Consider the following 57,671-nt stretch of genomic DNA (forward strand, 5'->3'; position numbering starts at 1 on the left):
AACCAACTGGAGCCGTCGTTGGTCAACAACCATTTGGTGGAGGACGAGCCTCAGGGACCAATGACAAGGCCGGTAGCAAACAAAATCTGATGCGCTGGGCTTCAGTCCGTGCCATTAAAGAAAACTTTGTACCGCCACAAAGTTTTGAATACCCCTTCTTGGAGCAAGAATAAATTGACCCGCCCCGTCCGATAACGGTGACAGACGGGGCGCTCTCTTATTGAACCACACCGACCAGCAGGACAAAGTGATGTCAATTTTTAATTATGTTGTATCTAAATCCATTATGTACGTTCCAAAACCAATCATCAGCCACTTTGCCAAAGGGTACATTGCAGGATCAACATTGGCAGATGCCGTTCAGCTCACGAAAGACCTGAACCAACAAGGGATCATGACAACGATTGATATTCTTGGTGAGTTCATCACCACCATGGATCAAGCGGTCGGGTTTAAAAATGACGGTCTGAATATTTTACGCACCATTGATCGCGAAAATCTGGATGCCAACCTGTCAATCAAACCAACCCAAATGGGGCTGCTTCTTGACAAAGAGCAATGCTATGGAATTATTCGCGAGCTCGTCGCCGAAGCCAAAGAACTGAAGAACTTTATCCGCATTGACATCGAGGATGTTCCCGTTACCGACGACACCTTCGAATTCTTCCGCAGACTGCGTGAAGAGTTTCCAGGCCATGTCGGCACCGCACTACAAGGGTATCTCCGCCGCACCCCAGACGATGTCGTTGCCATGGCTGACGGCTATCAGAACTACCGTCTCTGCAAAGGGATCTACATCGAATCCCGGATGGATGCGTGGAAACACCCCCAAGCCATCAACCGGAACTACGTAACCTGCCTTGAACAACTCCTCAAACAGGGCGCTTATGTCGGCATTGCTACCCATGATGAGTCTTTGGTTTTTGAAGCGATGAACATAATTCGAAAATTGGATCTGAACCCTGACCAATATGAATTCCAGATGCTGTTAGGGGTTGATGAAGAATTACGGAAAATCATCCTTGCCGCCGGACACAGACTGCGTATTTATGTCCCCTATGGGGAAGATTGGCTCCCCTACTCACAACGTCGGCTCAAAGAAAATCCAACAATAGCTCAGCACGCTTTAAAGCAAATTTTTGGTTTAAACAAGCATTGATATCAACTTTCTGTTATTTTAATGAAATATCGCATCCTGATCGGCAATTTGATTGACCGCTCAGGAGCGGATAGGTACCTTTCCATAAAACGTTGTTTTCAACAATCAAACGAGGAGGAACACATGAAAAGAACTTTCCGCAACATCCTTTTAACTCTCAGTGCGATCACCCTGATGGCCGGTCTCTCATGGGCTGACACCCTCAAGGTTGGTGTGCAAGCACCGATTACTGGAAGTTATGCCAACGAAGGTCAAGGCATTGAAGATTCCGTTCGTCTGCTCGCCGCACAAATTAACGCCAGTGGTGGCGTTATGGGGAAACAGATTGAAGTTATCCCTTGCGATGATCAAGGGACAGCTATGGCAGCTGCAATCTGTGCTAAAGACTTGGTTAACAAAGGTGTTGCCATGGTTATCGGTTCCTACACCTCGACCTGTGCTGAAGCCGCTCAGAAGACCTATTTCAACGCTGGCGTTCTGCAAACATCCGATGGGACTGCCGACAGCCTGACCGAACATGGCTATTGGACATTCCTGCGCAATTCTTTCCCGAACAGCGCTGAAGCTGTTTTTGCTGCCAACTATATGGTGAACGTAAAAGCATACAAAAACATCGCTGTCGTCTCTGACTTCTCCAGCTATGCCACCGGCCTCGCTGACGCCGTCATTGCTGAAGTCAAAAAAGCAGGTGGTAATGTTGTCACTTATGCCAAAATCAAAGCTGATTCTCAGAACTTCACCCCAGTGCTGACCAATATCAAGTCAAAAAAACCTGATGTCATCTTCTACGCCGGTTACTATACCGACGGTGGTCAACTGCGCGCCCAGCAGGTTGCTCTTGGGATCAAAGCTGACTTTATCGGTGGTGACGCCAATGACAATCCAGACTTCATGAAATTAGCTGGTTCCGCTGCTACAGGCGCATTTATTATCAATGTACCATCCCCAGAATTGCTCCCTTATGATGTTGCTAAAGATTTCCTGAAAAATTACCAAGCAACTTACGGCAAACTACCACCATCCATCTGGACCTTGATGAATGCTGATGGTATGCGTGCTATCATTTATGGCATGGAACAAACCAAAAGCTTTGACAATAAAAAAGTCGCTGACTTCCTGATGAGCATGGATAAGCCCCTACCAGGGATTACTGGTCCATTACAGTTCGCCAAAGATGGCAACCGTATTGGCAGCAGCTACATGACTTTTGAAATTCAAGCTGACAACAGTTACAAAGTTGTGCACGCTCAATAACAATGCTTAAACATCTGTAGAACAATAAAAAGGGGGCGGGGACGTGCCTGTGGTACATTTTCGCCCCCTTTGTCTGCCATTCAGAGGTGAGAGAAGGAGAACAAACCTTTTCTGACTTGTGAATAGCAGGATATTTAACTGAGACAGCCTTACCAAAATAACAGGAGCAAGTTTCCATGGATATTTTTCTGCAACAGTTGGCAAACGGCCTGACGATCGGCAGCATGTTTGCTCTGGTAGCACTTGGCTACACCATGGTCTATGGGGTAATGAAGTTAATCAACTTTGCCCATGGCGACATGGTCGCGGCCTCAGCTTTCGTCGGCTTGACGATCTATACTCAGGTGCTGGGGCAGGCAACCTCTTTGATCGCGGTTATTGCAATTTTTCTGCTGTCTGCAATGGTCATGGCCTGCGTCGGAATTCTACTTGAACGCCTTGCCTACCGGCCACTTCGCGAAGCACCTCGACTTTCCGCTGTCGTTTCTGCTCTGGGAGCCAGCCTGGTCATTCAAAACGGCATCATGTTGATCTGGGGTCCCCAGATGCGCATCTTCCCTGAACTTGTTCCCCAAGTCTATTGGGATCTCGGTGGAGTTGTTATCAGCTTAATCCAGGTGCTCATTCTGGTTTTCTCACTCGTCTTGATGATCGCACTCTACCTGTTTGTTGAAAAAACCCGGATGGGTGCGGCTATTCGGGCCAGTGCTATCGATCAGGATGCGGCCAGACTTATGGGGATCAACGTCAACAGTGTTATTGCCCTGATCTTTATTATCGGCTCATCCTTAGGGGCTGTCGGTGGCCTGTTCATCGGTCTCTATTATCGTGGCATCACCTTCAACATGGGTTGGCAATATGGCCTCTATGCTTTTATTGCTGCAATTCTCGGCGGTATTGGCAACATCCCCGGTGCCATGCTTGGTGGCATGCTGCTCGGATTATTTCAAGCGTTTATCGCCGGTTACATTTCGAGTACCTGGGCTGATGCCTTTACCTTTATCCTTTTGATCCTGATCCTGATTGTCCGCCCCACCGGACTACTCGGTGAGCGGGTTGCGGAGAAAGTCTGATGAAAAATCTAGCTCGTTTGGGCTTTCCAGCCTTCCTCATTATCATGGCAGTTCTACCGAATATGCTGAATTCACGCTGGCAAGCCGTCGCTATTACCTTTTTGATTTTTACTGTTGTTGCCCTGTCACAAGATATTATTCTTGGCAAAGCAGGGATGTTTAATATGGGACAAGCCTTGTTTTTTGGTATGGGGGCCTATATTACAGCAATCCTTAATTCTCAATACGGTTGGCCAATACTGGTAACGATTCCTGTTGCCATCATTCTTCCGGCACTGTTCGGCGTTCTCTTGTCTGGTCCCATTATCCATCTACGTGGCGATTATTTATTGGTCGTCACGATTGGCTTCAACATTGTATTCGTACAGGTGGTCCAAAACAATCTCGGTGGGATAACAGGTGGGCCAAATGGCATCTTCGGACTTGACTCCATCAGCATATTTGGCAAACAGCTGACCGATCAGCTATCGGTCTACTACTTTGCCTTTGTCGTACTCCTGATCACCCTGGGAATCATGCGCAACCTAGAAAAAAGCAAGGTGGGCCGCGCTCTCCATTATTTACGTGAGGATCAACTGGCGGCCGAAAGTATCGGTATCAACACGCGGATTTACAAAATTTTTGCTTTTGCTCTAGGTGCTGGTATCGCAGGCTTGGCCGGCACAGTCTTTGCGGCCCAGTATTCTGCCGTCAGTCCGGAAGCCTTTGAATTTATCCAATCAGTTCTGTTCTTCAGTATTGTTCTGGTTGGTGGATCATCAATACCAGGGGTCTTGCTAGGTGTTTTTGTCATGTTTGTTCTCCCTGAAATATTTAGAGAATTTGCAACCTGGCGCTTTTTCATCTTTGGTTTTGCAATGATTCTGGCAATGATTCTGCGTCCACGCGGTATCTGGCCAGCCACTTTTGGTAAAATCCCCAAGTTCTTGATCAAGGAATCGAACCATGGCGCATAATGAACTGATCCTGACGAATGTCACTAAACGCTTCGGTGGACTGACAGCTGTTGATGACCTCAGCATGAAAGTTAAAGAGGGCCAGATTTACGGAGTAATTGGTCCAAATGGTGCTGGGAAAACAACTGTTTTTAACTGTATCACCGGTATTTATAAATCTGAAGAAGGCTCGGTCAATTGGAATGGTGAAGAAATTCGCGGCATGACCCCGTACCAGATCGTCGACCGTGGTATCGTCCGTACCTTCCAGACAATTCGACTGTTCAGCCAGATGTCAGTCGCTGAAAACATCATGAGCGGCAGACACATCAAGAGCAAGCAGAAGATGTGGCACGGGATAGTGCACACCCCGGCTTCCAGACGTGATGAACTGGACAACTGGTGTAAAGTTGAAGAACAACTTGAATTTTTTCAGCTCAGTGAATTTGCTGCGACACCGACCAAATCTCTTCCCTACGGCATTCAACGCCGGGTGGAAATGGCCCGTGCGATGGCAGTAGAACCAACGCTACTCATCTTGGATGAACCGGCAGCCGGACTCAATGATAAAGAGACCTTAGGCTTGCTGGAGACGATCTACAAAATCCGCGAAAAAGGGGTCACGGTACTACTGATTGAACACGATATGGACATGGTTATGGAGGTAACCGACTACCTTACGGTTATTAACTTTGGTAAAAAAATTGCTGAAGGAACTCCCGCGGAAGTGCAGAAGAATCCTGCGGTTATAGAAGCGTACTTGGGAAGTGAGGATGACGATGAGTAACGATGCCCTGTTTGAAATAAAAGATCTTGAGGTGTCCTACGGCAGCATCGCCGCGATTAAAGGGATTTCTCTTGAAGTCCATAAAGGTGAAATCGTCACCATTCTTGGTGCTAATGGTGCGGGAAAAACTACGACAATGCGCACCATCAGCCAGCTCCTCAAAGCAAAGTCAGGATCGATTAAGTTTAAAGGGGAGGAACTGACACAACTGCCCGCCCACAAAGTTGTCAAGCTCGGGGTCAGTCAATCACCAGAGGGGCGCCGAGTATTTGGCATTCTGACTGTCGAAGAGAACCTGATGTTGGGTGCTTTTGTCAAAACTAAAATGAATAAAGAGACGTTAGACTGGGTTTATCAACTTTTCCCCCGCTTGAAAGAGCGGCGTAAGCAGTTAGCTGGCACCCTGTCTGGTGGTGAACAACAGATGCTCGCCATCGGTCGGTCGCTGATGAGTGATCCTGAAATGCTGCTCCTTGATGAACCATCACTTGGTCTCGCACCAATCCTGGTTAAAGCAATCTTTGAACAGATCAAGATAATCTCCAATAAGGGACTCACAGTGCTGCTGGTTGAACAGAACGCCAAAGCGGCGTTAAAGTTAGCAGATCGCGGCTATGTCCTGGATGTTGGAACCATTGCTCTATCGGGAACATCAGCTGAACTGTTAGCATCTGAAAAGATCCAGGAAGCCTATCTCGGCAAGAAAAACTAATTTTCACGGTAAGGGAAGAATATGAATCTTAAAGACATCCTTGTTCATATCGATGAGCGTCCGACCTGCACCTCGCGACTGGAAACAGCGATCGCCCTGGCAACGCAGCAGAAATCGCAATTGACAGGTATCTACGTCATTCCCCACCCCCACTTCGTCGCTCATCAACACAACCGGCAGGAGTTTGCTGAGCAAGCAAAACAAAACTTTAAAACGGCGACGGAAGCCGCTGGAGTGGCATCTGACTGGATTTGTATCGACAGCCAAAAAAGTGGACTGAATGTCCCCACGGCTCTCAATATCCACGCCCATTATCGTGACCTGCTGGTCATCAGTCAAACCGACGAGGAAGCGCCGGATCGTGCGATCCCCAACAACTTGCCTGAAAAGACCATCCTTGGTTCCGGCCGACCGGTCTTAGTTGTCCCCTATGTGGGGCAGTTCAAACATGAGTTCAAGCGGATTCTGATGGCTTGGCGCGGAGGACCGGAATCATCACGTGCGCTGCATGATGCGATGCCCATCCTGAAAGCAAGCCGCCAGATAAAAGTTCTTACCGTTCAAGGGCGGGAAGGTGACGAAGCATATCAGTCCCATGAAGCCGACATCTGCAAACATATGGCCCGTTACCAATTGCCGTTAGTCTGCGAAAAACGGCTTAGCGGGCCTTTGAGTGTCGGCGATATGCTCTTGAACAGCTGCACCGATTTTAGTGCTGATCTGCTTGTCATGGGAGCAACGGAACAATCAAGACGAGGGTACACGACTCTGGGCGAAACAGGTCGCCATATTCTCAAATGCATGACCGCCCCGGTACTGATGTCTCATTGAGACATGCAGCGTTGACACAAGAGGGAGAATATTCTTGGAAGAGATTTCCTGGCAACAGTTTGATCAAATTGAACTGCGTAGTGGAACAATTATCGAGGTCGAAGATTTTCCAGAGGCACGGGTACCGGCTTACAAGATCAGGGTTGATTTTGGGCCTAAAATAGGGATCAAAAAATCGAGTGCCCAGATCACCGATTTGTACCGTAAAGAAGACCTTCTGGGTCGCCAGATTATTGGTGTTGTCAATTTTCCAGAAAAGCAGATCGGCCCTTTTCGTTCCCAATGTCTGATCTGTGGTTTTTATCAGGACGATCGCTCTGTCGTACTGGCAGTACCAGAGCGACAGGTTGGGAATGGGGCGAAACTTGGATAATTTTACAATCCGTGGTCGCTTCTTAAGCGTAAAAATGATGGAAACTTTGGAATCCCTGATAGGTATTTACCGTAATACTTAAAGGTAATCACCTCCCCAACTGCTGGCGGATTTTTACGCTCTTTATCGCTGAAACCCGTGCCAACCCGAAACTGCGTCCCATCGTTGAGTTCTACCAATAACGCACCAAGCCAGCCCGTATTTCTTCCCTTACCGGGAAGGTGGGCAATAACTGTTGCTTCTGCATCCTGATAACTTTTCACTTTGAGGATTTCCATACTGCGCCCGGCAGAATAAACCGCATTGGGATTGCGAACGATTAACCCTTCGCCACCCAGATCTTCAATATGCTGCAATTCCCGCTGTAAATGCCTCTTATCTTTGACGACAATTTGCGGGATAACAAATACATAAGCGGAAGGATGTTCTACAAACCAATCCTGAGCAACTTTAATCCGTCGTGTAAATTCTCCGGGGGCATCAGGAACATCAAAAATCGCAAATTTTAGAGCAAGCCAACCATCGTGTGTTTGTTTACGCTTCACGATGGATATCGTCTGCTCAAAAGTGTTGCGTCCTCCCCAAAGTTCCCCTTCGAGAGGAAAAGTTGGTAAATCACGGGTAAAGAGTGCGGGTGGATTAAGAAGATGACCATTTTTTGAGAATAACTTCTCCCCGTCCCAATAACCACGCACTCCGTCAAGTTTTTCACTCATCAGCCAACCAGAAATCTCAACCGGCTCTGCATACACCTTGGGAAGCATGGGGGCAGCAGCGTGACTTTGACCTAAGGACAAAAAGAGACCAGATAATAGCAAACAAAGAATTTTAACCCGCTTTAAATTACGCAATGTTCCCCCTCCAGAATTGTTGGCAATGTGGTAACAACTCGGTTGATTTTAACAATGGAACCTGTACAATTTCTGACGATGACAATTTTCCTTTATGGAAGTTCGCTGTCTACCTTCCACCTGCAGTCCATTTCTAAGAAGAAGATGCCCATGCCACAGCGCCAATTCAGTCCGCTATACTCATCCATTTACGCCCTGGTGAAAATGATACCCTTAGGGTACGTCTCTACTTACGGTCAGATCGCCCGACAACTGGGTTGTAGCGCACGCACTGTCGGTTTTGCCCTGGCAGCGCTTCCACCCGGCCACGATATCCCCTGGCAGCGGGTGATCAACAGTCAAGGTCGAGTCAGTCCACGTTCTGGAGGAGATGGAAACATTTTACAGCAGGATTTACTTGAAACCGAGGGGATACAATTCGACCAGCAAGGGCGAATCAACTTAGATCAATATGGTTGGCTATTTATAGGATGAGTCAGTGATTAAAAAATAAACGGGATAAACATTTTAGAACGGCTCTTATACTCGAGATAATCAGCTCCCCAAAAGGTGACATTTTCAGCCTCTTCAACCTTTGCAGTGAATAGTAGCGCTACAGAGACCAACCCGACAGCGGTCAGAGTCAATAAATCTATCCGCTTTAAAAACGCCCCCCAAGCAAGCAATAACAACGACGTATACATTGGATGGCGAATATATCGATACAGACCGTCCACAACCAGATGTTGGGTGTTTTCAAAGGCTAAATTTTCCGGAGCAGACTGACGCTGGCCTTGTCCTCCCATCCGTCTGAGCAAACCAAGTCCATGCACAACCAGGACAATAGAAACAGCTAGCAGCAACCATGAGAGGCAGTGCAACCCTGAAAAGGGCTGATCAAACCAGACCGGCTGATTATACAACAGCAAACAGGCTATGCCGACAAAAGCAAAATAACGATAGAATCCATGGGAGCGGGGATTGCACAAAGAACGCCTGGAAATCACGGTGAAGAAAATGGTCACCATGACAAAGGCAACAGAGCGCAGTACAGTTGAGTCCACCTATGAAATGTCTCCATCTTAAGAACTATAATTTCAGTAGTTCGGGATAGTAATATAATTAGCAACAAGATGGAAAGAGAATCGAAAAAAAAGGTTGTCGTTTAAAATTGATGGGACTGGCTTCTCCCCAAAACCGACAACGGACAGAACATACAGTAAATTTTATCTTGGACGCGTCTGACCATTCTACAGCCCCTACAGAATTTGTTGTGAGTTTCTATGGATTTTATTTTGGTGGATTGTACTGGTAAAAAAGTTCTTTATCACGCTCCAGCTTAGCTTTTTGCTGTTGTTTCTTTTGCTCATACTGGATCGGGTTATGGGCACGTAATTGCTCTTCTTTCGCCTTACGCTTCCGATCCAGAAGAGCTTTTTGTTGGGCCAACTGTTCTTCTTTTTCAGCCCTTTTCTGCCTCTTTTCGCGTTGTCTTTCGGCTTGTTGCAGTACCCTGAGTTCTATCATTTCGCGCTTTTCTTCAGGCATTTGTTCAAGGCGCTCCTGCCAGCGCTGCTGAACCAAATTACGTATGTCATCGCTGTCTTCTCTGCTTAAATCTTGTTCCGGTTGTAAAGACAGGGCCATTTTAGTCTGGGTCATAGCTTCCAACTCGACCGGCACCACCGGCTTTAGGTCATTTTGAGCAAAAGAACCCTGAGGAAAAATTTTCATGCCAATGGGGACCAGCTTCATGTCAGCACTGTGTCCATAAATCAGCATGTAGCTTGCGTGAGAATCTTTAGTCAATTTTTTTAACGCGTTTTTCAGTGGCATTGCTGGCACTGACAGAGAAACGTTCCTTTCGGCCAGTGGCGACATAGAGATATCCATGCCCGTCTGCAGGGCAATCTGTCCAAGGATTAGATCAAGTGAGTGATTGTCGGCCTCAATACTGAGAAGATCTGTTTCTGCAAAGTACTTGACCTGCAGATTATCTGCCACCTCGGAAAGAGCGGGAGAAACAAAAAACAACAGGAGCAAAACACACACACATAGAAAATCGACAAGTTTCAACATCAAATGTATCTTGTGCCTCCCGATGAAAATTGAGGGCGACGATCTCTTCGCCGCCCTCAGTTGCTAGCTATTTTCCAAATAGAAATTGGAGTTGTCCCTATTCATTAAATGCTTCGGGGACGTCAAGCCAAAAGATGCCATCATCACCAGCGGTGTCACCGATACCGCCGGAGACATCGATTGAGCCACTGTTGCTGGTCGGGGTCTGTTGCGAGATGAGTTCAACTCGACCACCCGTGCCACCTGTTGTTTCTTCTTCTGCTGCTGCAACGCCATCGCCACCTGCGGCAATCAGGTCACCGGAATTGACTGTCTGGTAGCCGGAATACATTCCAATACCCAAGCTGTGACCACCCAAAGAGCCGGTGCCGCCAATGCTGATGATATCGCCACTATTGTTGATATTCAGCAAAGCGATAAGCTCAATTACTCCTCCGTTACCCCCTTGAGCAACACCTTCACCGCCATTCGCAGTGATTGTCGCGGTATTGGTCACTTCGTCGTGCCCATAAAACTCAACCCAGCCGGCATCACCGCCTTGGTAACCGAGCCCGCCAGAGACATCGATTGTGCCACTATTGGTAACCACGATATCATCAATGGAGTCTTCATTTCCGACCTGAAAAATTAAGGAGCCCCCTGCGCCACCTTTCATACCGTCGATATCAAGGGCACCCGAACCACCCAGACTACTAATAGCGGCTTCGTTGACGACCGAGCCAAGAGAAATGGGAAGGTGAAGAGCTCCAGAGTTACAGTCAATAGAACCACCATCTCCACCGGACCCGTCAGAGCTGTTCCCGCCATTGAGATTGAGGGTAGCAAAGCCGATGATTTCGATCGGCTGTATGTCCGATAGCACAACATTGGGATCGGCTATGTTGAAAGAGACAGCGCCACCAGCGCCACCATCTGCTGTGCCATTTCCACCGGCCAGACTGATGTCACCAGTGAATTTAAACTGCCCCATCGGCATGGATTCTCTCTGTTGGGAATCATAACCATCTTCCTGGGAGAAAGTAAGATCACCACCAGCACCACCATTGCCAGCAGCTCCATCACCACCATTAGCAGCAAAGCTGGCATTGATCAAGATCGATCCACTGGCATAGACATCGATATCAGCGGCATCACCACCAGCGTCAGCGGCTCCATCACCGCCATTCGCGTTGATAACACCACCAACAACAATGTCACCAAAACTATCCTCTCCAGCGAACAAACGGATCAAACCAGAACCACTGCCGCCAGCAATCGAACCGTCACCACTGTTGAGGCTGATAACACCCGAGCTCAACAGGCTGGCATTCTTACTGGTTAAATAAATTCTTTGCGCAGCTCCCCCCACACCTGCAGGGTTATCACCACCATTGGCGCTGATAACTCCCGTATTAAAAAGAAAACTATTGGCGCTGAAATTAATCTCACCACCGTCACCACCTGCGGTACCATTGGCTTCAACCGTTCCACGGTTGATAATCATTCCAGAACATTCAAGTCCGATGTCACTGGCTTCAGCCCCTGCGGTGGTTGCCGAAGTGGTGATTAGACCATTTTCACCGATTTCGATATAAGATTCTGAACCGATATATATCGGACTCAATTCATCAGCAACCGTCAAGGTACCGTTTATCAAAATGGCATCTTGAACACGAAGATCAAAACTTCCTTCAATAATTAGGACTCCATCCGCTTGGACGTCGATTCCGGTAACCAGAGGATCGTTGTTTTCTCCATCGCCATTGCCGAGAAAAAGCTGATCATTAACGAGATAATACCCTCCGTCAACATCAACGCTATCAGCAGCAACAGTAACCATTTCACCGCTAGCGACAGTTAGGACAACTGGGCCGAAACTGTAGGGGTAATCCGGCACGGTAAAACTGGTATCAATTGTACCGCTCTTCTTAATCAGAATGTCACCGTAGGTCTCAACAGTAAAATCACCGCCAGCCCCACCAGATCCACTTCCACCATTGCCGCCGCTAAGATTCATGACGGCTGTTCCGGTAACGTCAATGTCGCCATTACCGCTGCTATTACTATCACTACAGCCGCTGAGAGTCCCCAGGGCAAACAAGGTGAGCAAAATCGCTCCCCAATGGAAAAGATGTTTCATCATTACATATACCTCCCTCTTTCAGTGGTTTTGAATTCTATCGACTTAAAGCAAAACCTTTGATTTTTTCGAGTGAAAAAACCATTGAAACCTTTCAAATAGTTAATTTATTGCAGATAACTTCTTATTTGCTGGGTAGGATGATTGAATGGCCCCCCGATTATTTTTCCCCCCTCCTTTCTTCCACTTTCACAGTGACGATGAATTAGCAATACTCTTAATATCCTCGCCAAGGTCTAATTGACACACTAGCAAGTACAGTTTTTTTAAATAATTATCATTTTCTCTACGAAAAGAAAAGTAAGAATAAAAAAAACTTATTAGCTCTAGTTACAAAAACAATAGCCAATCACCCTGTCCACCCTTCGCTTAAACAGAGGGTTTAGATATCCTGTTGGTGTCTATCTTCAGATATTTTCAACACCAGAGAGAAGCATTAAACTTAAGAATATGGTCCCATAGTCGGTAGACTGGGCACTAACAACGATAGGAGCTTAGGGAGTCAGGTGAGCATGAAAATTATTCCTGCGACGGGCCGACAGTGGCAGTTGTCAGATCATCATTTAAATATGTTACAATAACCATTTCATGAAACCAAAAAAACTAACCCGTCAATTTTTCTCTTGGAATAAAAGATGAATCCATCGCAACCTGATCCAGAAAACGACCCCCTCCATATTACGGAGGCGACTATTTTTCCACCACCCCCAAAGAAGAGTCTGTTCCGCAAATTTGGTCCCATCGGCCTGTTGCTGTTTTACCTGCTCAGCAAGCTCAAATATCTGGGGATTATCCTGCAGATTGGTAAGTTCAAGACCTTCATCACCATGCTGATCAGCATCTGGGCTTACGCCATGTTCTGGGGTTGGCCCTTTGCGGTCGGCTTTGTTGCGCTGTTGTTTATTCACGAAATGGGCCACGTTGTCGCTCTGCGGATGATGGGCATCAAGGCGACGGCACCCATGTTCATCCCTTTTATGGGGGCCGTTATCGGCATGAAACAGATGCCTGATAACGCTTTTGCCGAGGCGGTCATGGCCTATGGTGGACCATTCCTTGGCACTCTTGGAGCTATTGTCTGCGCGGGAATTGGTTGGCTGACGGGAAACCCTTTCTGGTATGCCTTGGCAATGTCCGGTTTTTTACTCAACCTCTTTAATCTGTTGCCTATCTCTCCGCTGGACGGTGGCCGGATTATCGGCGTCATCAGCCCGAAATTATGGATTGTTGGGCTGCTCGGAGCCCTGGCCCTATTTTATTACACCTGGTCACCTATCGTTGGTCTGATTATTATCATGGGGAGCTTGCAAATCTATTCTTCATCCAAAAAATCCGCAGCCGAGAAATCCCGCTATTATACTGTAACTCCAGGTAAACGAATCGGCATGGGATTGGCGTTTCTCGCCTTGCTTGCGGTCACTTCTGTGGGTATGTTAACAATGCATATTCCGTTGGATAACCTCCAGAAATATGGCACCGTTGCCCCGGAAAAACTGGAAAACAACCAATCAATCATTCGGATTCGCTAGGAAAAGTTCATGCTCCGTCATATTTTTTTATTACTGATAATCGTCGCTATCCCTTTGCGTGCCCACAGCTTGGACCGCTCTTGGACCCATAACATCTACTTTGAAAATGATCTGTTTATTGGCACCGATAGCGACTATACCAACGGGGTGAAATACTCCATCACCTCACCGGATCTGAGTCCACAAATCCCCTTGGGTCGAACCTCCAACCTTTCACGGGCAGCGCTTGAACTCTTCCGTAGTATCCCGTTTGTAAAAGAAGCCCCGGAAGAGACCGGTCACAAAGTTGAGTTTGCCCTGGGTCAGGCGATGTACACTCCCAAGGATACCAGCCGCTACGACCTGATTGAGGATGATCGTCCCTATGCCGGATACAGCTATTTAGGGATTTCTTACCATCAAAAGAGTGATCTTGACCAAACCTGGAGCCAGATGGATTCTTCAGAGGTGCAAATCGGCATAGTTGGGCCGTCATCTCTCGCCGAAGATGCCCAGAAGTTTGTCCACCGGGTCCGTGGTCTGCAACGCCCGAATGGTTGGGATCATCAATTAAAAGACGAGCTTGGAATCACCTTGGCTTTTGAACGCAAATGGCTCTACCACCCGACGCATAAAAAACGTTTTTGTGCCGATGCCATCATTCATACCGGAGCCGCAGTGGGAAACGTTATGACCTATCTTAATGCCGGACTTGAAGTACGGGCAGGATGGAATATTCCCCGGAGCTTTGCGGTATCCCTTATCCGCCCCGCCGGTAGCAGTTGGCACACGGAGGATCCGACACCGAGCATTTATCTGTTCTCTGCCATTAACGGCCGCTTCGTCGTGCGGGATATTTTCCTCGATGGCAATACCTTCCGCAGCAGTCATCACGTCGACAAGAAGCCTTTCGTGGCTGACATCTCGGCAGGGGTAACGGCAAAATACCGTCGCTTTTCTCTCAGTCTGGTGAACACTCACCGGACCCGTGAATTTGATCAGCAACTGAAAGAGCATAATTTTGGCTCAATAACGATCAGCTACGCGTTCTGAAAAGACAATAAAAACAGCGAAAAAGCGACCAGAACAGCCACTCCCCGAGCTTAGACCGCGTCAAAAACAATCGGATCATCATCCAGCTGAAGCGGACAATAACAGTGCGGTGGACGGGACATTTTACGCAAGTCGACATCAACATGAACATCAAAATCAACCACTAACGGCAAGTGATCTGAAAGCTGTATCGCTGGCACCTGAAAATCTCGGATCACGATCTCTTTACTATGCAGGACAAAATCGAGATGACGGTGTGGAGCATTGCTTGGATAGGTTGGAATGCTGTCACGATTGGCATTCTGTAACCCTGTAGCTGCCAGGAACAGATTGATTTCATGTTCCCCCCATAGGGCATTGAAATCACCGGTCACCAGACAGGGCTTCTTGGTGGTTTTCACCAGATTATAAAGCTCTCCCAGTTGTCGATGACGTATCCGCGATCCAAGCGCCAGATGCACCAGATAGACAACCAGATGTTCAAGTTCCAGTTCAATCACCAGACGTTTCATCCCATGTTCAAAAAAATGAAAGGTTTCATTCCTGATACGTCCCCGAGTCAGAAACGCATTACCCTGCTTTCTCAGGACCGGAACATGTCGCCAGAATGACTTTTCAGCGTATTTGATTGAATGAGAATGATAGTGCCCCAACGCCCCTGCTAATAATTCAGCCTGATTCTTTCCACCGGTACGATATGAGCCATGATCCACCTCAATCAAGCCCACAAGATCCGGTTCAAGTTGCCGCAGAAACGCCGAAATCCGTTGCAGATTTCTGGCGGAAGAACGCATCGAATCGTGCATCTTCGGACCGGTCGCATAACAGATATTGTAGTGGATAAATCTCATCACACCTCCTATCAAAATTAAAGCACGATTGAGCTACATAGCAAGAACCACAGAGCACTAATAATTGAGACCATTGAGTCTCCATGGCTTTTCAGTCGTAATTTTGCTAATCTGCTGGCAACCAAAGTTTACCCTTCAAACACAAGGTCATAAAATGAAACTTCAAGAAAAAGTTCTCCTTTATGGGTTTGCATTATTTAGCGTGATTACCTCATTTTTATTTGTCTTTTATGCGGTCAATGTCAATTTTAGTCGCGACGCTTCACAGTGGCTGAGACTCTTCTCCTATGTCGCCGGAGGATATGGTCTGTTCAATATCTATATCCTCAGCTGGGCATGGCGCATTCAGTCTGCCTGGGCACCCAAAGCTGATATGGTGATCGCTGCATGCTTTTTTGGGGTCGTGATCATGGACACGGTTAGAGAGGGTTTTTCGACAAGCATGACAACGATCGGTAGCATATTGGGATTGGCTTTGATTCTCTTGGCTAACTGGTATGCGGTCAACAAAGTCTGTCACCGACACCACCAATAACAACGCCCCGCGCTCCTAACTTCTACACAAATATCTCCCTTGATAACCTTGCATCGTCAATAGCAGACAGAGTAAACTGAGACGAATAATCATCGAGCCACCAAAGGGGAGAATCATCATGAAGGTCAACAACATAAACAGTTCAGTTCCTGAGCGTGGTCCCGCATGTGAAGGGAATTTTTACCCTGAAACAGACAACGGCACAGATCCTGGAATGAACCCGCGCATCCAAAGGCTTCGGAAGCAGAGCGTGAATGCCGAAAATACCCTCTCCATCGAACGTGCTCTGCATGAAACGGCCTTCTATAAAGAAAACTACGGTAAATATTCAATTCCCGTCCTCCGGGCTTTAAACTTTTACGATCATTGTCAAAAGAAGACCCTCTACATTGGCGATGATGAACTGATTGTTGGGGAACGTGGTCCAAAACCGAAAGCAGTGCCCACGTTTCCAGAACTGACCTGCCATAGTGTCGAAGACTTTCATGTCCTCAACACGCGTGAACAACAACGCTATACCATCAGTGAAGCCGATATTGAAACTTACGCCAGGGAAGTTATCCCCTACTGGCAGGGCAAGACCATCCGTGAACGGATCTTCAGCCATGTCCCGGATGAGTGGCGGGCCGCATATGAGGCTGGATTATTTACCGAATTCATGGAACAACGCGCCCCCGGGCACACTGCTCTTGATGGGAAAATCTACCAGACTGGGATGTTGGATTTTAAAGAACGGATCACTGCTGAGATTGCTGCTCTTGACTACCTGAACGACCCGGAAGCAACAGATAAAGCTGAAGAACTGAAAGCCATGTCTATCTCTTGTGATGCGGTCATTGCTTTTGCTGCACGTCATGCAGCTCTCGCAGAAAAGATGGCAACACGTGAAAGCGACCCACAACGGGCTAACGAACTCAGGGACATTGCTGACGTTTGTCGCTGGGTTCCTGCACATGCACCACGAACGTTCCGTGAAGCAATCCAGATGTATTGGTTTGTCCACCTGGGAACAATTACCGAATTGAACGGCTGGGACGCCATGAATCCGGGGCACTTTGATCAACATCTGGCGCCGTTTTACCTGGCTGAAATTGCGGCGGGAACCCTCACTCGTGAACAAGCCAAAGAACTCCTCTGTTGTTTCTGGATCAAGGTTAACAACCATCCAGCTCCACCTAAGGTTGGGATTACCGCACGTGAAAGTGGCACCTACAACGACTTCACCAATATCAACATTGGGGGGATCACCAGTGATGGCAAGGATGGGGTCAGTGAAGTCTCCTATATCATGCTTGAAGTGATCGAAGAGCTACATATCCTGCAACCAGGCAATTCTGTCCATATCAGCCGGAAGACTCCGGATCGGTTCTTAAATACCGCTTGCAAGGTCATCCGCCAAGGACATGGCTACCCTTCTATTTTCAATCCAGACACCTATGTAGTTGAGCTGATGCGACAGGGCAAATCCCTGCAAGATGCTCGTGAAGGAGGTTGCAGCGGCTGCATTGAAGTCGGTGCCTTTGGTAAAGAGGCATTTATCTTAACGGGTTATCTGAATGTGCCGAAGATTCTCGAAATCACCTTGAATAACGGTATTGATCCCGTGACCGGAAAAGTGGCCGGGATTCAGACTGGCGATCCGCTGCAATTCAAGAATTATCAAGAGCTCTATGACGCTTTCCTCAATCAGTTAAATTTTATCGTCGATACCAAGATTCGGGTCAGTAACTACATTGACCGGATGTTCGCCAAATATGCCCCGGCTCCGTTTCTTTCTGTCGTCATCGATGATTGCATCAGCAAAGGGAGAGATTATTACGACGCGGGTCCACGCTACAACACCAACTACATCCAATGTACCGGACTGGGAACTGTAACCGACAGCCTGGCAACGCTGAAAAAACATGTCTTTGAAGATCAAACCTGCAACATGGAACAACTGTTGACCGCGATTAGTAAAGATTTTGTCGGTGAAGAGTTCTTACGCCAGACGATCCTCAACAAGACACCTTTTTTCGGCAATGATGATGATTATGCTGACGATATTGCACTGCAGGTTTATCAGGATCTGCTTGCAGCAATAGATGGTAAACCAAACATCAAAGGCGAAGCCTTCCATCTGAATATGCTCTCGACAACTTGCCACATCTATTTTGGCAAAGTCATGGGTGCAACCCCCAACGGCCGGTTTGCCGGGAAGTCAATCTCTGATGGGACCTCCCCTTCTCATGGTGCCGATACCCATGGTCCGTCAGCAGTGATCCGTTCACTCACCAAACTTGACCACAGTATGTCGGGCGGCACTCTGCTCAACCAGCGCTTTCTCCCCAGCCTGCTTAAACGGGATGAAGACATTGCCAAACTCGGACAACTGGTGCGCAGTTATTTCACCCTCGGGGGACACCATATCCAGTTTAATATTGTTGATACCGCAACCCTTTACGCCGCACAGGAAAAGCCTGAAGATTACAAGGATCTACTGGTACGAATGGCTGGTTACAGCGATTATTTCAACGATATGAATGCCGATTTACAACAAGAGGTCATTGAACGGACAGAGAATGAGGCTCTTTGATTAAAACCCCGGAGGCTTCTAAGGGTCCAAGAGTATCTGGAAAGCATTTTAACGCAGAGAGCGGAGAGAAAAACAGGGAAACTCTTTGGTTTGATTTTAAAACCTTAAAAACCGCCTTTCACTTTCTCAGCACCTCAGCGTTAAAGTATCTTTGATCCGGATCTTCTTGGTGTCCTTGGCGCCTTGGTGACTAACACAGATTTTCAGGCCATACCATCATGCAACAACCATTGATCTTCGACATCAAGCGCTACGCCATCAACGACGGTCCCGGTATCCGCATCGTCATATTTTTCAAAGGCTGCCCACTCTCCTGTCTGTGGTGTCACAATCCCGAAAGCATTGCGCTCCAACCACAGAAATTATTTACTCAGAACAAATGTATCGGTTGTGGTGAGTGTGTCAGGGTTTGTCCACAACAGGCGTGCCAATTAACCGCTGCTGGCATCGTCACGGATCCACAACGATGTGATTTCGCCGGTCGCTGTGCTGAGGTCTGCCCCACTCTGGCGACGGAAATTTCTGGCTATCATAAGACGGTTCCCGAGTTACTGAAAATCATCGAGACAGAGCGCACTCTATTCGATCAGTCCGGTGGTGGAGTCACTTTCTCCGGAGGTGAACCTCTGTTGCATCCAAATTATCTGAGTGAAATTTTGGATCAGTGCGGTCGCAACCAGATCCACCGCACCGTCGACACTTGCGGCTTTGTCAGTCAAGCAACCTTGCTTGAAGTCAGCAAACGTACCGACCTGTTTCTTTACGATCTGAAGCTGATGGATAGCGACAAACACAAGGCATACACAGGAGTCGACAATACCTTAATCCTTTCCAACCTGAAGGCCTTGGCTAAGACCGGTGTCGACATACAGATTCGCATCCCTTTGATCAAAGGGGTCAATAGCGATCGGGAAAACCTTACTGCGACAGCAAAGTTTATTGCCAGCCTCGCGGGTGAAAAAAAAGCTATCAGCTTGCTTCCCTATCATGCTACAGCTAGCCATAAATACCAGAAGCTAGGTCAAAGCTACCTGCATGACAATTTAAAAGAGCCCGATTCAACCGAGCTTGAAACTGCCATCGATTGCTTCCTGACCCATAATCTTGTCGCAACTGTGGGCGGATAACTGTCCTCTTTTCTCACTTTGGGTCCCATTTAAATGCATAAAAATTCCACTGAACTCAGTTATGGGGAAATCTTCCTTTTCTGGCTCCCTTTAGCGGCAACATGGTTGATGATGGCCGTCGAAGGTCCGTTTCTTGCTGCCATCATCGGCCGACTGGCTGAAGAAAAAATGAATCTGGCCGCGTATGGAATTGCTTATGCTTTTGCATTGATTGCTGAATCGCCGGTCATCATGTTGATGAGTGCCAGCACGGCCTTGTGCCGTGAGGAGAAAAGTTACCGCCGGTTGCGCAACTTCTCTTTGTCTCTGAGTTTGACCGTGACCCTGTTATTGGCCCTTTTCCTTCTGCCACCACTCTTTAACACAGTCATCATTGATCTGATCGGTTTACCGACTGACGTCGCATCACTGACCCATACATCACTATTCTTCCTGCTCCTCTGGCCAGGGGCAATCGGCATCAGACGCTTCTATCAAGGGGTTCTGATTGCCAGACATCAAACGAAACGAGTTGCCCTCTCGACTCTGTTCCGGCTTGGCACCATGGCAGGCAGTGCTCTGCTCCTTTACCTATACAGTTCTCTTCCGGGTGCTGTCATCGGTGCAATTTCTCTTTCTGGAGGCGTCACTGCTGAAGCGTTGCTGGCCCGATATCTGGCTCGACATGCTATCAAAGATCTGTTGCAAACCACTTCGACGGCGGCACAAAACTTGAGCTATCGGGATATCTGGGATTACTATTTACCTTTGGCTCTTACCCCAGTTATCGGCTTGTCAGTTCACCCACTGGTCACCTTCTTCCTCGGTAAAAGCCGCGATCCCTTAGAATCTCTGGCGGTGATGCCTGTGATTTACGGTCTCACCTTTATTTTCCGTGCGGTTGGTCTCTCTTATCAAGAGGTCGCCATTGCTCTGGTTGGTGAGGACCAAAACAATTACCGCAAGGTCAGGAACTTTGCCGTTGTTCTGGGGACGTTCACCTCCGCCGCATTATTTCTGATTGCGTTCACCCCGCTGAGCCGATTCTGGTTCCATAACCTTTCCGGCCTCAATGATGTGCTCACAGTCTTTGCTGCGCTGCCGTTACAAATCATGGCCATTTTCCCCGCATTGACGGTATTAATCTGCTTTCAGCGTTCTATACTGATTGTCTCTCGAATCACCCGTCCGATCTCCATTGCGACGACAATCGAAGCTGTTGGAATCTTTTCAGTTTTATTGCTGACGATGCTATACTTCCCGCTTCCGGGTATTGTTGCGGCCACTCTCGCTTATGTTGTCGGTCGATTATTGGCAATCACCTCTTTGCAACGTCCACTAGCAGCACAATTGAAAAGACTTGCCACCAGAAAGAATTCTTGAATCGATGAGCAACCAACAAACCAAGCTGAACACAAAGCCCGGCGGACATTGGTTCATTATTGCTGCCGCACTCCTCTGGGGAACAACGGGCACCGCTCAGGCATTTGCCCCAGTCGGTTTTGATCCCAACGTGATTGGCGCCTTACGTCTCCTCATAGGCGGAGCAGCTCTTTTATTGATTGCCATTAAGCGGAAAGAGCTAGGGAAATTTAGTGACTGGAAACTCCTCCCTGTTATCCTTGCAGCAGCATTCACAGCAAGCTACCAAATCTGTTTTTTTGCTGCGGTTGCAAAAACGGGGGTTGCAATCGGCACCATTGTTGGCATCGGCAGCGCGCCAATTGCAGGGGGAATCCTTGGTTTCTTTTTTCGACGTGAACGTCTCGGAATTCGCTGGCTGACAGCAACAATTCTGGCCGTGACTGGCTGCTCACTCCTCAGCTTCAGTGGCGGAGACATTGCCGTCGATCCACTAGGAATTCTGCTGGCCCTGGGAGCTGGCCTGTCTTACGCAGCCTACACACTGATGATCAAAGGATTGCTGGAAAAGCACTCCCCTAACGCTATTATGGCGGTTGTGGTCATGCTTGGAGCTCTGATTCTCTCTCCGGCGCTCCTGAGTGTCGATATGGACTGGCTTCTACAACCTCGCGCTATTGGCGTGATTCTCCATCTTGGCATCGCCACTATGGCCCTCTCTTATTGGTTTTTTGCCCGTGGATTGCAGTCAGTCCAGGTAGCAAATGCCGTCACCCTTTCCCTGGCCGAACCGATGACAGCAGCAATGCTGGGGATTCTCGTGCTCGGTGAACAGTTGAACACTCAGGCCTTCTCCGGTATCTGCCTGATCTTTGCCGGTCTGGTTGTTCTGGTGATAAAAAGACGTAACAAAAACTATAAGGTGAGTGAGTGACAAATCAGTCGAAGGCAATCATGTATGGTCTTTGTGCCGTTCTGCTCTGGTCAACAGTAGCAACGGCTTTTAAACTATCGTTACAACACTTCACCCCGATAGAATTACTCCTTTATTCCGGCTCTTTTTCAACCTTATTATTAGCAGCCATCCTGCGTTACCAGGGGAAATTCCACCTGGTATTCCAATGTACTCGAAGAGAATACCAATTATCCATCCTCCTTGGATTGCTCAGTCCGTTTCTCTACTATCTGATCCTCTTTAAAGCCTATGACCTGCTTCCAGCGCAACAGGCGCAACCATTAAATTACACTTGGGCCATCACCCTTTCCTTGCTCGCGGTTCCCTTATTGAAACAAAAAATCGGCTGGCAACAGTGGCTAGCCTTACTGATCAGTTATTGTGGCGTCATTGTCATTTCGACTGAAGGTCGGCCCTTTAGCCTGCAGTTCACCGATCCCTTTGGAGTTGCGCTGGCACTCATCAGCACCATTGTCTGGTCCCTTTACTGGATTCTGAATACGCGGGACAAGCGTGATCCGGTCGTCGGATTGTTTGTTAATTTTCTCTGCAGCTTCCCTTTCGTCTTGGGATATTACCTGTTCACCACCGAAATAAGGGTCCCACCGTTGCATGGGCTCATAGGTGCAGCCTATGTCGGCACTTTCGAGATGGGAATCTGCTTTGTGTTCTGGTTGATGGCAATGAAACTGACCAGTAGTGCAGCCAGAATCAGTAACCTTATCTTCCTGTCACCCTTCCTCTCTTTAATTTTCATCTATTTTCTCCTCGGTGAAAAAATCTTGCCAGCCACCTTTATCGGCTTGCTTTTTATTGTCACCGGGCTTTTTTGTCAGCGTATCAAATAAGGGATTTACTGCCAAAAAAATTGTGTTTTGCCCTTTTTACAGTTAAACTGCCGATGCAGGATATCTTTTAGAGATTTTCTACGTGACAAAGGGAGTGGGTTGATGAAGGCAGAATCACAAACACACGCATCTTTGCTACGCAAGATTTCAGCCCTGAAAGATGAAAACCAGAAACTGCAACGATCCCTCCAGACTGCCAAACAAAACTCCGATCTCTATGAAGCGCTGATTGAATTTGCTGCTGATGCAATCTTCATGGGAGACCCTTCCGGTAACATTATCGGTGCCAACCAGAGAGCCGCTCAAATGAGTGGTTACAACTACGATGAACTGGTTGGGATGAAACTATGTCAATTCTTTAGCGAATCAGAACAGGGTGAAAAGCCACTGAGGTTTGACCTGCTGCAACAAGGAGAAATTGTCAAAGCTGAACGGCTGCTGTTGCGTAAGGACGGCACCACGATCTCCGTCGAAATGAATAGCCGGATGCTCCCCGACGGCACCTATCACAGTGTGTTGCGGGACATCACCGCCCACATACAAGCCAATGAAGCCCTGCGCATTTCTGAAGAGAAATTTTCCCAAATTTTCAGACTAAGTCCGGATGCCATCGCTCTGACACGAATGAAAGATGGCCTCTACCTTGATGTCAATATTGCTTTTGTTAATATCGTCGGCTGGTCCTATGAGCAGATAGTCGGCCATTCGGCTCATGCGGATGGTCTTGATATCTGGCGGAACCCGGAAGATCGTCAGCGGATGCTACAAATTCTTGAAAAAAAAGGTGAAATGAATGCCCTCGAAATAGATTTCAAGGGCAAAAACAACAAAATTATCCATGGCTCGATGTCTGCCAGGATCATTGAGATCAACAATGAAACCTGTATTTTATCAATCACCCGCGACATCTCTGAACGATTAGCACTGCAGAAAAAACAACAAGATCTTGAACAGCAAATGCTCCAAGTGCAGAAACTGGAAAGCCTTGGAGTCCTTGCCGGAGGGATTGCTCACGATTTCAATAATATCCTGATGGCCGTCATTGGCAATTGCGACTTGGCACAACGCCGCTTGAATCCTGAATCAGCGGTGATGGGCAATCTTCATCAAATTAAACTGGCGACCAGTAAAGCCGCAGATCTGTCCAATCAGATGTTAGCCTATTCTGGGAAGGGAAAGTTCGTGATTGAATCTCTCAATCTCTCCCTGATTATTGAGGAGATGAAACAGATACTTTCCATCTCCAGCAGCAAAAAAGCGACCCTGCGCTACGATCTCACCCCGAATATCCCCGACATAGAAGCTGACGCGACTCAAATCCGCCAGATCGTCATGAACCTGGTGATCAATGCTTCAGATGCTATTGGCAATAACAGTGGTATTATCGCTATTTCAACAGGGGTCATGCGATGCGAACGCGACTACCTGCAAAGCACTTGGCTTGACGAAAAATTAGAAGAGGGAGATTACACCTATATCGAAGTCGCCGATACAGGATGCGGCATGACTGATGATATGGTTAAACGTATTTTCGAACCTTTTTATACGACTAAATTTACCGGTCGCGGGCTGGGGATGGCAGCCGTCCTCGGAATCGTACGCGGCCATAAAGGAGCTATAAAGATCTATACTGAACTGGGCAAAGGCAGTACTCTGAAAGTCCTTTTCCCCACATCAAATTTAACCGCAGCAAGACAGCAAATAGAACCTGAAGGTTCGCCTTTGAAGGAAAAAGGGCTGGTGCTCCTCATTGATGATGAAGAAGCTGTACTCAATATCAGCCAAGAGATGTTAAGTGAATTTGGCTTCGAAGTGATCACCGCAAGAGATGGGATTGAAGCATTACAAATATTTAAACAGCGCCATGAACAAATCCGCTTTGTTTTAATGGATCTGACCATGCCGAACATGGATGGGGAAGAGGCATTTCGGGAATTCAGAAGGATTGATCCGCAGGTCAAAGTCATTATCTGTAGTGGTTATAATGAGCAGGAAGTCTCACAAAAATTTGTCGGTAAAGGGCTGGCTGGATTCTTGAAGAAACCCTATATGCTTAGCGAGCTACAAAACACCATTCAGAAGCTATTAAAGAATTAGCGCAGCATCTGTCCTGTCTCAGGCAAGACCGAACCCCCAAAGTAATCCGATTGCAACAAAGACAGCCGGAAGAAGATTGCCCACAGGGAGACGTTTTATCCCCATCAAGTCGAGGGAGATAGCGACAATCAGCAATCCGCCGACCGCATTCATCTCCGTGACCACCGGTTCAGTTAAAATGGTTTGTGCCAACTCTGCAACCAGAGTGATGCTGCCCTGATAAAGGAGCAGCGGGATAATAGAAAAAAGAACTCCGATTCCAAGGGTCGACGTCAGCGCAATAGCAGCAACGCCGTCAAGGGCCGACTTAGCGTAAAGAATTGTTGGTTTCCCACCAAGCCCATCCTGTAGCGCACCCATGATGGCCATTGCGCCGACGCAGAACAGCAAACTGGAAGAGACAAACCCTTCAGCAATCGTTCCCATCCCGGAAAACCGTTTTTGCAACCTTTTGCCAAAACTCTCTAGTCGTCTCTCAATTCCAAGAGACTCTCCCACCAAACCACCAAGAATCAAACTGCCGATCACAATCATCAATTGCTGACTCTGTAGTGCCAATTGTAAACCAATCAACAAAACCGCTAATCCCAGCCCGAACATCAGAGTTTGACGCATTGCTGATGACAACAACCGACTGCTCCAGCGACCAATCAAACAACCGATAATAACAGCAGCAACATTAACCAGCGTTCCTTGTAGTAACATTGAGAATCCACAAAAAAAGGGGAAAAGACCGAAGCAGGACACTACCACAGCCCATCACCATGATTCAACAGAATCAACCTAGTGCCGACATAGGCATGTTTTTACTCTTGTAATTAGCTTATTTATATATGCATAATGGTGTTTGTTTTTACCGAAATTTCCCCTCTTACAATGGTTACATCCCTTATATTTTTGACTCTTTTATAAGCCGACAATGAGGTCGACTTATTTATCAGGAGGAATATTATGCTCTCATCTATGGATGAAAAGATTGTCCCCATCTACCAGGAAGTTCTGGCACGAAACCCCGGTGAAGTTGAGTTTCATCAAGCTGTTCGCGAAGTTTTAGAGTCTCTTGGACCTGTTTTGGTCAAAAACCCCGAGTTTGCAGAACACAAAATAATCGAAAGAATTTGTGAACCAGAACGACAAATCATTTTTCGCGTCCCCTGGGTCGATACTCACGGCACAACACAGATAAACCGTGGTTTCCGGGTTGAGTTCAACAGCGCCCTCGGCCCCTATAAAGGGGGACTTCGTTTTCACCCTTCGGTCTACCTTGGAATTATTAAATTCCTGGGGTTTGAACAAATCTTCAAAAACTCTTTAACCGGTCTCCCGATTGGTGGTGGCAAGGGTGGCTCGGACTTTGATCCCAAGGGAAAAACCGATGGTGAAATCATGCGCTTTTGTCAGAGTTTCATGACTGAACTATATCGGCATATCGGTGAACACACAGACGTCCCTGCCGGTGATATTGGTGTCGGTGGCCGTGAAATTGGCTTTATGTTCGGACAATATAAGCGCATTACCAACCGCTGGGAAGCTGGTGTGCTGACCGGAAAAGGTCTCAACTGGGGTGGGTCATTGGCCCGTAAGGAAGCAACAGGATATGGCGCCGCATTCTTTGTTGATGAGATGCTTAAAGCACGCAAGGACAGCTTTGAAGGGAAAACCTGCATTGTTTCTGGCAGTGGAAATGTTTCCATCTATACGATGGAAAAAATCCAGCAACTCGGTGGAAAAGTTGTCGCCTGCTCCGACTCAAATGGTTATGTCTACGACGAAAAGGGGATTAATCTTGAGTTAGTTCAACAACTCAAAGAGATTGAACGACGCAGAATCAAGGACTATATCAACTACAGAAAGCAAGCCAAGTATGTTCCCAAAGGTAATATCTGGGAAATCCCTTGCCAGGTGGCTATGCCTTCTGCCACCCAGAATGAGATCAATGGCAAAGATGCCGCGTTGTTGGTCAAAAACGGTTGTATTGCTGTGGGTGAAGGGGCAAACATGCCGACCACCCCGGAAGGGGTACATATATTTCTGGATGCCGCTATCGCCTATGCTCCCGGCAAAGCAGCCAATGCGGGAGGGGTTGCCACCAGCGCACTCGAAATGCAACAAAATGCGACTCGTGATTCATGGGATTTTGATGAAACGGAAAAACGCCTGCATAAAATCATGAAAAATATCCACAGAGACTGTTTTGAAATGGCGGAAAAATATGGTGCGCCGGGCAACTATGTTGTTGGAGCGAATATCGCAGGATTTATCAAGATCGCACGTGCTATGCTGGCAATGGGTGTGGTTTGATTCACAACGGAATAAACGGCAATATTAAGAAGCCCCTGACATTTATTCAGGGGCTTCTTAATATGATCACCGAGAATTTGGTTTCGGAATCACGCCCTCCTAATAACCTTCCGGCAGCAGCTAGTACAAGCACATCAACCTCTAAACGGCCACAAACCCCACACCTCCGTTGCGCCCTAATTTCAGTTTATTCTCCCCCTTGTTGACACCCCGTTAACAACAAATAAAAAGTCATAGTGTCGTGGTTTCTGCTGTTAATGAGATATAATTATTTTTCAACCTTGTCTTGTTGTTCATTTACGCTTAACTACTAGATTAAGATGAGTTTTTTGTCTTATTTTGAAGTCGGTATCTTCGTATTATAGATGAAAGGAAACAACGTGGAAAAATATTTCAAGTTCTTATTCGCCGTCGCTATACTATTGATGATCGGGTTGCCCGGTTGTGCAGGACCAACCTTGAATGTCGCTCCTGTTGCAATTTCAGACAATCCAACCAGTAAGATATTTGAACTAGAGGACACGCTGGCAGAAGGTCGTAAACAGCAAATTCATGTCCTCTCCCCAACCTGGTATGCAAAAGCTGCTGACTATCTGGAAAAAGCCAGATATGGTCTCGCCAACGATGATTCTGTCGCCGGGATATTGCAGAACATCGCTTATGGCCATGCCCATTTTGATAAAGCAAAAGAGTATGCTCTTATTGCTCAATCAGCAATTTCTCAAGCTATCAAGGCTCGCGATCTCGCTAATGCAGCAGGAGCGGCATCCCTTGGAGAAGATTATCAGAAAGTCGAAGATGAATTTAAAACTCTGACAGCTGATATTGAGAACAATAATCTTTCACGTGCGGAGAAAAATGAAAGTCAAGTGGCCCAAGACTTTGCCGACCTCGAACTACGGGCGATCAAGGAGAATACCCTGGGAGAGGTCAGAAACTTACTGGCGACAAATATCCATAACGGGGCCAAAAAACTTGCTCCTAAAACTCTACAAGAGACTGAAAAAGCTCTGATTGATGCCGACCTGTTTATCACTCAGCAACGCTACGAACGCGAAGAAATGCAAAACAAAGCAAACGCTGCCCTGTTTCAAGCACAAAGACTTGGCCAGATTATGGCAGCGAGCAATGCATTAAAAACAATGTCCCCCGAAGATATTTCGCTGCGTCAAGAAAGTCAATTACACCAACTTGCCAGCGAACTGGGTAGTCGTGACCTCAGGAATGAACCCACTGATCTCCAGTTACAGAGTATTCTTGAATCCGTTGTTTCTCTCCAGGAAGACAACCAATATCTAAAAGAAAAACGCCACCAAGAAATGCTTGAATTTGAAGCAAAACTGACAGAAAAACAAAGTGAGATTGATTCACAAAGACAGCAGATTGCGGCCCTTGAAGGACAAAGTAAAGAAGATCAGAGGGCCCGCGAGCTTATCGCCCTGCAAGAAAAAGAAACCAAAGCCCGTCTGGAATCTGAACGTCACTTCCAACAGCTCTTCAATGAAGTCCAAGGCCTGTTTGCTCAGGATCAGGCTGAAGTATATAAACAGGCCAAAAATCTTGTTATTCGTTTAAAAGCGATGCAGTTTCCTGTTGGAAAAGACCTCATTATGCCTAATAACTATGCTCTTCTGAGTCAGGTCCGCAACGCCATCCGTACTTTTGGCAATCCGGACGTTGTGATTGAAGGACACACGGACAATACCGGCTCAGCAGCAATCAACGCTCTACTTTCACAGAACCGAGCAGAGGCAGTCCGGCAGTACTTTATTGCCAACGGAACTCTGGAGGCAGAAAAAATTACTGCTCTTGGTTACGGACCGGAACGGCCCTTAGCGGCAAATGATACTCCTGAAGGGCGTGCTATTAATCGCCGCATTGATGTGATTATCAAAACAGAAATGTCGAACCATTAGACGAGACAGAGTCCAACTAATTTCTACATTAAAAAAACAAAACCCCCATGGCCAGCCATGGGGGTTTCATCAGCAGAAGATTTTACTTCACTGCGGTTAAAATATAAACGGGATCGTAGGCTTCAAATAACTTGTAGTTCGAATGAGGACAAGTTCGGGCGATATTCACGGTCACCACCTCAACTTCATAACCAGCATTACCAAAATATTCATTGGCTGAGGTCAGGGTATCTAAGGTGCTGGCATTAAGGACAATTCTACCTCCGACAGCAAGTCTCTGATCGACCGTATCCAATATCTCCCAGAGTCTGCCGCCGCTGCCGCCAATAAATACCCGATCGGGATCAGGCAATTCTTCCAGGCAATCAGGGGCATCACCTTCAATTAACATGACATTCCGCGTATTAAATTTGAGTAAATTTTCTTTGATAAACTGGCGGTATTCACTGTTGCGTTCAATAGCGAAGATCCGTCCATGTGACAGCAGATGATCTGCCTCAACACAGATTGATCCGGAACCTGCACCAATATCCCACAAACACATGTCATGCCGTAGTTTCAATTTTGCCAGAGTAACCACCCTCACCTCTTCTTTGGTGATCAACTGCTTGATACTGACAAACTCTTCGTCAGGAATCCCAAAGGTGGGGATATGACCTTGAATTTCATCTTCGTATTCTCTGATCAGGATTAAAACATTGAGGGGGGCAACATCCAGCTCCTGAAGGCCTTTAACATTGGTCACCCGGATTTTTTCGATCGGGGTTCCCAGATTCTCGCAGAGGTAAGCCTTATAACCGCTGCGACGACGATTCATCAGCTCCTGAGCGATCATCTCTGGGGTATTGGTCGCATCGGTCAAGATCGCCGCTTTGTCATTAGAGACAATGCGATCAACCACGTCTTTTAAAGCACGCCCATGAACGGAGATAAAAATTGAATCATCCCAAGGCTCACGGATTTTAGCGAAAGCGTATTGAACCGAGGTGACATTGGGCAGAAATTCAATCAGCTCATCAGCAAGATTGCGAAGTAGATAGCGTCCCAGTCCAAAAAACAGAGGATCTCCTGACGCAAGGACAACCACGCGTTTTTCGCAATTATGTAACCGTGAGACCATCTCGGAGAGATTATGATCATCAATGGTAACGGTTTCTCCGGGAAAATCAGGAAACAAGCCGAGTAAACGCTCCGCTCCAAAAAGGAGCTCACTATGATTAATCAGTTCAAGTGCCTGCGGTGTAAATCCTTCGTGTCCTGCGATTCCAGCACCGATAACATGAATTGACTTCATTACTTACCTCCATTTTTGACAATCAACACAATTCAAAAAATCTAACCGGATCAAAACCATTGATCGAATATTGTCACGTATTCAACTTCTTCACGACCGTCGATCCATCCGCATAAAAATCAATAATATTCTCACAACCAAAGTCTTGTTCAATATGGAACAGGCTCTCCAACGGAGCTCCAATCGCATCAAGCAAAATAACCCGATTGACACCCCCATGACCGACCAGGACAATCTCCTCGCCAGGGTGGTCAGCGACAATCTTTTTGACAGCAGGACGCACCCGTTCTGCCATCTGCAATAAACTCTCACCAGACGGGGGAGCGACATTGATCATATCATCGAGCCGTGCCTGCCATAATTCAGGATATTCCTGCTGCAATTGCATCCAGGTCTTCCCTTGCCAATCGCCGATATGTAATTCCCGCAGTTCTTGCATATAGACCGGTTGCACATTCTGTAATAGAGCAATTTGATCTGCGGCTACGCGGCAACGATAGAGATCACTCGAGTAGATCCCCCCCAAACTCAAATGTTGCAGTCTGCCTGCAAAAGCAGCAGATTGTTTTCGACCATGTGCAGTCAAATGGATATCATTCTGGCCGTTGTAACGCATCTCTTCAAAACCAACCACCTGTCCATGACGAAGTAGGTGTAAGCGAGTCGCTTTCATTGATTCGTCACTCCCTCAGGCTTGTTGACATCCAGAGCAGCTTCAATCCGTTCCCAAATCTCGTCCTTGCCCTCTCTTGTTGTTGCTGAGAACAAAGTGAATGCATCGCGGGGCAGACCCGTTTCGGCGACAATAGGTTTGATCTGCTTCTCTAATTGAGATTTCTTGATTTTATCGATCTTGGTAATAACTGGAATCGTTGGCACCGCAAACTCTTCCAACCAATCAAGCATACGCAGGTCTTCTTCCCGTGGAACCCTGCGAATATCAAAGATGAAAATAACACCTCGTAACGACTCACGAATTTCAAGATAGTTTCGAATCATGGGGCCCCAGGACTTCTTTACCGCCAAAGGGACTTTTGCAAAACCATACCCAGGCAAATCAACCAGCGAAAACTCCCCATTAATGTTGAAAAAATTAATCAACTGAGTCCGTCCTGGTGTCGAAGATGTCCGAACCAGGCTTTTCCTGTTCACCAAAACATTAATCAACGAACTTTTGCCCACATTGCTGCGTCCGGCAAAAGCAATTTCGGGCAGTTCATTGGGAGGATAATTCCCTGGGCGAGTGGCACTTTTAATAAATTCTGCTGAAACTATTTTCATCATTTATCCATATTTTATAATTCTATATTTTAATCAAAGCAGAATAGCCTATGCAAAACAGGTTGGCAACTATCAAGCGATTCTTCCGCGGACAATCTCCCAGTCGAGTGTCGGCCCCGGCAACTGCGCTCGCGTATTTCACTTTACAGATCAGTGAACTATTACTACAATAGTTAAACATTAGTTATACAATAAATTCCTTAAGGAGAGATAAAATGCTGACGCCAAAACTAGTTAGTGCAATTAATGACCAAATTCAGTTTGAGTACTATTCCGCATTTATTTACAAAGCTATGCAAGCTTATTTTGAGGCAGAAGATCTTCCTGGTATGGCTAATTGGATGAATATTCAATTTCAGGAAGAGATGTCACATGCAGAAAAGATGTTCCAGTTTGTCTGTGAAACAGGTGGTCGCGTATTGTTACAGTCAATGGAAACACCACACAATGATTACAATTCCCCCCTGCATATCTTTGAAGAGGCCCTCAGGCATGAACAAATTGTCACTGCCAGAATCAACGATCTGATGGATCTGGCACAACAGGAAAAAAACCACGCTGCACAAATTTTCCTCCAATGGTTTGTCACTGAACAGGTTGAAGAAGAAGCAAATGCCAGTCATATTATTGCCAAATTGAAGAGAGTCCAAGAAGATGGTCGTGGCTTGATGATGATTGATCAAGAACTGGCAAAGCGCGTTTTTGTCCCTATTGCAGCTGAAGCATGATGAGAGCATAACCCTTGGATTTGCTTCTGTTATTTCATACAGAATAAAGTAAAACCTCAAAAGGCCGTACTATTTTAGTACGGCCTTTTGAGGTTTCCTGAGCCATACGCCTTTTCAATAAATGCTACTTATCCCGAAGAATTCTGGAAAAACAATTAAAATAGCCAACACAAAGACCTGAATGATAATAAAAGGGACAACTCCTTTGTAAATATCTGTCGTCTTAACTTCAGACGGAGAGACCCCTTTTAAATAAAATAGGCTGAATCCGAATGGCGGGGTAAGAAAGGAGGTCTGCAGATTCATGGCCACAAGGATTGCATACCAGATCGGATTAATCCCCAAGTTGGCCGCAATCGGTGCCAGAATCGGTACGATGATATAGGAAATTTCAACAAAATCGATAAAAAATCCAAGAACCATAATCACCAGCATGGATAGAATCAGGAATCCCCATTTGCCTGCAGGCAACCCCATCATGAAATCTTCAACCAGGTAATCACCACCGGTGTAAGTAAAAACCATTGAAAACGCCGTGGCACCAACCAAGATAGCAAAAACCATTGCCGTAATTTTAACGGTTTCCAGAGCGCTATTCCACACCATTTTTATCGATAACTGTCGATACATTCCCGCTAAGATCACAGCCCCCACACCACCGACAGCAGAAGATTCAGTTGGTGTCGCAACCCCGAACAGAATAGAGCCGAGCACCAGAACGATCAAGGTCAATGGAGGGATAATCGCTTTAAGTGCTCTAATAACCTGCTGTTTTTTAGTCCCATACTCCTTCCCGTCCAGATGAATAGGGGGAGCCAAGTCTTTTTTAAAATAAGTCAGGATAGCAATATAAATGACATAAAACAGCACCAGAGAGACTCCAGGCCAAAAAGCCGCCATAAACAGGTCACCCACCGGCACTTGAAAAACATCCCCAAGAATGATCAGAATAATGGAGGGTGGTATAATCTGTCCAAGGGTTCCTGCCGCGCAAATCGCACCCGTCGCCAATTTTTTATCATAGTTATATTTCAACATAACTGGCAGAGAGATAACTCCCATAGCAACGACACTCGCTCCAACCACCCCTGTGGAGGCTGCCAATAACGCCCCAACCAAAATTGTTGAAATAGCGACACCACCGCGCATTTCACCGAACAGAAAGCCCATGGATTCAAGCAACCGTTCTGCTAACTTGGATTTTTGGAGGATAATTCCCATAAAAATAAACAGCGGGATTGCCATCAGAATCGTGTTGTTCATCACCGACCAGATACGGTGCGGCATCATGGCAAACATGCCCTGACCTTCTGCAATCAGACCAAAAACAACGGCAGCGCCTCCAAACGTAAATGCTACCGGAAAGCCCAACAACAGCAATCCCAGGCAAACAGCAAACATTATTAAACCAATCATGACAACAACTTCCTTCTATTTATGTATAGCGCCAGCGCTATTTATTTGTAGATTTAAAATCAGAGGATATTATCTTCAATCTTTTGTTGCGGGAAAGGCTCCAACCCACGGTAAATACGGATATTCCGCACGACAAATCCCAGGGCAGATATAATCAAAAAAATAAAAGAGAGCGGGATCACAGCCTTGATCAGATAGGTATGCGTTAGCCCCCCTGGATCACCGCTGATTTCACCCATCGAGTAAGATTCATGGACAAACCAGATCGAACCACTAATAATCAAATAAGCGAGGGGAATCAGAAAAAATACGGTTCCAGCAATATTAACAATGGCTTTCACTTTAGGGCTGAAGCCATCATATAAAACATCGACCCGCACATGTCCTTCTTCTTTTAAGGCATAGGAGATTCCAAAGAGAAAAACGATAGAAAAAATGTGCCATTCCAACTCTTGCATTGCAATGGAACCAGTACGGAAAAAGTAGCGTAAGATGGCATCATAAAATACGTTGACCAACATCACCAACATCAGGACAGCTGAGATCCAGCCGATAACGTCGGAAAAACGATCCAGAATTCTTTCAACTTTTAACAGCATAATAATCCTGCCGATGACTAATAGAGGTAAAAAGAGGGGCTCCCAGCACCAGTGGCTGGGAGCCATAAACAAGGAAGCTATTTTTTATTCAAGATTATCTTTTAAATATGCGTAATCAGAAATTTCCGTCCAGCGACGTGCTTTTTTCATGTAAGCAGTTTGCGCATCATAAATCTTCTTAAACATAGGGTCTTTAGCCGCAGAAGCTTGTAACAGTTTTTCATTTTCAACCTTCATTGCAGCAATGACATCTTTAGGGAAAGTTTTGACTTTAACGTTGGGATATTCGGTCCCCAACTTATCAATGTTTACAGCACTATCATTATAGGAACGTGCATACATGTCATAAGCGGAGAATTCCATCGCAACTTCAAGAATTTTTTGCAAATGTTTCGGTAATGCGTCAAACTTTTTCTGATTCACCAGAAATTGCAGTTCTGTTGCAGGCTCATGCCAACCGGTATAATAATAAGGGGCAATTTTATGAAACCCCATATTCAGGTCGAGCGAGGGACCTACCCACTCCAGAGCATCAATGGTGCCACGATCGAGAGCAGTGTAAAGCTCACCTGGAGGGATGTTTGTGACAACAACACCAAGCTTGGAAAGGACTTCACCCGCAAAGCCTGGAACCCGCATCTTCAGACCTTGCAAATCACTTAAGCTATTGATTTCTTTCTGAAACCAACCCCCCATTTGATTACTGGTATTACCACCGGGATAAGAATAGACACCATGGCGGTCGTACACTTCTTTCATCAGCTCCATGCCGCCACCATAATAGAACCAGGCATATTGCTCTGGAGCAATCATACCAAAGGGCATAGTCGTAAAGAACATCGTATTCATGTCCTTACCTTTCCAGTAATAAGACGCTGAGTGCCCCATCTCATACTGTCCCGCCTTAACCATATCGAGAACACCAAAAGCGGCCTTATGCTTATTGGCTGAATCGATGCGGATTTCCATCTCGCCGTTCGACATCTCCTTAACTAGATCGGCCATTTTGATAACAGCATCCCCAAAGATAGGAAAGCCTGTCCCCCATGTCTGAGCCAACTTCCAGCGATACTTGGGAGCTGCTTCAGCCTGAGGGGCTAAAATCCCCACCAGCAACAACGAGCAAACGGTCAGGAGACAAACTGTCATTCGCAGTACAGATTTTTTCATCCTTTTCCTCCACATCCAAAGTAAAATAATTATGGGATGACAAAGATATAGCCACTATAATCGTAGACATACAAACTCACCCCAGCTGCCAATATACTGATGATAAGGGCACTCCAACCTGCCCTTTCTCAACTCTGAAAATTTAAACTGGGGGGAAACAATAGACCAAGGAGTGAATAGGTTAGCGGTCGCATAGATCAATTAAGCGGTAGATTAACCGGTGACCTATCTTTTGCCTCAAAGTTGCAATGAAACCTTCAGTTGACGCAGATATCTGCGACTGACCGGAAGGGTGTTACCTGCTCGAGTTTTAATTTCACCCAAACCATTAGCAAAAAAGATGATCTCATCAATCCGTTCAGGATTGACCAGATACTGCCGTTGACAACGCAACAGTGCGGTCCGTTCTTCCAGGACTCGTAAAGTCAATTCCGTAAAAAAATGACCATCGTGAGTCACAACATAAATTCCAGCGACATCTGAATAGACATAATCAACGGTTGCGGGAGAGATAAACTTAACCCTATTGGCAAATTGACAGGGAATATGGCTCAAAGATTCAGCTTGATAGCGGGGAGGATCTCCCCGTCGAATCATATCTCGGACCTTATTGACCGTCTTCAATAGTCTTTGTGGAGAGACCGGTTTGAGTAAATAATCGAGAGTTTTTTCTTCAAACGACTTCAAAGCATATTCATTATAAGCCGTGACAAAAACAACATGTGGCATAAGCTCATCTTCAAGCATTGCCAATAATTCAAAGCCATTTAGCGCTGGCATTTCAATATCAAGAAATATCAGTTCCGGTTTTTCTGTACGAATTTTGCGCAGAGCATCTATGACATTGGTGCAGGAACCAAGAATCTCAAACACTCCGGTTGCTCGCACAAGGTGTTCAAGTTCCTCGCGTGCATGTTGTTCATCATCAATGATTAGCGCCCGAATCATCTAATATCTCTTTATCTAAGGGAAACTTTATCTGCACTAAAGTCTTCTCATGCGGGACACAAGCAACTGTAAGACCAAACTCCTGCCCATAAATATTCTTTATCCGCCGATCAACAAGTCGCATTCCCAGCCCCTGAGGCTCAATGGGTGGACGATAATTTCCTGCATTATCCTCTACCTCTATAATAACAAATCCTGTCTCGCAGTAAGCCCGAACCCATACTTTTCCATGATCAAGAAGGTGAGCGACTCCATGTTTAATCGCGTTCTCAATAAGTGGTTGTAAGGTAAAAACTGGAATTTGCAAATTCAACAAGACAGGATCAATTTGTTGGTAAACAAATAAACGCTCACCAAAACGAGCTTTTTCTATTTCCAAATAGGAGCCGATATGCGCCAATTCTTCTTCTAAAGTGACAATATCCTGGCTCCGTTTCAGATTGGTCCGAAAGAATGTAGAGAGTTGCAACAACAATTCACGTGCCTGTCCCGCATCTTTCCGGACAACCGCCATGATCGTATTTAATGCATTAAATAAGAAGTGAGGATTGACCTGTGCCTGAATCAGTTTCAACTCAGACTGCACTAATAGAGATTTTTGTTCTTCGAATCGGGAGCGCAACAATTGATGGGAATACAGCGTCGCCAAACCTTCACCAAACGACCGATTGATATTAAGAAACAACTTTGTTTTAGGTTCGTAAAGACTGATGGTTCCGACAACCTCCTGATCCACTTGCAACGGTACCACCAAAACAGAGCCAATCGGACAGTTGTCCACCAATGGACACTTAAAGTTTTCATTAAAGCCATCGGCGAAGACAACCCGGTTTTCAAATAACGCCTGTTTCGACCATTTGCTGACGACAGAATTCCCGGCATGATGATGATCTGCACCAATTCCTGAAAATGCCAGAATTTCACTTCGATCGGTAATCGCAACAGCGCCAACTGCTGTTTCTTCGCGGATAATTTCAGCCATTTCCCGCGCCGTTTCAGAGCTGAATCCACGACTTAAGATTCCTAAAGTACGATCTGCCACAGTGAAAGCTTTCGAAGAAAACAGGGCTCCGACCTTATCTCGAACGCGACGCTGGTCCCTCACCATACTCATAAACAATGCAGCACCAACAGAATTGGCACAAATCATCGGCAGCGCTATCACCTTGACCAGAGCAACAGCATCAGTAAAAGGACGGGCCATAATCAGGATGATCGTCATCTGCAACATCTCAGCAACCAAAGTCGTCGCAAAAGCGATTAAAGGATGAAACACCTGCTCAGGTTGTTTACGGCGGTTCAAATAAAGATAGACCAGTCCACCGACAAGTCCCTCAACTGTGGTTGAAATGCCACAGGAAAAAGCAGTAAACCCACCAAGGGAAAATCGATGCAAACCGGCAGTCAGACCAACCGACAGTCCTAATATCGGTCCTCCAATCAGGCCAGCAAGGACAGCCCCAATAGCTCGAGTATTGGCAATCGCTCCCTGAATCGGCAACCCTTCATAGGTTCCAAGGATTGAAAACAATGAGAAAACGACATAAAGGAACAGAAGTTGTCGTTTTTGTAACTTCCCTCCTGACAGATAGTCCATCGCCGGGGATTTACTGAACAGGTACGCGACAACAATGAGTACTGCCGTCTGCTGCAGAAGCTCAAACATTAGCAACATAGAAAATCCTTTTGATAACCTTCTTCACTCAGCATAAAGGGATTCATATAACTCTGCAAAGGTTTCACGACCCAGCGGTCAGCAAAGACTCATTAGTGGTCATAACCGAGTAATCCCTGCCAAGACGGACCGTTCTTCAATAAAACAAGGATTAATTATTGACTCAAGACAGAAGTTGACAGATTATTACGGGTTCGTTTTTTTCACGGCCTTAAATATCTCTGCGTAAAATGGAAACTTTATGAAACTAATCCAGCGAATCGTTCTTACGATAGACAAACTGAGCACCAAGATTGGTCATCTGACGTCCTGGCTTAGCACGATCTTGGTTTTAACTGTCTGCTACGATGTCTTTACCCGTTATTTTTTACGCAAAAGCAGTGTTGGGGTGCAAGAACTGGAGTGGCATATCTTTGCCGTGCTGTTCATGCTCTCAGCAGCATACACCCTAAAGATCGACAAGCATGTTCGAGTCGATGTCATCTACACCCAGTTATCACCTCGGGCGAAAGCTTGGGTCAATATGCTTGGCGGGATTATATTCCTGATTCCCTTTTCAATTTTAGTCATCTGGGCTTCACAAGGATTTATCAGCATGAGCTGGGCCATCCAGGAAACCAGTCCCGATCCAGGGGGCCTTCCCTGTCGTTATCTCTTAAAGGCGATGATTCCGGTTGGCTTTGGTTTACTTCTCCTCCAGGGGATCGCCCAGATCCTGCGCTCATTTTGTACTGTGATCGGTCATCCGATGGAAGACAGTAACACCGAAGAGATAGAGGAACGGTACCATGCCTGAATATATGTCCCTGGTTCTATTTGCCACAGTTTTTTCTCTTTTGCTGCTGGGCTTTCCGGTCGCATTCACCCTGGGCGGGGTCTCTCTGATCTTTGGTTATTTCACCTTTGGATTAGGACTGTTCCAACTGCTCCCCTTGCGGATCTGGGGGACGATGAACAATTATGTCCTCATCGCCGTCCCCCTGTTTGTCTATATGGGGCTCATGCTTGAAAAATCCGGGCTGGCTGAAGAGCTCTTGGAAACCATGGCCATGTTGTTTGGAAAATTGCGCGGTGGTCTGGCCATTTCAGTTATTGTGGTTGGAGCTGTCCTCGCAGCCTCTACCGGGATTGTTGGTGCGACCGTTGTCACCATGGGGCTACTATCGCTCCCGACGATGCTCAAACGTGGTTATTCCCCCGAACTGACAACCGGAACAATCTGTGCTGCCGGAACCCTGGGCCAGATCATCCCCCCCAGTATTGTTCTGGTTCTCCTTGGTAGCGTCCTTAACGTCTCTATTGGTGACATGTTTATCGGGTCAGTTATTCCTGGGATCATATTGGTCAGTTTGTATATCCTCTGGATTGTCATTGTGGCATTTATCCGCCCTGATGCAGCGCCAGCAATGCCTGCAAGCGAACTTGCCGATTTCAGAAAAAACGGGATGTACAAAAAAATCTTCCGTGCATTTCTCTTGCCCTTCTTTCTGATTGTTGCAGTGCTGGGTTCAATTTTTGCCGGCATCGCTTCACCGACTGAAGCGGCAGCAGTTGGGGCAATGGGTGCAACCTTCTTGACCATCTGGCAAAAAAAGTTCAACCTTCACACCCTACGTGAAGTGATGCGCGGCACAACCACAATTACCTCTATGGCATTTATCCTCATTGTCGGCGCGAGCGCTTTTGGACTTGTTTTCCGTGGCATGGGAGGAGATCGTTACATCACCAATCTCATCCTCAGCACAGGGATGGAACCTGGACACTTTCTCCTCATTGTCATGCTGATCATATTCGTTGCTGGGTTTTTCATCGACTTTATCGAAATCACCTTTATTATCGTTCCTGTCGTAGCACCAATTTTTCAACATATGGGGATCGACCTTCTTTGGGTGGGGATCTTGATTGCCATGAACTTACAAACATCATTTCTGACCCCCCCTTTCGGTTTTTCATTGTTTTATTTAAAAGGAGTTGCTCCTCCAGAGATTACCACCTATCAGATCTATAAGGGGATCATCCCCTTTATCGTCATTCAGATGATCTGCCTTTTCGTCGTCGTTATCTGGCCTGAGACGGTGACCTGGTTACCGGGATACATGTCAAAATAGAAACTAGTCACAACTTCTAGCAAAAAAAAGCCTGCCAAATCGGCAGGCTTTTTCTCATCTATTCAACCCCAAAATCAATCGAATAATTCATAGTAAGGTTGTTCTGAAATCTTACTCCAAGCTAACTGTTGCTTTTGAAATGCTTTAAAACTGTCATAAACTTTTTGACTCTCAGGATCATTGGCAACGGCTTCTTCTAAAACCTCTACAGAGTATTTCCGTAGCTGTGAGATGACATCCGCTGGGAACTTTTTGAGGATAACCCCTTCCTCCTTGAGCATCTTGTCCAAATAGATATTATTTTTAGCTTCCGACTCACAGAGCACCCACATATTCGATGCGATAGTCGCGTTAGTCACGATTGCCTGTAAATCCTCCGGCAACGCCTCATAAGCACTTTTATTGACGAAAGATTCGAGAACACTACCGGCTTCATGCCAACCGGGATAATAGTAATACTTGGCAACCTTGTAGAAACCCATCATATAGTCATTATAAGGACCAACCCACTCGGTTGCATCGATAACACCGCGCTCAAGATTGGTATATAGCTCACCGCCAGCGGAAAGGACAGCAGTCCCTCCTGCTTTGGATAGAACCTTCCCCCCTAAGCCCGGAATGCGCATTTTCAAACCTTTGAAATCATCCATGCTTTTGATTTCGCGATTAAACCAACCGCCCATCTGCACACCGGTATTGCCTGCAGGTAGTGGCTTCAAATTAAACTTACTGTAAACGTCTTCCCAAAGTTTCATCCCGCCGCCAGCATAAAGCCAGGCGTTCATCGCCTGCGCATTCATTCCAAAAGGGACAGCCGCAAAGAATTGAGCTGCGGGAGACTTTCCGGCCCAGTAGTAGGCGGCGCCATGCCCCATCTCTACCATCCCTTGGCTGACAGCATCAAAGGCCTGGAGGGCTGGGACCAGTTCTCCGCCACCATACACCTGGATATTCAGACGACCGCCAGACATCGTCCTAATCATCTCGGCCAGTTTGTCCGCACCCTCACCTAGCAGTGGAAAGTGAGGAGGCCAGGTTGTGACCATCTTCCAATTATAGGTTTTCTCAGCTCGAACAATCGCTGGTGCTCCGATCGTTGTTGCTGTAGCCGCGACCGCTGTAGCTGCCGTCGCCTTCTTAAGAAAATCTCGCCGAGTGTTATTTTCCATGAACGTCTCCTTGCAAGTCATTTAATGAAAGTATTTATCCGGATGTGAGAATATAATTCGGTTCTATAAATGTCAAACCTTTGCAGTCAGCAATTCGATTTTTCCACTAGCGGAAAATCGACAATAAAAGTTGCTCCACCTCCAGGGGTCTCTTCAACCCATGCATTGCCTCCAGAAACCCGAGCAATCTTCGCGACAGTCGCAAGCCCGATTCCCGTCCCTGGGATTCCTTTGCTATGAATGCCGCGTTTAAAAGGTTCAAATATCTTCTCCCGCTCTTCAGGAGCAATACCAAGACCATGATCGATAACCTTGTAACGGACTCGATCACGATATTTCTTCCCTGAAATTTCGATACATGGATTCTGATGCACCGCATATTTCAATGCGTTAATCAGCAGGTTTCTAAACAGGTTTGTCAGCAACGATGCCGCGATAGTGACCGATGGAAGGGGAGCAATAGTTATTTTTGCCCCCGTTTCGAGGACGATATCCGCCAATTCAAGCTGTACATCTGCAGCAATCGAGGTCGCATCAATCGGTGATGTCGGAATGTTCATCTTGCCAACCTGTGATAACGACAACAGATCTTCAAGAAGATCCTTCATCTTTTCTGCGGTTTTCCTTATTTCGAAGATACAATCCTGACCGATATCATCCAACTGTTCACCATAGCGCTCATCGAGCAGTTCGGCAAAACCAATCAGGGGTGTTAAGGGTGAGCGCAGATCATGTGAAACAGTCGACACAAAAGCATCTAATTCTCGATTTGTCTGTTGCAAACGCCGTCGGTACTCCAATCTTTCGGTAATATCCCGACTGACTCCCAACTTATGGGTTGGATTCTCCCTTGTGGGATAGGGAGTATTGATAATTTCATAAGTCCGACCCGGTTCGCCCAAGGCTTTCTCCTGAAGCACCTCTCGTCCCTTTAATACCTGGGGCAAGGGACAGTCCAAGCACACAGACTCTCGTTTATAAATCGCTTGATAACAATACTTTTCACCAATCTCACCGATGATGTTTAACATGGCTCTATTGGCAAAGGAGATCCGATAACTAGGATCACAAATGTATGCGGGATCAACCATGCCATCGAGGACAGCCCGTAAACCTGATTTCTCAAGCTCAAGTTGTTGAGTCCGCTCTTCAACCGCAGCCCTCAGACTATGTTCCAATTTCTTGAGACGTGAAGTATCGATAAATGCCTCTATTCCCCCAACAACTTGCCCCCCTTTGTCTCGGAGTAAATCAACGTTCTTGGTCAATGAAACAGTTCGCCCGTCTTTATGCTGAAATGAACAGCTTAGCCCGATGTCGGGCTTTGGAGTTGATGAGGAAAAGATATCACAATCAGTGTGACAAGACTCACCACAAAGGATGGAGCAGTGTTTCCCCACGACCTCTTCTGCGGTGAAACCAGTAATTCTGGTGGCCTCGGCGTTCCAATAAATGATGGTCTTATGAAGATCGACTAAAAACAATCCGGTAGGAATAGTTTGCAACAAAGCTTCAAGAGGATATTCAGAAAGCAATTGATACAAGCTTGGATTCATCGCTCCTCCTCATGGAAATGATTCTACAAAAAATTTTATTGTATCATTTCATCCTTCCTTGAGGGATATTTTGTTCACCGCCCTTAAAACATCAAGCCGCCCGACCAATAACAGCGACATAAACAGCTTTGGCTCCACCCGTTAGCAGCACTTGACAACAAGCATCGGCGGTCGCCCCCGTCGTTAACACGTCATCAATTAGAAGCACTGTCGCGTTTTCAATCGATCGCTGGATGGCAAATGCTCCTTGCAGGTTCGTGGCTCTCTGCTTAGCCGAAAGACCTTGCTGAGATTGAGTTTCTTTGACTTTCAGTAACAGATCAGTCAGCACTGGAAGATTTCTGATTTTGGCAAATTCACGTGCCAGCAGCAGTGCTTGATTATAGCTACGTTGCTGTAGACGCTTATGGTGCAATGGTACCGGAATGACAACATCGAGAGGCAGATCAGCCTCAACTTCCCGCTCAAGTAACACCCCAAGAGAGCGATCCAAACCGACCTTACGGTTAAATTTGAAATGGTGTATTGCGCGTCGTAACGACTGATCATAAAGGCCGACGCTGTAAACCTTCTCGTAAGCTGGTCGATTTCTTATGCAGCGTCCACAAAGATGGGGACGATTAGATTTCCCCGTAAAGGGGAGAGCACAGAGGGGACAATGAGAGGATGGAATAGGAGTGAATCCGGCCAGACAATCATCACAGAGGACATCCGTATCTGTCGCGGACAGAGGACGTCCGCAAAGTGGACAAGCGGGCGGAAAGAGTTGCTTAAACAACAGCAGAAAAAACGTTTTTATACTTGGAAATCCCCCCATTCCCATATCACTTTCAACTGATGAATAATGACTTTCCGGTCATCGCAGCCGGTTGTTCTAATCCCAGTAACTCCAGAATCGTTGGTGCTAGATCAGCAAGAATGCCATCGTGAAGAGGTCGATCCTTGTGTTTTGGATCCACATAGATACAGGGTACCAAATTGGTGGTATGCGCGGTATGCGGATGGCCGTTGGCATCCACCATTTGTTCACAATTGCCATGGTCAGCAGTAATCAATAATTGCCCCCCGGCCTGAACCACCGATGCAACCACCCGTCCCAGACAACTGTCCACCGCTTCCACAGCCTCAATTGCCGCCGACAAAACCCCGGTGTGGCCAACCATGTCACAATTAGCGAAGTTAAGGATAATCAACTGGTATTCACCGGATTCAACACGCGCAACCACTTTATCAGTCACCTCGACGGCACTCATCGCGGGCTTTTGATCATAAGTTGCAACATCCTGAGGGGAAGGAACCAGCACCCGATCTTCACCGGGCCAGGGTTTTTCAACACCACCATTGAAGAAAAAGGTGACATGTGCATATTTTTCTGTTTCCGCAATTCGCAGTTGCTTTAGTCCAGCTTTGGAGACAACTTCGGCCAGAATATCGGGATAGACCTCAGAAGGAAACGCGACCGGCAGATCAAAGGTTTCATCATACTCAGTCAGACAGACGTAATCGACAAGTCTTGGTATTTTATTGCGATGAAACCCGTCAAAGTCTTTCGACGTTAAAGCCCGGGTTATTTCTCTGACACGATCAGAGCGAAAATTGAAGCAGATAATGCCATCCCCGTCATTAATGTCACCTGCTTGACTGACAACCCAGGGCTCGACAAACTCATCGGTCTGGTTGGCGGCATAGGCGGCTTCAATCGCTGTGGCTGAAGAATCTGCCGATTGCCCGACACCTTGAGTCATGGCCAGATAGCACTTTTCAATCCGCTGCCAACGATTATCCCGATCCATCGCCCAGTAGCGTCCGGTTATGGTGACGACTCTCCCAAGACCAATTTGCTTGAGTTCCGTTTCCAGTTGTTGCAGATATCCACCCGCACTTTTCGGTGGGGTATCACGGCCATCCAGAAATGCATGGATACAGACATCTTTAACACCCAGCTTCTGTGCCATCCGGATCAGGGCGTAAAGATGAGTATTGTGGGAGTGGACTCCACCGTCAGAGAGCAACCCCAGCAGATGCAGTTTCCCACCTGAGGCCGCTAACTGCTGGTAAAGACTTTTCAACGCCGGATTATCAAAAATTGAACCATCGGCAATAGCCAGACTGATCCGACTCAAGTCTTGATAAATAATCCGCCCGGCACCAATATTCATGTGTCCGACTTCAGAATTGCCCATCTGCCCATCCGGCAACCCGACATCGCCCCCTGAGGCGCTTAAACGACTGACGGGATAGGTCTCCCGGAGAGCATCCAAGACCGGAGTTTTGGCCTGACAAGCAGCATTATTTTCACAGCTTTCACTAATTCCCCAGCCATCCAAGATAACTAAGGCTACAGGCCCTGTTCCCATTTCAGCTCTCCCGCGATCCATGTGGAATCATTTTTGGTTCCTCTATCAGTTTAGCATCCTGAATCTGCTTGCGCTCAGGTAAGACCAGAGAATCCCAGGTTTTACATTCCGGACAACGACTAGACCACTCAGTAAACTTGGCTCCACAGTTTTCACAGACAAAACCAAGGAACAAGTAACCATCAATTCTTAATGCTTTCTGATACTCAACGACGGCCTCTTCAATATTATTGCGCCGCCGCTGTGCTTCAGCCAACAGCAGATGCAGTTTGCTGAAATCAACCCCTGAACTTTCCAAATCGGTCAAGTGCTGCATGGCTTCATCAACCATTTCCAGTCGCAGACAAAGGCGCCCAAGGTACAGTTTAAGAAGTAAATCTTCGCTATCGACCTGCATTTGGCTGCGATAGAAAGCAAGCAACGCAGCGGGGTCTTCAGCATCGATATAGAGGTCTTCTAATCTGGCGAGGAAAACGCTTCTCTTCAGCGCCTTATAACCATCCTGATAGACCCGAATAGCATCGGCATCGCGGCCTGCCTGACGATAGGCATCGCCAAGAGTCACCCGTGCCGGAGTGAACGATACATTGCGTTTGATAATGTCGCGACAAACTTCGATGGCTTGATCTTGTTTGCCATTTTCGAGTTCATTACGCGCAACCTCATAACGCAATTGCAGTAAAATCTGTTTCTCGATATCGGCTTTGGACCCGGATTTCGATATTTTTAATATCTTCTTCTGTAATTCAAGGGCATCCTGCCAATTCCCTAAATCCATTTGAATGTCACGTAACGCACGCATTGCTTTGCGGTTATTAACATCGCCATCCAACAATTCTTTATAGACGGCCATGGCCTCTTCACGCCGGCCACTTTCTTCATAAGTCAGGGCCAGTTTAAAGAGAACCTCTAACCCTTTAGGTTCAATTTTCAGAGCTTTTTTCAGCAGGTCAATCCCCTCTTGCGGATTTCCCTCTTGCAACGCTACGCTAGCCAGAGCGAGATAACAGTCAATCCGCTGCGGATCCCGGTCTAATGCCTTTTTCAACAACGCCCGCGCTTGCTTCATATCACCGGAGAGAAGTCGACCGACACCACTCCGATAGATGGCTTCTATCTCTTCTGCCTTCTTTAAGAGACGCCCCCCCTTCCAGTTACGGAAGGAATAAATAAATGCGCTCAAAAAATGGATCCCATTGCCTAACAGCAGACCAATCAACAACACACAGATCAGCATGATTGCCGATGGCAGAGTGTAACTGAGATCAGTGGTCAGAAAGATTGTCATATCTCCCGGGTTAATTCCCCAGAAGTACAAAAATCCAACAGCAAAGAGGATAAAAGCTAAAACGAGGACAGCAATTAAAATCATGACCATCTCCAAGCTAACCCACAGTGCGGGTCACAGGGTTATTTACTCACCAAACTTTTCTACTTCAGCTTTACAGTCAACACAATATCGGGAAAATGGCCTGACTTCCATGCGCCGCGCGGGAATCTCTTCTTCGCAGCGGAGACAAAGACCGTAAACACCCTTATCAATTCGTTCTAAAGCAGCATCAATATCGCGCACTCTGGATCGCTGAGTTTCACTAAGATTCATCAAGACTTCTTGATGATAACTATTGGCAGACATATCACCGATGTCGGGAACGCCATCTTTACCCAATGACTGAGAAGCGGCATAAGCACGCTCAGAATCAGCCAAAACTTCATCACGCATCTCAATCAAATGCGCCTTAATCTCTGCTAGATCTTTAACATCCATTGGGCAATCCACCTCCATAAACTACCTACCGGTTATGGTAGGGCTCATTTTTAATAATGGTACAGCTCCGATAGAGCTGTTCAAGTAACAAAACTCTAGCCATCTGATGAGTAAAAGTCATCTTTGACAACGACAGGATCAAATCTGCCTGCTTCCGAACCTCAGGAGCTAAGCCATAAGGCCCACCAACGATAAGACACCAATCGCGGCCACCATGGAGCATTTCTGTGGACAGGAGATCCGCAAATGACTCTGAACCCAGATTTCGTCCCCGCTCATCAAGAACAATAACAAAAGTCCGGGCAGGGACCTTTTCCAGAAGCCGCTCCCCTTCTCGCTTGAGCAGCCCCGTCTGATCTCCTTTGCGCCCCCCTTTTTCTTCTTTCAGTTCAACGATATCCAGAGGAAAATACCGTTGGACCCGTGCAGCGTATTCCTGTGCCGCTTCTCGCTGCCAAACTTCAGTCAACTTGCCAATGCAGATCAGCTTAAACTTCACTACGCTTCAGTCTGTTCCAGTTCAACCTCGGGAGCTTCACTCCATAGGCCCTCAAGGTCATAAAATTCACGAACAGACTGTTGAAACACGTGAACCATAATATCACCATAATCGAGTAGAACCCAGCGCCCCTTGTCCATTCCTTCGATTGCCAACGGCAGGACGTGATGGCTATGTTTAAGTTCTGTTTTGATATTTTCAGCGATAGCTTGGACTTGCCGGTCGGATCGTCCCGTAGCAATAAGCAGGTAATCGGTTAGGGTAGAGAGGTCTCTGACGTCGAGTAACTTGAGGTTCACTGCTTTTTTATCGAGTGCGTACTTAACAGCTAACATTCCTGTTTCTATAGATTGCAAATTATTACCTTCTTATTTTCTTTAAGAATAGAGGTGATGTGCCTTAATATAATCAATGACCGCCAGCGGAACCTGATCCGCGACATCCAGACCTGCAGACACCTTTTGGCGAATGTCCGTAGATGATACATCTTTACAGGTGTGGGCCACAGCAATCAATGAAAACCCCGTATCACATTGAAGATTTTTGGAGTCGGAATCATAGCAGAAGCGCCCTGCGATAGCAACTGGGAGAAGCTCTGGTATTGAGCCGACGTACCCAGGTCTGGCCGTTACCACAATATGCGCATACTCAAATAATCGCGGGTAATCTTTCCAGAGACTCAATTCCTGAAACGAATCAACCCCCATAATAAAATAGTATTCATTCTGTGGATACTTTGCATGGAGTTGTTGTAGCGTTTCTACCGAATAGCTCGCCCCGCCCCGTCGTCCTTCCAGGTCACAGCTACGGAACTGCGGGGTATTTGCCAGAGCCAGGTCGACCATGGCCAACCGATGCTCAAACGGGATGTCTGCGGCTAGATCTTTATGTGGGGGTTGACAGGTCGGAATAAACCACACCTGCTCAAGGTTACAACTTTTCTGCACCTCTGCGGCGATATATAAATGACCGAAATGGATAGGATTAAAGGTTCCCCCAAGCAACCCTATACGCATACATCCTCCATTATTCGCGAATTTGACCATCCCCGAGGACAATAAATTTACGTGTGGTTAGATCTTCGAGCCCCATAGGGCCAAATGAGTGCAGCTTACTTGTAGAGATACCAATCTCGGCTCCTAACCCCAGCTGATTACCATCGGAAAAACGTGAGGAAGCATTCACCATAACGACACTGGAATTAATTTCGCGTAAAAATCGTTGTGACAAACGATAATCATTGGTCACAATAACTTCCGTATGTAGAGAGCTATACGTCTCGATATGTTGGCGTGCCTGTTCATAGTCTGCAACGACACGAACAGCTAAGATCAACTCAAGATATTCTGCCGCCCAATCCTCTTCTGTTGCTGGGACCAGGTCCTTGACTATTTTTCTTGCTGCTTCGCAACCTCGCATCTCAACACCTGATTGGCGCATTGCAGAGACAATCTGTGGCAAAAATGTGGTCGCAACATCACGGTGAACCAACAGCGTTTCCATCGCGTTGCAAACACCGGGTCTTTGCACCTTAGCATTCAAACAGATCTGTTCGGCCATCCGCAAGTCAGCAGCAACATCAACATAGGTATGGCAGACTCCTTTGTAGTGCTTAATGACTGGGATTCGCGAGTTGTTAGCGACATAGCGAATCAAACCTTCACCACCGCGGGGGATTATAAGATCTATCTGCTCATCAAGCTGCAATAGCTCAGCCACCGCCTCTCTGTCACTCGTGGTTATGACCTGAAGTGCCGCCTGCGGTAACCCCATGGACTCTAATGGCTGTTGCAGGATGGCCCCAATCGCGCGGTTCGAATGGATGGCCTCGGAACCACCACGCAAAATCACCGCATTGCCGCTTTTCAAACATAACCCAGCAGCATCCGCAGTCACATTCGGTCGTGACTCATAGATAATACCAATCACTCCTAGCGGAATACGCTGCCGTCCGACCTTAATGCCATTGGGCCGCAACCACATCCCAGATATTTCACCAACAGGATCTGGAAGGAGCGCAACTTCGCGTAACCCGTCGGCCATTGCCACGACCCTCTCAGGGGTCAAGGTAAGGCGATCAAGCATTGCGGCAGCCATATTATTCTCTCGTGCCACACAGAGATCTCTCTCATTCTCTGCACAGATACGAGCGGAATGATCTTCCAGCGCTGTCGCCATATTCAAGAGCAACTGATTTTTCGTTGCTGAAGATAAAATTGCCATATCTCTCGACGCCTGTTTTGCGGCCTCAGCCACAGCCAGCATTTGTTCACCGATTGACATCAATAAATCTCCTCTTCATCTGTCGCTGCTAAAACCAGATTATCCCGGCAGACCACTTCATCCCGGTATTTATAACCGAGCACCTGTTCGATCTCAGCGCATTGTTTTCCCATTATTTGTAACACTTCAGCCAAAGAATAGCTGATCACCCCTCTGGCAAACTCCTTGCCTTCCCGTGTACAAAGACGCACCGCATCACCGCGCTCAAATCCCCCTTCGACGCCACAAATTCCTGATGGCAACAAACTCTTACCATGCTTCAGGACCGCCGACTGCCCCCCCTCATCAACGATCAGTTTGCCTTTGGGTTTTTTAGAAAACGCGATCCAGTGCTTTTTGGCCGTCAATTTTGAGTGAGCCGGCAAAAAATAGGTTCCGACATCTTCACCTGAGAATACCCGGGCAAGAATATTCGGGCTACGGCCATTGACGATCAAGGTTCCAACACCGCTCAAGCCTGCCCGCTTTGCCGCCTTAATCTTGGTAATCATCCCGCCAGTTCCCAAGCTCCCGTGCGATTTTCCACCGAGAGACTCAACTTCTGGTGTGATTCTCTCGACCACAGGGATCATTTTCGCTTCAGGATTAACTTGCGGATCCTGATCATAAAAGCCATCAACGTCTGAAAGTATAATTAACAGATCGGCTTCGGAAAGAGTCGTCACCAAGGCAGATAAATTATCATTATCACCAAAACGGATCTCCTCGACCACCACAGTGTCATTTTCATTGACTATCGGCGTAATCCCATACTCCAGCAAGGTCATGACCGTATTTCTGGCGTTGAGATAGCGGCGGCGATTGGACAAATCATCGCGGGTCAATAAGACCTGAGCCACATCATGATTCAGAGCATGAAAAGTTTCCTGATACTCGTGGATAATTCGAGTCTGTCCTATGGCTGCGGCAGCCTGTTTTTGCGGAATCGTCTGTGGACGTCCATTAATTCCAAGTTGCCTCTTCCCTGCGGCTACCGCACCAGATGAAACCACGATAATTTCCAGACCCTGGTCGATGAGACGACAAATACCTGTAGCAATCGAAGCAACTTGATCATTTTCCAAGCCGTGAGCATCAGAGATGACACCACTGCCAATTTTGATGACGACACGTTTCACATGTGCGAGCAAGGCCTTACGCATAAACCCCTCAACTCAAATGAGTATAATCATGTGCCGTTACCCCTGACGACACTACAGTGTTTGCAAAGTTAAGCTGAACGAAGTCGGTCGAGTTCATCACCAACGGCAGTGACCAACTCTTTTAGCCCTTCACCAGTAACAGCTGATACGCTAAAGACCAAATAACCGAGTGATTGAAAATGTTCCATCAATTCCGATGTCTGCTGTCGGACTTCGGGGACATCAATTTTGGTTAAGACAACAATTTGTGGCTTGCCGGTCAAGGATTGATCATAACGCTTAAGTTCATTGTTAATCATCTCGAAATTTTCAAACGGATCCCCTTCCTGCATACAGGAAGTATCAACAAGATGGAGAAATAAATCGGTCCGTTCAACGTGTCGCAAAAACCGTGTCCCCAGACCCTGACCTTCGCTGGCACCAGCAATTAAACCAGGAATATCAGCCATGACCATGGTCTTGTACCCCCCATACGGAACGACTCCGAGATTCGGGACAAGGGTAGTAAATGGATAATCGGCAATTTTCGGTTTGGCTGCCGACAACGATGATATCAAAGTTGATTTTCCAGCATTTGGCAAACCCACTAAACCGATATCTGCCAATAATTTCAATTCCAATCGTAATGACTTAACTTCACCGGGGATTCCTGGTTGAGCATGCCGTGGAGCTCGATTGGTACTCGTCGCAAAACGGGCATTGCCGCGCCCCCCTTTACCTCCAGGGAGAAACAGTAACGGTTCGCCAACTTCAGTCAAATCCGCGAGCACTTCATTGGTTTCATCATCATAGATCAGTGTCCCTTGTGGCACACGCAATTCTAAATCATCACCATTTTTTCCGTGCTTAGTTTTACCCAAACCTGGCGCGCCATTTTTCGCTTTACAATGATGCAGATAGCGGTAATCAAGCAATGTAGACAGAGCGCTATCGACCACAAAGTAGACATTCCCACCGTCACCACCGTCACCACCGTCAGGTCCGCCTCTGGGGACAAACTTTTCACGCAGAAATGAGACACAACCACGGCCCCCATCTCCCGCTTTAACTTCGATTCGCACCTGATCAACAAACTTCATCGATTCACTCCGCTAAAAACTCCAAAAACGACAGAACCCGGCCACCGCAAAGCGATACCGGGTTCTTCTTAATTCATGCTTAACCAAGCTGATCAGTCAGCGTAAACGCTGATATGCTTACGTCCTTGTGCCTTGGTTTCAAACTTTACAACACCGTCAATCTTTGCGAACAAGGTGTAGTCCTTGCCACAGCCAACATTCACACCGGGATGGAAAGTTGTGCCACGTTGACGAACCAGGATTGAACCGGAAGAAACTGCTTCACCACCAAAACGTTTAATACCTAGTCTTTGACCGGCACTATCACGTCCGTTCCTGGAACTACCGGCCGCTTTCTTATGAGCCATGAGAGTGCCTCCTTAAGCTTCGATTGCCGCGACTTTAAGTCGGGTAATGGGTTGACGATGGCCGAATTTTCTCCGACTGCCACCGCGCCGTTTGGATTTAAAGATAAGGACCTTCTTATCTTTTTCCTGGGCTACGATCTGTGCCTTAACCTTTGCACCTGGTACGAGAGGTGTTCCGAGTTTAACCTCTGCGCCACCGACCATGAGGACTTGATCGAGTTCAATGGTATCACCCACTGCACCGTCAAGCATTTCGACCTTCAACAGGTCGCCTTCGGAAACTTTGTACTGTTTGCCTCCGGTCTTGATCACCGCATACATTGTTAATATTCTCCTATATTTTGAGCTAACATACAAACGCAGATATTGCGCTGCAACCGCAGACTTTATATGGTCAATTGATAATTTGTCAAGACAAATCCTATACCTTTATCTGCTGATGGCTAAACGCAAAAGCCCACCTGAATTCAGGTGGGCTTTTGTAGAATCATAAACTGAGTAATTACAGTAGTGTAGCAACAGCCTCTTTAGCAGCAGCCAGGATACTCTGCGGCATAGCACCGATCAATATAATTGCGAGAATAAAGAAGGTTCCCATTATCTTTGCTCCGAATGGCAGGATAATAACGTCCTGCTCATTGTCAGCAGCGCAATATGCGGCCCGTGCCATCTTCAGGTAATAGAAGGCAGCAACAGCCGCATTCATAATGGCGATAATCACTAACGCATAGAACCCTTTATCGAGAGCTCCGGTAAACACCATAAACTTACCCATAAAGCCGATGGTCGGTGGCACACCAGCCATGCCAAAGACTGACACAAGCAAAGTTAGCGCTAACAGCGGAGAGCGGCGTGATAAACCTTTCAGATCATCAAAAGTGACATTTTCACCCTTGGGTGAAATATTGTAAATCACGTAAAATGCACCCAAGTTCATCAAGAGGTAACCAATGACATAAAATACCGCAGCTGCCATACCCATTTCATCGGCCGTCAAAATACCAATCATGACATAACCTGCATGGGCGATACTGGAGTATGCAAGCAAACGCTTCAAGTCAGTTTGTACCAAGGCACTGAAGTTGCCAAAAACCATTGACATGACAGCGATAACCGCCAAAACCCAAGTCACTTGAGTGATATCGACACCGGCGACCGAGACAAACCGGAGCAGGATCAAAACGGCGCCAACCTTAGGCAGAGTTGCAACAAAACCGGTCGTTTCATTTGCTGCCCCCTGATAAACATCAGGAGCCCAAAAGTGCATAGGGAACATTGCCAATTTATAAAAGAATGCGGTCATGACCAGAACAATTGCAATCACCGCCAGAGGTTGCGTTGCAACTAATCCTGGTAGCTTTTCAGTCAGCTCAACAAGGTAGGTTGTATGTGTCAAACCGAAGATATAGCTCATTCCATAGAGAGTCAAACCCGTCGAAGCAGCCCCAAAAAGGAGATACTTAATTCCCGCTTCTACGTGGATGCGACCTTGTCCCCGGCGAAATGGAATAATGACATACAGAGCATATGACGATATTTCCAGACTCAACAACATTGTCAGCAGCTCAACAGAACTACTCAAGAAGACCAGACCAAGAGCACTGATCGACAGAAACATGTTGTATTCTGTATGCAATCTTTCTTCAATCCCAGTCAGACCAGTGCCAAGTAAAAAGACCAGAAACAAACCAAGGACAATGACAACCTTGAACAATTGGGACAGGGAGTCAATTCGATAGACATCATAAAACATCAGTCCCTGAGTACCAATACTAGCGACAGTGACAACCAAGGTAACCGCTGCCAGCACCAGACTTACTGCCTGGACAGTACCAGTACGAAACTTGCCCAAGGTCATAAAAAACAAAACCAAGGTCGTCATCATCAGGGCAATTTCTGGCATAAAAACCGTGTTTAGCATAAGTTGATCCGATTCGTGAGTTAAAAGAGGTTCTTGATCCAAGTACCGGCATTTTCCAGCAGTGCATGGCTCTCACCATGATGCACAGCTTCCGGCAGGACACTACCAGCATCTATCTGCTGAAGAAGATGAGCCACACTAGAATCCATCATATCAAGCAGTGGCGTCGGATGAAGACCAATCCAGAAAACAAAAACGGTCAAGAACGCCAGTTGAATAAATTCGCGGAAGTTACAATCGAACAGAGTGTGTCCGCCTTTGTCTCCATGATCATCACCATGATGGGCATGACCATCTGAGTCGTCCCAGACCATCTTCTGCATCAGGCGCAGCATGTATGCAGCGGCCAAAACGGCACCGAGAATTGAGATCGCACCAACCAGCGGGTACTTATCGAAAGCACCATAAAGAACAAGGAACTCGCCAACAAAACTGTTGGTCCCAGGAAAAGCCAAAGACGAAAGAGAGAATATTCCCAGAAAGGTCACATAGATCGGCATAAACATTCCGAGCTTGCTGTTATCAGCGATCTCCCGACTGTGGGTCCGCTCATAAATTATCCCGATGAGAATAAACAGAGCACCAGTTGTCACCCCGTGGTTGATCATCTGAAGCATCGCCCCCTTGATACCAGCATCATTCAAGAGGAAGATTCCCAAGGTCACAAATCCCATATGGCCGACCGAAGAATAAGCGATCAACTTTTTAATATCGGTCTGTCCTAAAGCGAGATAACCGCCTACGATGATGCTGACCAGTGACATAATAAGCAATAGGGGGACGAAATATAGTGTCGCCGTCGGAGCCATAGGCAGACAGAAGCGCAAGAATCCGTAGCCACCCATCTTCAACAGAATACTGGCGAGGATAACAGAACCTGCGACCGGAGCCTCAACATGAGCTGCTGGCAACCAGGTGTGGAAAGGAAACATTGGCATCTTGATTGCGAAACCAAGGGCACATGCGAGAAAGATCCACACCTGAAATGAAAAGGTGAATTCAAAAGCCATCAACTCAGGGATAAAGAAGGTTCCAGTTTTGATGTACATAGCGACGATCGATACAAGCAGGAAGATACTTCCAGCAAAGGTGTAGATAAAGAATTTGATCGAAGCATAGTCTTTTCGTTCACCGCCCCAAATAGCGATGATCAGATACATGGGGACAAGCATCCCCTCCCAGAAGATCCAGAAGAGCACGGTATTCAAACTGACAAAAACACCGATCATTGCTGTTTCCATCAACAAGGTAACAACAGCAAATTCTTTCCATCGGGTTTTGATGTAGGTCCACGAACAGAGGACACACAAGGGCATAACCAGGGTAGTGAGCAGCACAAGCAATACACTAATGCCATCGACACCAACGACATAATTGAGATTTAAAGCGGGAAACCAATGACGTAACTCAACAAACTGATACTTCGCAGTCGCCTGGTCAAAGTTGCTCCATAGTGGCAGTGAAATAAACGCCGTCACTAAAGTAACAGCAAGAGACCAGAATTTGATCACTGTATCACCACGTAAAAACATGGCCACAATTGCTCCGATTACCGGTACGATCAACAGCAACGATAGAATCGGAAAGTTCAATGTATTCAGGATTAGATAGTTTTCCATGACTTCCTACTGTCTAAGAGTAATTGCCTGGCTGGTTAAAATAGCAGTCAGGGTCAGACCAGAACTACAACGATAAGGACAATGAACAACAGAGCCACTGCAGCGCCAATGTAATGCTGCAACTTTCCGGTTTGAAACTGTCGTACCTGTTCTCCACCCTTAACAACACCACGAGCGCTACCATCAAGAGCCCAATCAATCCCTTCCCAATCAAACCAGGAAAGAGCTCGCGCAAGTGCCATTGTCAGACGCAACCCAATATTTTTATAAACATTGCTAATCCATTCATTTGTCGAACTAACAGGCTTATTTGCAAACCACATGAACCAACCTGCACCGCGACGATAGAACCAATCAAGATCAAGATTTGAGACATCATGAGGCTTCAGATATTTGACCATGAAATAGAAACCAAGCCCCGTAAAACCAAGGAGATGAAAAGTCTCAGTCAGATGGTAACTGGTGTATGGATGATAATGCACAGCGTAGGGCAACATGTCATAAAGATAATCGGGATAGAAACCAAGGAAAATGCACATGAAAGCCGCCATAAACATGCCAACCTGCATATTCCAGTGCGCCTCTTTTGGTTTCAGACCACTATCTCTCGGGCCGAAAAAGATAAAATAGGGCAACTTGATGCCAACTGAAAGGAACGTCCCGACAGCTGCTAACAGCAGCATACTCATAATAACCAACTGATGGTTGTTTCCTGCCGCAGTAATAATCATCGACTTACTGATAAAACCACTCGTTAGCGGGAAGCCAGAAATTGCGATACCACCGATAACTGTGAATATCATGGTGTATGGCATATACTTATACAAGCCGCCCAACTCACTAAGTTTGGAACGTCCGGTCATTTCCAGAACACTCCCTACCCCCATGAACAACAACGCTTTGTACAGAATATGAGCATAAGCATGTGCACTTGCGCCGTTAATCGCCATCTCGGTACCGATACCGACAGCACAGACCATATAGCCGACCTGACTAACAATATGATAAGCCAAAATCCGTCGCGCATCATTTTCGATAACCGCGTAAGCAACCCCATACAGAGTCATAATGGCACCCAGGATTGTTAACGTTTCAAATCCAGCAAACCCACGTGCGAGAACATAGACAGCAGTTTTGGTCGTAAACGCGCACATAAAGACCGCGCCTGTAACTGTCGCTTCGGGGTATGCATCAGGAAGCCAAGCATGTATCGGTGGAACAGCGGCATTGAGCATAAAGCCAATCATGATCAAATAATCAGCAACAGTTGCATGATCAACCGAAATCAGATCAAACGTCAGGTCGCCGACATTCTGATAGCGGAGGAAAATCCCGCCGAGCAGAATCAAGCCACCAAAAGTATGCACGAGTAAATACCGGTAACCCGCCTCAATAGAGCGCTTACGTTTGCGGTACCAGATCAGGAAGACAGAGGCGAATGCCATCATTTCCC

54 protein-coding genes and 1 pseudogene (1 of these 55 running past the window's edge) are annotated in these 57,671 nt (G+C 46.7%); 24 read left to right on the forward strand and 31 right to left on the reverse strand.

From position 1 onward, the window contains the following. The 9 genes and pseudogenes from BLU87_RS17880 to BLU87_RS12705 all read left to right on the forward strand — a co-directional run. A pseudogene (locus BLU87_RS17880) lies at positions 1 to 173 on the forward strand (L-glutamate gamma-semialdehyde dehydrogenase); the annotation flags it as partial. 77 nt (positions 174 to 250) lie between these two features. Next, positions 251 to 1,159: a proline dehydrogenase family protein gene (locus BLU87_RS12670; protein ID WP_092349188.1), complete on the forward strand. Its 909-nt coding sequence runs from the start codon at positions 251 to 253 to the stop codon at positions 1,157 to 1,159. 123 nt (positions 1,160 to 1,282) lie between these two features. Continuing rightward, a complete protein-coding gene (locus BLU87_RS12675; RefSeq protein WP_092349191.1) occupies positions 1,283 to 2,413 on the forward strand; it encodes a branched-chain amino acid ABC transporter substrate-binding protein in 1,131 nt (376 codons plus the stop codon). 176 nt (positions 2,414 to 2,589) lie between these two features. Continuing rightward, positions 2,590 to 3,486: a branched-chain amino acid ABC transporter permease gene (locus BLU87_RS12680; RefSeq protein ID WP_092349194.1), complete on the forward strand. Its 897-nt coding sequence runs from the start codon at positions 2,590 to 2,592 to the stop codon at positions 3,484 to 3,486. Further along, positions 3,486 to 4,442 carry a branched-chain amino acid ABC transporter permease gene (locus BLU87_RS12685; protein ID WP_092349198.1) on the forward strand — a complete coding sequence of 319 codons (957 nt, stop codon included), beginning with the start codon at positions 3,486 to 3,488 and terminating at the stop codon, positions 4,440 to 4,442. Before BLU87_RS12680 ends, BLU87_RS12685 begins: the two co-directional genes overlap by 1 nt. Further along, positions 4,432 to 5,208 carry an ABC transporter ATP-binding protein gene (locus BLU87_RS12690; protein WP_092349201.1) on the forward strand — a complete coding sequence of 259 codons (777 nt, stop codon included), beginning with the start codon at positions 4,432 to 4,434 and terminating at the stop codon, positions 5,206 to 5,208. Before BLU87_RS12685 ends, BLU87_RS12690 begins: the two co-directional genes overlap by 11 nt. Further along, positions 5,201 to 5,920, forward strand: a complete 720-nt coding sequence (locus BLU87_RS12695; protein WP_175498386.1) for an ABC transporter ATP-binding protein — start codon at positions 5,201 to 5,203, stop codon at positions 5,918 to 5,920. Before BLU87_RS12690 ends, BLU87_RS12695 begins: the two co-directional genes overlap by 8 nt. A gap of 21 nt (positions 5,921 to 5,941) precedes the next feature. Next, the gene (locus tag BLU87_RS12700; RefSeq protein ID WP_092349207.1) at positions 5,942 to 6,751 is read left to right on the forward strand and encodes a universal stress protein; all 810 of its coding nucleotides are present in this window, start codon (positions 5,942 to 5,944) and stop codon (positions 6,749 to 6,751) included. Positions 6,752 to 6,785: 34 nt separating this feature from the next. Further along, the gene (locus BLU87_RS12705) at positions 6,786 to 7,124 is read left to right on the forward strand and encodes a tRNA-binding protein (protein ID WP_092349210.1); all 339 of its coding nucleotides are present in this window, start codon (positions 6,786 to 6,788) and stop codon (positions 7,122 to 7,124) included. 2 nt (positions 7,125 to 7,126) lie between these two features. On the opposite strand, the gene BLU87_RS12710 is transcribed toward BLU87_RS12705, so the two are convergent. Further along, positions 7,127 to 7,975 carry a DNA ligase gene (locus BLU87_RS12710; RefSeq protein ID WP_245706494.1) on the reverse strand — a complete coding sequence of 283 codons (849 nt, stop codon included), beginning with the start codon at positions 7,973 to 7,975 and terminating at the stop codon, positions 7,127 to 7,129. Between the two features lie 150 nt (positions 7,976 to 8,125). On the opposite strand from BLU87_RS12710, the gene BLU87_RS12715 reads away from it, so the two are divergent. Next, entirely contained in the window at positions 8,126 to 8,449 is a 324-nt protein-coding gene (locus tag BLU87_RS12715) for an MGMT family protein (protein ID WP_175498387.1), read from the forward strand. 8 nt (positions 8,450 to 8,457) lie between these two features. On the opposite strand, the gene BLU87_RS12720 is transcribed toward BLU87_RS12715, so the two are convergent. The 3 genes from BLU87_RS12720 to BLU87_RS12730 all read right to left on the reverse strand — a co-directional run bounded on the left by BLU87_RS12720 (position 8,458) and on the right by BLU87_RS12730 (position 12,155). Further along, positions 8,458 to 9,018, reverse strand: coding sequence for a methyltransferase family protein (locus BLU87_RS12720; RefSeq protein ID WP_217637514.1), 561 nt, complete (start codon positions 9,016 to 9,018; stop codon positions 8,458 to 8,460). Positions 9,019 to 9,244: 226 nt separating this feature from the next. Then, complete coding sequence (locus tag BLU87_RS12725) at positions 9,245 to 10,033, reverse strand: hypothetical protein (protein WP_092349213.1); 789 nt, start codon at positions 10,031 to 10,033, stop codon at positions 9,245 to 9,247. A 97-nt stretch (positions 10,034 to 10,130) separates the two neighbouring features. Then, positions 10,131 to 12,155: a hypothetical protein gene (locus BLU87_RS12730; protein ID WP_092349216.1), complete on the reverse strand. Its 2,025-nt coding sequence runs from the start codon at positions 12,153 to 12,155 to the stop codon at positions 10,131 to 10,133. A gap of 632 nt (positions 12,156 to 12,787) precedes the next feature. Here BLU87_RS12730 and BLU87_RS12735 point away from each other — a divergent pair. Both BLU87_RS12735 and BLU87_RS12740 read left to right on the forward strand, forming a co-directional pair. Continuing rightward, the gene (locus BLU87_RS12735) at positions 12,788 to 13,681 is read left to right on the forward strand and encodes a site-2 protease family protein (RefSeq protein WP_092349219.1); all 894 of its coding nucleotides are present in this window, start codon (positions 12,788 to 12,790) and stop codon (positions 13,679 to 13,681) included. Between the two features lie 9 nt (positions 13,682 to 13,690). After that, positions 13,691 to 14,713, forward strand: a complete 1,023-nt coding sequence (locus BLU87_RS12740; RefSeq protein ID WP_092349222.1) for a lipid A deacylase LpxR family protein — start codon at positions 13,691 to 13,693, stop codon at positions 14,711 to 14,713. Positions 14,714 to 14,763: 50 nt separating this feature from the next. On the opposite strand, the gene BLU87_RS12745 is transcribed toward BLU87_RS12740, so the two are convergent. Beyond that, positions 14,764 to 15,564, reverse strand: a complete 801-nt coding sequence (locus BLU87_RS12745; protein ID WP_092349225.1) for an endonuclease/exonuclease/phosphatase family protein — start codon at positions 15,562 to 15,564, stop codon at positions 14,764 to 14,766. A 154-nt stretch (positions 15,565 to 15,718) separates the two neighbouring features. Here BLU87_RS12745 and BLU87_RS12750 point away from each other — a divergent pair, with 154 nt between their 5' ends. The 7 genes from BLU87_RS12750 to BLU87_RS12780 all read left to right on the forward strand — a co-directional run bounded on the left by BLU87_RS12750 (position 15,719) and on the right by BLU87_RS12780 (position 25,042). Next, positions 15,719 to 16,099, forward strand: coding sequence for a hypothetical protein (locus BLU87_RS12750; protein WP_092349228.1), 381 nt, complete (start codon positions 15,719 to 15,721; stop codon positions 16,097 to 16,099). A gap of 214 nt (positions 16,100 to 16,313) precedes the next feature. After that, the gene (gene hypD, locus BLU87_RS12755) at positions 16,314 to 18,674 is read left to right on the forward strand and encodes a trans-4-hydroxy-L-proline dehydratase (RefSeq protein ID WP_092349629.1); all 2,361 of its coding nucleotides are present in this window, start codon (positions 16,314 to 16,316) and stop codon (positions 18,672 to 18,674) included. Positions 18,675 to 18,892: 218 nt separating this feature from the next. Further along, positions 18,893 to 19,801, forward strand: a complete 909-nt coding sequence (locus BLU87_RS12760) for a glycyl-radical enzyme activating protein (protein WP_092349231.1) — start codon at positions 18,893 to 18,895, stop codon at positions 19,799 to 19,801. Between the two features lie 33 nt (positions 19,802 to 19,834). Beyond that, entirely contained in the window at positions 19,835 to 21,163 is a 1,329-nt protein-coding gene (locus tag BLU87_RS12765; RefSeq protein WP_092349234.1) for a hypothetical protein, read from the forward strand. A gap of 4 nt (positions 21,164 to 21,167) precedes the next feature. Then, positions 21,168 to 22,076: a DMT family transporter gene (locus tag BLU87_RS12770; RefSeq protein ID WP_092349237.1), complete on the forward strand. Its 909-nt coding sequence runs from the start codon at positions 21,168 to 21,170 to the stop codon at positions 22,074 to 22,076. After that, entirely contained in the window at positions 22,073 to 22,945 is an 873-nt protein-coding gene (locus BLU87_RS12775) for a DMT family transporter (RefSeq protein ID WP_092349240.1), read from the forward strand. Before BLU87_RS12770 ends, BLU87_RS12775 begins: the two co-directional genes overlap by 4 nt. A gap of 102 nt (positions 22,946 to 23,047) precedes the next feature. After that, on the forward strand, positions 23,048 to 25,042 hold the full coding sequence (locus BLU87_RS12780) for a hybrid sensor histidine kinase/response regulator (RefSeq protein WP_092349243.1): 1,995 nt from the start codon (positions 23,048 to 23,050) through the stop codon (positions 25,040 to 25,042). Between the two features lie 18 nt (positions 25,043 to 25,060). Here BLU87_RS12780 and BLU87_RS12785 read toward each other — a convergent pair whose 3' ends face one another. Continuing rightward, positions 25,061 to 25,747, reverse strand: coding sequence for a DUF554 domain-containing protein (locus BLU87_RS12785; RefSeq protein ID WP_092349246.1), 687 nt, complete (start codon positions 25,745 to 25,747; stop codon positions 25,061 to 25,063). Between the two features lie 246 nt (positions 25,748 to 25,993). Here BLU87_RS12785 and gdhA point away from each other — a divergent pair, with 246 nt between their 5' ends. Together gdhA and BLU87_RS17690 are read left to right on the forward strand one after the other, a co-directional pair. Beyond that, positions 25,994 to 27,343, forward strand: a complete 1,350-nt coding sequence (gene gdhA / locus BLU87_RS12790) for an NADP-specific glutamate dehydrogenase (protein ID WP_092349249.1) — start codon at positions 25,994 to 25,996, stop codon at positions 27,341 to 27,343. Between the two features lie 380 nt (positions 27,344 to 27,723). Next, positions 27,724 to 29,259, forward strand: coding sequence for an OmpA family protein (locus tag BLU87_RS17690; RefSeq protein ID WP_175498389.1), 1,536 nt, complete (start codon positions 27,724 to 27,726; stop codon positions 29,257 to 29,259). Between the two features lie 82 nt (positions 29,260 to 29,341). On the opposite strand, the gene cbiE is transcribed toward BLU87_RS17690, so the two are convergent. From cbiE to yihA, 3 genes are all read right to left on the reverse strand, one after another. Next, a complete protein-coding gene (gene cbiE, locus BLU87_RS12800; protein ID WP_092349255.1) occupies positions 29,342 to 30,553 on the reverse strand; it encodes a precorrin-6y C5,15-methyltransferase (decarboxylating) subunit CbiE in 1,212 nt (403 codons plus the stop codon). A gap of 73 nt (positions 30,554 to 30,626) precedes the next feature. Continuing rightward, positions 30,627 to 31,226, reverse strand: a complete 600-nt coding sequence (locus tag BLU87_RS12805) for a histidine phosphatase family protein (protein WP_092349258.1) — start codon at positions 31,224 to 31,226, stop codon at positions 30,627 to 30,629. Next, positions 31,223 to 31,834: a ribosome biogenesis GTP-binding protein YihA/YsxC gene (gene yihA / locus BLU87_RS12810; protein ID WP_092349261.1), complete on the reverse strand. Its 612-nt coding sequence runs from the start codon at positions 31,832 to 31,834 to the stop codon at positions 31,223 to 31,225. The genes BLU87_RS12805 and yihA overlap by 4 nt, the downstream gene beginning before the upstream one ends. A 215-nt stretch (positions 31,835 to 32,049) precedes the next feature. On the opposite strand from yihA, the gene BLU87_RS12815 reads away from it, so the two are divergent. Continuing rightward, a complete protein-coding gene (locus BLU87_RS12815) occupies positions 32,050 to 32,562 on the forward strand; it encodes a ferritin (RefSeq protein WP_092349264.1) in 513 nt (170 codons plus the stop codon). 114 nt (positions 32,563 to 32,676) lie between these two features. Here BLU87_RS12815 and BLU87_RS12820 read toward each other — a convergent pair whose 3' ends face one another. The 5 genes from BLU87_RS12820 to BLU87_RS12840 form a co-directional block, all read right to left on the reverse strand. Further along, positions 32,677 to 33,978 carry a TRAP transporter large permease gene (locus BLU87_RS12820; protein WP_092349268.1) on the reverse strand — a complete coding sequence of 434 codons (1,302 nt, stop codon included), beginning with the start codon at positions 33,976 to 33,978 and terminating at the stop codon, positions 32,677 to 32,679. Positions 33,979 to 34,037: 59 nt separating this feature from the next. Beyond that, the gene (locus BLU87_RS12825) at positions 34,038 to 34,577 is read right to left on the reverse strand and encodes a TRAP transporter small permease subunit (protein ID WP_092349271.1); all 540 of its coding nucleotides are present in this window, start codon (positions 34,575 to 34,577) and stop codon (positions 34,038 to 34,040) included. Between the two features lie 84 nt (positions 34,578 to 34,661). Then, entirely contained in the window at positions 34,662 to 35,747 is a 1,086-nt protein-coding gene (locus BLU87_RS12830; protein ID WP_092349274.1) for a TRAP transporter substrate-binding protein, read from the reverse strand. A gap of 237 nt (positions 35,748 to 35,984) precedes the next feature. Then, the gene (gene btsR, locus BLU87_RS12835) at positions 35,985 to 36,695 is read right to left on the reverse strand and encodes a two-component system response regulator BtsR (protein WP_092349277.1); all 711 of its coding nucleotides are present in this window, start codon (positions 36,693 to 36,695) and stop codon (positions 35,985 to 35,987) included. Then, positions 36,673 to 38,370 carry a sensor histidine kinase gene (locus tag BLU87_RS12840; RefSeq protein WP_092349280.1) on the reverse strand — a complete coding sequence of 566 codons (1,698 nt, stop codon included), beginning with the start codon at positions 38,368 to 38,370 and terminating at the stop codon, positions 36,673 to 36,675. The genes btsR and BLU87_RS12840 overlap by 23 nt, the downstream gene beginning before the upstream one ends. Positions 38,371 to 38,611: 241 nt before the next feature. Here BLU87_RS12840 and BLU87_RS12845 point away from each other — a divergent pair, with 241 nt between their 5' ends. Together BLU87_RS12845 and BLU87_RS12850 are read left to right on the forward strand one after the other, a co-directional pair. Then, the gene (locus BLU87_RS12845; RefSeq protein ID WP_092349283.1) at positions 38,612 to 39,166 is read left to right on the forward strand and encodes a TRAP transporter small permease subunit; all 555 of its coding nucleotides are present in this window, start codon (positions 38,612 to 38,614) and stop codon (positions 39,164 to 39,166) included. Beyond that, positions 39,159 to 40,478, forward strand: a complete 1,320-nt coding sequence (locus BLU87_RS12850; protein WP_092349286.1) for a TRAP transporter large permease — start codon at positions 39,159 to 39,161, stop codon at positions 40,476 to 40,478. Before BLU87_RS12845 ends, BLU87_RS12850 begins: the two co-directional genes overlap by 8 nt. Positions 40,479 to 40,552: 74 nt before the next feature. Here BLU87_RS12850 and BLU87_RS12855 read toward each other — a convergent pair whose 3' ends face one another. From BLU87_RS12855 to BLU87_RS12935, 17 genes are all read right to left on the reverse strand, one after another. Beyond that, positions 40,553 to 41,647 carry a TRAP transporter substrate-binding protein gene (locus BLU87_RS12855; RefSeq protein ID WP_092349289.1) on the reverse strand — a complete coding sequence of 365 codons (1,095 nt, stop codon included), beginning with the start codon at positions 41,645 to 41,647 and terminating at the stop codon, positions 40,553 to 40,555. Positions 41,648 to 41,733: 86 nt separating this feature from the next. After that, a complete protein-coding gene (locus tag BLU87_RS12860) occupies positions 41,734 to 43,203 on the reverse strand; it encodes a PAS domain-containing sensor histidine kinase (RefSeq protein ID WP_092349293.1) in 1,470 nt (489 codons plus the stop codon). Between the two features lie 91 nt (positions 43,204 to 43,294). After that, positions 43,295 to 44,020: a ComFC family protein gene (locus BLU87_RS12865; protein ID WP_092349296.1), complete on the reverse strand. Its 726-nt coding sequence runs from the start codon at positions 44,018 to 44,020 to the stop codon at positions 43,295 to 43,297. Positions 44,021 to 44,033: 13 nt separating this feature from the next. Next, the gene (gpmI, locus tag BLU87_RS12870) at positions 44,034 to 45,560 is read right to left on the reverse strand and encodes a 2,3-bisphosphoglycerate-independent phosphoglycerate mutase (RefSeq protein ID WP_092349299.1); all 1,527 of its coding nucleotides are present in this window, start codon (positions 45,558 to 45,560) and stop codon (positions 44,034 to 44,036) included. A 1-nt stretch (position 45,561) separates the two neighbouring features. Next, positions 45,562 to 46,932 carry a tetratricopeptide repeat protein gene (locus BLU87_RS12875; RefSeq protein ID WP_175498390.1) on the reverse strand — a complete coding sequence of 457 codons (1,371 nt, stop codon included), beginning with the start codon at positions 46,930 to 46,932 and terminating at the stop codon, positions 45,562 to 45,564. A 42-nt stretch (positions 46,933 to 46,974) separates the two neighbouring features. Further along, the gene (locus tag BLU87_RS12880) at positions 46,975 to 47,328 is read right to left on the reverse strand and encodes a TraR/DksA family transcriptional regulator (protein WP_175498391.1); all 354 of its coding nucleotides are present in this window, start codon (positions 47,326 to 47,328) and stop codon (positions 46,975 to 46,977) included. Between the two features lie 25 nt (positions 47,329 to 47,353). Then, positions 47,354 to 47,827, reverse strand: coding sequence for a 23S rRNA (pseudouridine(1915)-N(3))-methyltransferase RlmH (rlmH, locus tag BLU87_RS12885; RefSeq protein WP_092349308.1), 474 nt, complete (start codon positions 47,825 to 47,827; stop codon positions 47,354 to 47,356). Beyond that, positions 47,827 to 48,183 (reverse strand): ribosome silencing factor, encoded by a 357-nt coding sequence (rsfS, locus tag BLU87_RS12890; protein ID WP_245706496.1) that lies wholly within the window; start codon positions 48,181 to 48,183, stop codon positions 47,827 to 47,829. The genes rlmH and rsfS overlap by 1 nt, the downstream gene beginning before the upstream one ends. 21 nt (positions 48,184 to 48,204) lie before the next feature. Further along, positions 48,205 to 48,843, reverse strand: a complete 639-nt coding sequence (gene nadD, locus BLU87_RS12895) for a nicotinate (nicotinamide) nucleotide adenylyltransferase (protein ID WP_175498392.1) — start codon at positions 48,841 to 48,843, stop codon at positions 48,205 to 48,207. Positions 48,844 to 48,853: 10 nt separating this feature from the next. Continuing rightward, on the reverse strand, positions 48,854 to 50,110 hold the full coding sequence (locus BLU87_RS12900; RefSeq protein WP_092349316.1) for a glutamate-5-semialdehyde dehydrogenase: 1,257 nt from the start codon (positions 50,108 to 50,110) through the stop codon (positions 48,854 to 48,856). Continuing rightward, positions 50,110 to 51,252 carry a glutamate 5-kinase gene (proB, locus tag BLU87_RS12905; RefSeq protein WP_092349319.1) on the reverse strand — a complete coding sequence of 381 codons (1,143 nt, stop codon included), beginning with the start codon at positions 51,250 to 51,252 and terminating at the stop codon, positions 50,110 to 50,112. The genes BLU87_RS12900 and proB overlap by 1 nt, the downstream gene beginning before the upstream one ends. 68 nt (positions 51,253 to 51,320) lie before the next feature. Further along, positions 51,321 to 52,331 (reverse strand): GTPase ObgE, encoded by a 1,011-nt coding sequence (obgE, locus tag BLU87_RS12910; protein ID WP_092349322.1) that lies wholly within the window; start codon positions 52,329 to 52,331, stop codon positions 51,321 to 51,323. A 92-nt stretch (positions 52,332 to 52,423) separates the two neighbouring features. Further along, the gene (gene rpmA, locus BLU87_RS12915; protein ID WP_092349325.1) at positions 52,424 to 52,678 is read right to left on the reverse strand and encodes a 50S ribosomal protein L27; all 255 of its coding nucleotides are present in this window, start codon (positions 52,676 to 52,678) and stop codon (positions 52,424 to 52,426) included. 12 nt (positions 52,679 to 52,690) lie between these two features. Beyond that, positions 52,691 to 52,999, reverse strand: coding sequence for a 50S ribosomal protein L21 (gene rplU / locus BLU87_RS12920; protein WP_092349328.1), 309 nt, complete (start codon positions 52,997 to 52,999; stop codon positions 52,691 to 52,693). A 181-nt stretch (positions 53,000 to 53,180) separates the two neighbouring features. Continuing rightward, entirely contained in the window at positions 53,181 to 54,599 is a 1,419-nt protein-coding gene (locus tag BLU87_RS12925) for an NADH-quinone oxidoreductase subunit N (protein WP_139167562.1), read from the reverse strand. A 20-nt stretch (positions 54,600 to 54,619) separates the two neighbouring features. Then, positions 54,620 to 56,218, reverse strand: a complete 1,599-nt coding sequence (locus tag BLU87_RS12930) for a complex I subunit 4 family protein (RefSeq protein WP_092349334.1) — start codon at positions 56,216 to 56,218, stop codon at positions 54,620 to 54,622. Positions 56,219 to 56,271: 53 nt separating this feature from the next. Next, a protein-coding gene (locus tag BLU87_RS12935) for a Na(+)/H(+) antiporter subunit D (protein WP_092349337.1) crosses the window boundary here: on the reverse strand, positions 56,272 to 57,671 show its 3' portion. 367 nt of this gene lie beyond the right edge of the window; the window shows 1,400 of its 1,767 coding nt (coding positions 368-1,767); its start codon lies beyond the right edge, outside the window — the gene reads right to left on this strand; it ends in the stop codon at positions 56,272 to 56,274.

Origin of the sequence: Desulfuromusa kysingii, assembly GCF_900107645.1 — a bacterium.
GTDB classification, from domain to species: Bacteria; Desulfobacterota; Desulfuromonadia; order Desulfuromonadales; family Geopsychrobacteraceae; genus Desulfuromusa; species Desulfuromusa kysingii.

What these genes read in the sequence shown, in the direction of transcription:
- BLU87_RS12670 (WP_092349188.1), top strand. Translation starts at nt 251, where the DNA reads ATGTCAATTTTTAATTATGTTGTATCTAAATCCATTATGTACGTTCCA.
- BLU87_RS12675 (WP_092349191.1), top strand. Translation starts at nt 1,283, where the DNA reads ATGAAAAGAACTTTCCGCAACATCCTTTTAACTCTCAGTGCGATCACC.
- BLU87_RS12680 (WP_092349194.1), top strand. Translation starts at nt 2,590, where the DNA reads ATGGATATTTTTCTGCAACAGTTGGCAAACGGCCTGACGATCGGCAGC.
- BLU87_RS12685 (WP_092349198.1), top strand. Translation starts at nt 3,486, where the DNA reads ATGAAAAATCTAGCTCGTTTGGGCTTTCCAGCCTTCCTCATTATCATG.
- BLU87_RS12690 (WP_092349201.1), top strand. Translation starts at nt 4,432, where the DNA reads ATGGCGCATAATGAACTGATCCTGACGAATGTCACTAAACGCTTCGGT.
- BLU87_RS12695 (WP_175498386.1), top strand. Translation starts at nt 5,201, where the DNA reads ATGAGTAACGATGCCCTGTTTGAAATAAAAGATCTTGAGGTGTCCTAC.
- BLU87_RS12700 (WP_092349207.1), top strand. Translation starts at nt 5,942, where the DNA reads ATGAATCTTAAAGACATCCTTGTTCATATCGATGAGCGTCCGACCTGC.
- BLU87_RS12715 (WP_175498387.1), top strand. Translation starts at nt 8,126, where the DNA reads ATGCCACAGCGCCAATTCAGTCCGCTATACTCATCCATTTACGCCCTG.
- BLU87_RS12725 (WP_092349213.1), bottom strand. Translation starts at nt 10,033, where the DNA reads ATGTTGAAACTTGTCGATTTTCTATGTGTGTGTGTTTTGCTCCTGTTG.
- BLU87_RS12730 (WP_092349216.1), bottom strand. Translation starts at nt 12,155, where the DNA reads ATGATGAAACATCTTTTCCATTGGGGAGCGATTTTGCTCACCTTGTTT.
- BLU87_RS12735 (WP_092349219.1), top strand. Translation starts at nt 12,788, where the DNA reads ATGAATCCATCGCAACCTGATCCAGAAAACGACCCCCTCCATATTACG.
- BLU87_RS12740 (WP_092349222.1), top strand. Translation starts at nt 13,691, where the DNA reads ATGCTCCGTCATATTTTTTTATTACTGATAATCGTCGCTATCCCTTTG.
- BLU87_RS12745 (WP_092349225.1), bottom strand. Translation starts at nt 15,564, where the DNA reads ATGAGATTTATCCACTACAATATCTGTTATGCGACCGGTCCGAAGATG.
- BLU87_RS12750 (WP_092349228.1), top strand. Translation starts at nt 15,719, where the DNA reads ATGAAACTTCAAGAAAAAGTTCTCCTTTATGGGTTTGCATTATTTAGC.
- hypD (WP_092349629.1), top strand. Translation starts at nt 16,314, where the DNA reads ATGAACCCGCGCATCCAAAGGCTTCGGAAGCAGAGCGTGAATGCCGAA.
- BLU87_RS12760 (WP_092349231.1), top strand. Translation starts at nt 18,893, where the DNA reads ATGCAACAACCATTGATCTTCGACATCAAGCGCTACGCCATCAACGAC.
- BLU87_RS12765 (WP_092349234.1), top strand. Translation starts at nt 19,835, where the DNA reads ATGCATAAAAATTCCACTGAACTCAGTTATGGGGAAATCTTCCTTTTC.
- BLU87_RS12770 (WP_092349237.1), top strand. Translation starts at nt 21,168, where the DNA reads ATGAGCAACCAACAAACCAAGCTGAACACAAAGCCCGGCGGACATTGG.
- BLU87_RS12780 (WP_092349243.1), top strand. Translation starts at nt 23,048, where the DNA reads ATGAAGGCAGAATCACAAACACACGCATCTTTGCTACGCAAGATTTCA.
- BLU87_RS12785 (WP_092349246.1), bottom strand. Translation starts at nt 25,747, where the DNA reads ATGTTACTACAAGGAACGCTGGTTAATGTTGCTGCTGTTATTATCGGT.
- gdhA (WP_092349249.1), top strand. Translation starts at nt 25,994, where the DNA reads ATGCTCTCATCTATGGATGAAAAGATTGTCCCCATCTACCAGGAAGTT.
- cbiE (WP_092349255.1), bottom strand. Translation starts at nt 30,553, where the DNA reads ATGAAGTCAATTCATGTTATCGGTGCTGGAATCGCAGGACACGAAGGA.
- BLU87_RS12805 (WP_092349258.1), bottom strand. Translation starts at nt 31,226, where the DNA reads ATGAAAGCGACTCGCTTACACCTACTTCGTCATGGACAGGTGGTTGGT.
- yihA (WP_092349261.1), bottom strand. Translation starts at nt 31,834, where the DNA reads ATGAAAATAGTTTCAGCAGAATTTATTAAAAGTGCCACTCGCCCAGGG.
- BLU87_RS12815 (WP_092349264.1), top strand. Translation starts at nt 32,050, where the DNA reads ATGCTGACGCCAAAACTAGTTAGTGCAATTAATGACCAAATTCAGTTT.
- BLU87_RS12820 (WP_092349268.1), bottom strand. Translation starts at nt 33,978, where the DNA reads ATGATTGGTTTAATAATGTTTGCTGTTTGCCTGGGATTGCTGTTGTTG.
- BLU87_RS12825 (WP_092349271.1), bottom strand. Translation starts at nt 34,577, where the DNA reads ATGCTGTTAAAAGTTGAAAGAATTCTGGATCGTTTTTCCGACGTTATC.
- BLU87_RS12830 (WP_092349274.1), bottom strand. Translation starts at nt 35,747, where the DNA reads ATGAAAAAATCTGTACTGCGAATGACAGTTTGTCTCCTGACCGTTTGC.
- btsR (WP_092349277.1), bottom strand. Translation starts at nt 36,695, where the DNA reads ATGATTCGGGCGCTAATCATTGATGATGAACAACATGCACGCGAGGAA.
- BLU87_RS12840 (WP_092349280.1), bottom strand. Translation starts at nt 38,370, where the DNA reads ATGTTGCTAATGTTTGAGCTTCTGCAGCAGACGGCAGTACTCATTGTT.
- BLU87_RS12845 (WP_092349283.1), top strand. Translation starts at nt 38,612, where the DNA reads ATGAAACTAATCCAGCGAATCGTTCTTACGATAGACAAACTGAGCACC.
- BLU87_RS12850 (WP_092349286.1), top strand. Translation starts at nt 39,159, where the DNA reads ATGCCTGAATATATGTCCCTGGTTCTATTTGCCACAGTTTTTTCTCTT.
- BLU87_RS12855 (WP_092349289.1), bottom strand. Translation starts at nt 41,647, where the DNA reads ATGGAAAATAACACTCGGCGAGATTTTCTTAAGAAGGCGACGGCAGCT.
- BLU87_RS12860 (WP_092349293.1), bottom strand. Translation starts at nt 43,203, where the DNA reads ATGAATCCAAGCTTGTATCAATTGCTTTCTGAATATCCTCTTGAAGCT.
- BLU87_RS12865 (WP_092349296.1), bottom strand. Translation starts at nt 44,020, where the DNA reads ATGGGGGGATTTCCAAGTATAAAAACGTTTTTTCTGCTGTTGTTTAAG.
- gpmI (WP_092349299.1), bottom strand. Translation starts at nt 45,560, where the DNA reads ATGGGAACAGGGCCTGTAGCCTTAGTTATCTTGGATGGCTGGGGAATT.
- BLU87_RS12875 (WP_175498390.1), bottom strand. Translation starts at nt 46,932, where the DNA reads ATGATTTTAATTGCTGTCCTCGTTTTAGCTTTTATCCTCTTTGCTGTT.
- BLU87_RS12880 (WP_175498391.1), bottom strand. Translation starts at nt 47,328, where the DNA reads ATGGATGTTAAAGATCTAGCAGAGATTAAGGCGCATTTGATTGAGATG.
- nadD (WP_175498392.1), bottom strand. Translation starts at nt 48,843, where the DNA reads ATGCGTATAGGGTTGCTTGGGGGAACCTTTAATCCTATCCATTTCGGT.
- BLU87_RS12900 (WP_092349316.1), bottom strand. Translation starts at nt 50,110, where the DNA reads ATGTCAATCGGTGAACAAATGCTGGCTGTGGCTGAGGCCGCAAAACAG.
- proB (WP_092349319.1), bottom strand. Translation starts at nt 51,252, where the DNA reads ATGCGTAAGGCCTTGCTCGCACATGTGAAACGTGTCGTCATCAAAATT.
- obgE (WP_092349322.1), bottom strand. Translation starts at nt 52,331, where the DNA reads ATGAAGTTTGTTGATCAGGTGCGAATCGAAGTTAAAGCGGGAGATGGG.
- rpmA (WP_092349325.1), bottom strand. Translation starts at nt 52,678, where the DNA reads ATGGCTCATAAGAAAGCGGCCGGTAGTTCCAGGAACGGACGTGATAGT.
- rplU (WP_092349328.1), bottom strand. Translation starts at nt 52,999, where the DNA reads ATGTATGCGGTGATCAAGACCGGAGGCAAACAGTACAAAGTTTCCGAA.
- BLU87_RS12925 (WP_139167562.1), bottom strand. Translation starts at nt 54,599, where the DNA reads ATGCTAAACACGGTTTTTATGCCAGAAATTGCCCTGATGATGACGACC.
- BLU87_RS12930 (WP_092349334.1), bottom strand. Translation starts at nt 56,218, where the DNA reads ATGGAAAACTATCTAATCCTGAATACATTGAACTTTCCGATTCTATCG.